Origin of the sequence: Pseudooceanicola sediminis (genome assembly GCF_003575965.1) — a bacterium.
Classification (GTDB): Bacteria; Pseudomonadota; Alphaproteobacteria; order Rhodobacterales; family Rhodobacteraceae; genus Pseudooceanicola; species Pseudooceanicola sediminis.
Genome location: NZ_QWJJ01000005.1, coordinates 115343 through 172203, shown reverse-complemented (window position 1 = coordinate 172203; position 56861 = coordinate 115343). Strand labels below are relative to the sequence as shown.

At 64.9% G+C, this 56861-nt stretch carries 53 protein-coding genes and 1 pseudogene (1 of these 54 cut by a window edge); 23 read left to right on the top strand and 31 right to left on the bottom strand.

All coding sequences use genetic code 11. The features are described from left to right. Positions 1 to 170 precede the first annotated feature (170 nt). Positions 171 to 461: a hypothetical protein gene (locus DL237_RS20830; protein ID WP_233544893.1), complete on the bottom strand. Its 291-nt coding sequence runs from the start codon at positions 459 to 461 to the stop codon at positions 171 to 173. Between the two features lie 393 nt (positions 462 to 854). Next, positions 855 to 950 (bottom strand): annotated as a pseudogene (locus DL237_RS21065) (zinc-ribbon domain-containing protein); the annotation flags it as partial. Between the two features lie 342 nt (positions 951 to 1292). Here DL237_RS21065 and DL237_RS07205 point away from each other — a divergent pair. The 5 genes from DL237_RS07205 to DL237_RS20970 all read left to right on the top strand — a co-directional run bounded on the left by DL237_RS07205 (position 1293) and on the right by DL237_RS20970 (position 5271). Further along, complete coding sequence (locus DL237_RS07205; protein ID WP_119398379.1) at positions 1293 to 1970, top strand: cell division ATP-binding protein FtsE; 678 nt, start codon at positions 1293 to 1295, stop codon at positions 1968 to 1970. Further along, positions 1967 to 2872 carry a cell division protein FtsX gene (locus DL237_RS07200; protein WP_119398378.1) on the top strand — a complete coding sequence of 302 codons (906 nt, stop codon included), beginning with the start codon at positions 1967 to 1969 and terminating at the stop codon, positions 2870 to 2872. The genes DL237_RS07205 and DL237_RS07200 overlap by 4 nt, the downstream gene beginning before the upstream one ends. After that, complete coding sequence (locus tag DL237_RS07195) at positions 2869 to 3627, top strand: lysophospholipid acyltransferase family protein (protein WP_119398377.1); 759 nt, start codon at positions 2869 to 2871, stop codon at positions 3625 to 3627. The genes DL237_RS07200 and DL237_RS07195 overlap by 4 nt, the downstream gene beginning before the upstream one ends. Beyond that, complete coding sequence (locus DL237_RS07190) at positions 3596 to 4201, top strand: pyridoxamine 5'-phosphate oxidase family protein (RefSeq protein ID WP_119398376.1); 606 nt, start codon at positions 3596 to 3598, stop codon at positions 4199 to 4201. The genes DL237_RS07195 and DL237_RS07190 overlap by 32 nt, the downstream gene beginning before the upstream one ends. Before the next feature lie 185 nt (positions 4202 to 4386). Beyond that, positions 4387 to 5271: an intradiol ring-cleavage dioxygenase gene (locus DL237_RS20970; protein ID WP_119398375.1), complete on the top strand. Its 885-nt coding sequence runs from the start codon at positions 4387 to 4389 to the stop codon at positions 5269 to 5271. A 99-nt stretch (positions 5272 to 5370) separates the two neighbouring features. On the opposite strand, the gene DL237_RS07180 is transcribed toward DL237_RS20970, so the two are convergent. The 12 genes from DL237_RS07180 to DL237_RS07125 form a co-directional block, all read right to left on the bottom strand. Beyond that, positions 5371 to 6183 carry a glycosyltransferase family 2 protein gene (locus DL237_RS07180; protein WP_119398374.1) on the bottom strand — a complete coding sequence of 271 codons (813 nt, stop codon included), beginning with the start codon at positions 6181 to 6183 and terminating at the stop codon, positions 5371 to 5373. A 104-nt stretch (positions 6184 to 6287) separates the two neighbouring features. After that, complete coding sequence (gene lpdA, locus DL237_RS07175; protein WP_119398373.1) at positions 6288 to 7682, bottom strand: dihydrolipoyl dehydrogenase; 1395 nt, start codon at positions 7680 to 7682, stop codon at positions 6288 to 6290. A 137-nt stretch (positions 7683 to 7819) separates the two neighbouring features. After that, positions 7820 to 8230: an MAPEG family protein gene (locus DL237_RS07170; protein WP_119398372.1), complete on the bottom strand. Its 411-nt coding sequence runs from the start codon at positions 8228 to 8230 to the stop codon at positions 7820 to 7822. After that, positions 8230 to 8619, bottom strand: coding sequence for an MAPEG family protein (locus DL237_RS07165; protein ID WP_119398371.1), 390 nt, complete (start codon positions 8617 to 8619; stop codon positions 8230 to 8232). Before DL237_RS07165 ends, DL237_RS07170 begins: the two co-directional genes overlap by 1 nt. Beyond that, positions 8616 to 8849, bottom strand: coding sequence for a hypothetical protein (locus DL237_RS07160; protein ID WP_119398370.1), 234 nt, complete (start codon positions 8847 to 8849; stop codon positions 8616 to 8618). Before DL237_RS07160 ends, DL237_RS07165 begins: the two co-directional genes overlap by 4 nt. 461 nt (positions 8850 to 9310) lie before the next feature. Then, positions 9311 to 10843 (bottom strand): 2-oxoglutarate dehydrogenase complex dihydrolipoyllysine-residue succinyltransferase, encoded by a 1533-nt coding sequence (gene odhB / locus DL237_RS07155; protein WP_119398369.1) that lies wholly within the window; start codon positions 10841 to 10843, stop codon positions 9311 to 9313. A gap of 6 nt (positions 10844 to 10849) precedes the next feature. Further along, positions 10850 to 13810: a 2-oxoglutarate dehydrogenase E1 component gene (locus DL237_RS07150; protein ID WP_119398368.1), complete on the bottom strand. Its 2961-nt coding sequence runs from the start codon at positions 13808 to 13810 to the stop codon at positions 10850 to 10852. 253 nt (positions 13811 to 14063) lie between these two features. Further along, a complete protein-coding gene (locus DL237_RS07145) occupies positions 14064 to 14579 on the bottom strand; it encodes a DUF805 domain-containing protein (RefSeq protein WP_119398495.1) in 516 nt (171 codons plus the stop codon). A gap of 297 nt (positions 14580 to 14876) precedes the next feature. Continuing rightward, a complete protein-coding gene (gene sucD / locus DL237_RS07140) occupies positions 14877 to 15758 on the bottom strand; it encodes a succinate--CoA ligase subunit alpha (protein ID WP_119398367.1) in 882 nt (293 codons plus the stop codon). Between the two features lie 5 nt (positions 15759 to 15763). Continuing rightward, a complete protein-coding gene (gene sucC, locus DL237_RS07135) occupies positions 15764 to 16957 on the bottom strand; it encodes an ADP-forming succinate--CoA ligase subunit beta (RefSeq protein ID WP_119398366.1) in 1194 nt (397 codons plus the stop codon). 314 nt (positions 16958 to 17271) lie between these two features. After that, positions 17272 to 18234 carry a malate dehydrogenase gene (gene mdh / locus DL237_RS07130; protein WP_119398365.1) on the bottom strand — a complete coding sequence of 321 codons (963 nt, stop codon included), beginning with the start codon at positions 18232 to 18234 and terminating at the stop codon, positions 17272 to 17274. 316 nt (positions 18235 to 18550) lie between these two features. Beyond that, positions 18551 to 18934, bottom strand: a complete 384-nt coding sequence (locus DL237_RS07125) for a hypothetical protein (protein ID WP_321186009.1) — start codon at positions 18932 to 18934, stop codon at positions 18551 to 18553. A 384-nt stretch (positions 18935 to 19318) separates the two neighbouring features. Between DL237_RS07125 and DL237_RS07120 the strand changes: the two genes are divergently transcribed. The 8 genes from DL237_RS07120 to DL237_RS07085 all read left to right on the top strand — a co-directional run bounded on the left by DL237_RS07120 (position 19319) and on the right by DL237_RS07085 (position 25678). After that, the gene (locus DL237_RS07120; RefSeq protein ID WP_119398364.1) at positions 19319 to 20173 is read left to right on the top strand and encodes an HpcH/HpaI aldolase/citrate lyase family protein; all 855 of its coding nucleotides are present in this window, start codon (positions 19319 to 19321) and stop codon (positions 20171 to 20173) included. Between the two features lie 44 nt (positions 20174 to 20217). Then, entirely contained in the window at positions 20218 to 20769 is a 552-nt protein-coding gene (locus DL237_RS07115) for an NnrU family protein (RefSeq protein ID WP_158585601.1), read from the top strand. Between the two features lie 7 nt (positions 20770 to 20776). Next, positions 20777 to 20980, top strand: coding sequence for a DUF1737 domain-containing protein (locus DL237_RS07110; protein WP_119398362.1), 204 nt, complete (start codon positions 20777 to 20779; stop codon positions 20978 to 20980). Continuing rightward, complete coding sequence (locus DL237_RS07105) at positions 20980 to 22011, top strand: MaoC family dehydratase (protein WP_119398361.1); 1032 nt, start codon at positions 20980 to 20982, stop codon at positions 22009 to 22011. The genes DL237_RS07110 and DL237_RS07105 overlap by 1 nt, the downstream gene beginning before the upstream one ends. A gap of 277 nt (positions 22012 to 22288) precedes the next feature. After that, complete coding sequence (gene sdhC / locus DL237_RS07100) at positions 22289 to 22678, top strand: succinate dehydrogenase, cytochrome b556 subunit (RefSeq protein WP_119398360.1); 390 nt, start codon at positions 22289 to 22291, stop codon at positions 22676 to 22678. A 14-nt stretch (positions 22679 to 22692) separates the two neighbouring features. Then, positions 22693 to 23064, top strand: a complete 372-nt coding sequence (gene sdhD / locus DL237_RS07095; RefSeq protein ID WP_119398359.1) for a succinate dehydrogenase, hydrophobic membrane anchor protein — start codon at positions 22693 to 22695, stop codon at positions 23062 to 23064. Between the two features lie 15 nt (positions 23065 to 23079). Beyond that, positions 23080 to 24885, top strand: coding sequence for a succinate dehydrogenase flavoprotein subunit (sdhA, locus tag DL237_RS07090; RefSeq protein ID WP_119398358.1), 1806 nt, complete (start codon positions 23080 to 23082; stop codon positions 24883 to 24885). A 10-nt stretch (positions 24886 to 24895) separates the two neighbouring features. Then, positions 24896 to 25678 (top strand): succinate dehydrogenase iron-sulfur subunit, encoded by a 783-nt coding sequence (locus DL237_RS07085; RefSeq protein WP_119398357.1) that lies wholly within the window; start codon positions 24896 to 24898, stop codon positions 25676 to 25678. A gap of 305 nt (positions 25679 to 25983) precedes the next feature. On the opposite strand, the gene DL237_RS20710 is transcribed toward DL237_RS07085, so the two are convergent. Further along, on the bottom strand, positions 25984 to 26148 hold the full coding sequence (locus DL237_RS20710; RefSeq protein ID WP_199672016.1) for a hypothetical protein: 165 nt from the start codon (positions 26146 to 26148) through the stop codon (positions 25984 to 25986). Between the two features lie 237 nt (positions 26149 to 26385). Between DL237_RS20710 and DL237_RS20570 the strand changes: the two genes are divergently transcribed. The 4 genes from DL237_RS20570 to DL237_RS07065 all read left to right on the top strand — a co-directional run bounded on the left by DL237_RS20570 (position 26386) and on the right by DL237_RS07065 (position 29443). Then, positions 26386 to 26547, top strand: a complete 162-nt coding sequence (locus tag DL237_RS20570; protein ID WP_158585600.1) for a hypothetical protein — start codon at positions 26386 to 26388, stop codon at positions 26545 to 26547. Between the two features lie 178 nt (positions 26548 to 26725). Continuing rightward, the gene (locus DL237_RS07075; protein ID WP_233544892.1) at positions 26726 to 26929 is read left to right on the top strand and encodes a hypothetical protein; all 204 of its coding nucleotides are present in this window, start codon (positions 26726 to 26728) and stop codon (positions 26927 to 26929) included. A gap of 259 nt (positions 26930 to 27188) precedes the next feature. Beyond that, positions 27189 to 28403 (top strand): type III PLP-dependent enzyme, encoded by a 1215-nt coding sequence (locus tag DL237_RS07070; protein WP_199672015.1) that lies wholly within the window; start codon positions 27189 to 27191, stop codon positions 28401 to 28403. Positions 28404 to 28564: 161 nt separating this feature from the next. Then, positions 28565 to 29443, top strand: a complete 879-nt coding sequence (locus tag DL237_RS07065) for an urea carboxylase-associated family protein (RefSeq protein ID WP_119398354.1) — start codon at positions 28565 to 28567, stop codon at positions 29441 to 29443. A 104-nt stretch (positions 29444 to 29547) separates the two neighbouring features. Here DL237_RS07065 and DL237_RS07060 read toward each other — a convergent pair whose 3' ends face one another. From DL237_RS07060 to DL237_RS07045, 4 genes are all read right to left on the bottom strand, one after another. Next, complete coding sequence (locus DL237_RS07060; protein ID WP_119398353.1) at positions 29548 to 30537, bottom strand: aldo/keto reductase; 990 nt, start codon at positions 30535 to 30537, stop codon at positions 29548 to 29550. Between the two features lie 147 nt (positions 30538 to 30684). Beyond that, complete coding sequence (locus DL237_RS07055; RefSeq protein WP_119398352.1) at positions 30685 to 31785, bottom strand: hypothetical protein; 1101 nt, start codon at positions 31783 to 31785, stop codon at positions 30685 to 30687. 197 nt (positions 31786 to 31982) lie between these two features. Continuing rightward, positions 31983 to 32258, bottom strand: coding sequence for an acylphosphatase (locus DL237_RS07050; protein ID WP_119398351.1), 276 nt, complete (start codon positions 32256 to 32258; stop codon positions 31983 to 31985). 171 nt (positions 32259 to 32429) lie between these two features. Next, positions 32430 to 34448: a protein meaA gene (locus DL237_RS07045; protein WP_119398350.1), complete on the bottom strand. Its 2019-nt coding sequence runs from the start codon at positions 34446 to 34448 to the stop codon at positions 32430 to 32432. A gap of 367 nt (positions 34449 to 34815) precedes the next feature. Between DL237_RS07045 and ccrA the strand changes: the two genes are divergently transcribed. From ccrA to DL237_RS07025, 4 genes are all read left to right on the top strand, one after another. Next, positions 34816 to 36102 (top strand): crotonyl-CoA carboxylase/reductase, encoded by a 1287-nt coding sequence (gene ccrA / locus DL237_RS07040; protein WP_119398349.1) that lies wholly within the window; start codon positions 34816 to 34818, stop codon positions 36100 to 36102. Between the two features lie 116 nt (positions 36103 to 36218). After that, on the top strand, positions 36219 to 36494 hold the full coding sequence (locus DL237_RS07035; RefSeq protein ID WP_147405316.1) for a hypothetical protein: 276 nt from the start codon (positions 36219 to 36221) through the stop codon (positions 36492 to 36494). Between the two features lie 404 nt (positions 36495 to 36898). Beyond that, positions 36899 to 37237, top strand: coding sequence for a hypothetical protein (locus DL237_RS07030; protein ID WP_119398347.1), 339 nt, complete (start codon positions 36899 to 36901; stop codon positions 37235 to 37237). Positions 37238 to 37344: 107 nt separating this feature from the next. Further along, complete coding sequence (locus DL237_RS07025) at positions 37345 to 38883, top strand: ATP-dependent DNA helicase (RefSeq protein ID WP_119398346.1); 1539 nt, start codon at positions 37345 to 37347, stop codon at positions 38881 to 38883. A gap of 145 nt (positions 38884 to 39028) precedes the next feature. On the opposite strand, the gene DL237_RS07020 is transcribed toward DL237_RS07025, so the two are convergent. The 3 genes from DL237_RS07020 to DL237_RS07010 all read right to left on the bottom strand — a co-directional run bounded on the left by DL237_RS07020 (position 39029) and on the right by DL237_RS07010 (position 41835). After that, positions 39029 to 39904: a 3-hydroxybutyryl-CoA dehydrogenase gene (locus DL237_RS07020; protein WP_119398492.1), complete on the bottom strand. Its 876-nt coding sequence runs from the start codon at positions 39902 to 39904 to the stop codon at positions 39029 to 39031. Between the two features lie 246 nt (positions 39905 to 40150). Continuing rightward, positions 40151 to 41077: an electron transfer flavoprotein subunit alpha/FixB family protein gene (locus tag DL237_RS07015; RefSeq protein WP_119398345.1), complete on the bottom strand. Its 927-nt coding sequence runs from the start codon at positions 41075 to 41077 to the stop codon at positions 40151 to 40153. Next, on the bottom strand, positions 41077 to 41835 hold the full coding sequence (locus DL237_RS07010; protein ID WP_119398344.1) for an electron transfer flavoprotein subunit beta/FixA family protein: 759 nt from the start codon (positions 41833 to 41835) through the stop codon (positions 41077 to 41079). The genes DL237_RS07015 and DL237_RS07010 overlap by 1 nt, the downstream gene beginning before the upstream one ends. A 357-nt stretch (positions 41836 to 42192) precedes the next feature. Here DL237_RS07010 and DL237_RS07005 point away from each other — a divergent pair, with 357 nt between their 5' ends. Next, on the top strand, positions 42193 to 44682 hold the full coding sequence (locus DL237_RS07005; protein ID WP_119398343.1) for a GcvT family protein: 2490 nt from the start codon (positions 42193 to 42195) through the stop codon (positions 44680 to 44682). A 173-nt stretch (positions 44683 to 44855) separates the two neighbouring features. Here the strand turns inward: DL237_RS07005 and DL237_RS07000 are convergent, their stop codons facing one another. The 9 genes from DL237_RS07000 to DL237_RS06960 form a co-directional block, all read right to left on the bottom strand. Continuing rightward, positions 44856 to 45941 (bottom strand): NAD(P)/FAD-dependent oxidoreductase, encoded by a 1086-nt coding sequence (locus tag DL237_RS07000; RefSeq protein ID WP_119398342.1) that lies wholly within the window; start codon positions 45939 to 45941, stop codon positions 44856 to 44858. A 150-nt stretch (positions 45942 to 46091) separates the two neighbouring features. Further along, positions 46092 to 47180 carry a BMP family ABC transporter substrate-binding protein gene (locus DL237_RS06995; RefSeq protein ID WP_119398491.1) on the bottom strand — a complete coding sequence of 363 codons (1089 nt, stop codon included), beginning with the start codon at positions 47178 to 47180 and terminating at the stop codon, positions 46092 to 46094. A gap of 40 nt (positions 47181 to 47220) precedes the next feature. Then, positions 47221 to 48141 carry an ABC transporter permease gene (locus DL237_RS06990; protein WP_119398341.1) on the bottom strand — a complete coding sequence of 307 codons (921 nt, stop codon included), beginning with the start codon at positions 48139 to 48141 and terminating at the stop codon, positions 47221 to 47223. Next, entirely contained in the window at positions 48141 to 49223 is a 1083-nt protein-coding gene (locus DL237_RS06985; protein ID WP_119398340.1) for an ABC transporter permease, read from the bottom strand. The genes DL237_RS06990 and DL237_RS06985 overlap by 1 nt, the downstream gene beginning before the upstream one ends. An 81-nt stretch (positions 49224 to 49304) precedes the next feature. Further along, complete coding sequence (locus DL237_RS06980; protein WP_119398339.1) at positions 49305 to 50822, bottom strand: ABC transporter ATP-binding protein; 1518 nt, start codon at positions 50820 to 50822, stop codon at positions 49305 to 49307. A gap of 37 nt (positions 50823 to 50859) precedes the next feature. Beyond that, complete coding sequence (gene xdhC / locus DL237_RS06975; RefSeq protein ID WP_119398338.1) at positions 50860 to 51807, bottom strand: xanthine dehydrogenase accessory protein XdhC; 948 nt, start codon at positions 51805 to 51807, stop codon at positions 50860 to 50862. After that, a complete protein-coding gene (gene xdhB, locus DL237_RS06970) occupies positions 51800 to 54229 on the bottom strand; it encodes a xanthine dehydrogenase molybdopterin binding subunit (protein WP_119398337.1) in 2430 nt (809 codons plus the stop codon). Before xdhB ends, xdhC begins: the two co-directional genes overlap by 8 nt. After that, positions 54226 to 55602, bottom strand: coding sequence for a xanthine dehydrogenase small subunit (xdhA, locus tag DL237_RS06965; protein ID WP_119398336.1), 1377 nt, complete (start codon positions 55600 to 55602; stop codon positions 54226 to 54228). Before xdhA ends, xdhB begins: the two co-directional genes overlap by 4 nt. 160 nt (positions 55603 to 55762) lie before the next feature. Continuing rightward, positions 55763 to 56227 (bottom strand): SRPBCC family protein, encoded by a 465-nt coding sequence (locus tag DL237_RS06960; protein WP_119398335.1) that lies wholly within the window; start codon positions 56225 to 56227, stop codon positions 55763 to 55765. Positions 56228 to 56395: 168 nt separating this feature from the next. Between DL237_RS06960 and dnaE the strand changes: the two genes are divergently transcribed. After that, positions 56396 to 56861: the 5' portion of a DNA polymerase III subunit alpha gene (gene dnaE, locus DL237_RS06955; protein WP_119398334.1), read on the top strand. Its footprint extends 3041 nt past the window's final position; 466 of the gene's 3507 nt are visible here — the first part of the coding sequence; the start codon lies at positions 56396 to 56398; the stop codon falls past the right edge of the window.

Sequence of the window (56861 nt, the reverse complement as noted above, 5' to 3'; positions counted from 1 at the left end):
GTAGGCTGGCGGTCGCCGGGGGCTGGTCTTGTCCGAGACATGCGCGGCGGGCCTGTGGGCCGCGCCGCGATCGTCCGTTGCCCGGTTCACAATCGGTTCAGGCCGCTGCGCGGGCGGCGTGGGGCAGAGGCGGGGCGCCGCCGTCCCTGTGGAGGAGGTGGTGCGCGGGCCTAGGCGCGGAACAGGCCGACGAGAGCCTGTAGGTGCGCGTCGAGCCAGAAACGCCCCTGGTCGAGCGTGGCTGTAAAACTGTCGATCGCGGGTGTCGTCTGTGGCAGCGACAACCGGATACGATCCGCATTCAAATAGACAAAGAGCATGAGCAGCGCGGCGACGACCGGCACGGCCAGTCCGATGCGGAAATTCCGGCGCTGCCGCGCGCGATCCTGCGCGGACACCGTGGGCTGCGCGCCTTGGGAGGGCGAGCGCAGGGTCGAGTTGATCTCTTCGACATCAGGCAACAGGTCGGCCCGCGACGCCGGGCGGTGTGTCACGGCACCCGGAGTCGCACCAAGGCGCGCCGTCCGCGCCTGTGCCTCGGCCAGGCGGCGGGCATTGTCATCGCCGCTTGGCGCTTGGGGCGGAGTTCTGGACGGCGTTTGGAGTGGGGCAGCAGGGCGCGCGGATGCGGTGGTGGCCGCAGTTTGCCCGGCTTCGCGTGCGCGGACACGGGCTTCATGCTCGGCCTCTTCGCGCAGCAGGTCGCGGATTCCAGGATCAAGCTCTCGGCGGCGGGGGGGAGGCGCCGAGGGGTCAATGGCCTGCGAGCCCCCGTCCCCCTGAGGTATCTCGTCCCCCCGGGGCATCTGCAGGGGGCCATCCGACCCGGCGGACGCAGGTTGAAACCACGTTTCGCCACAGGCGGAACATTCGACATCGCGCCCGGCAGCGGGGATCGCCGCGGTCGGAACTTCGTATTGTGCGCTGCATCTTGGGCACGTTAGCCGCATTCTGCCCCCTTGGACTGGCGCCGTTCACACGGTCCGGATTGCTGCCACTGACCGGCCCCGGCCACCGCGGGGCCTGGCCCGCTGCGACGATCCGTTCCGGGCCGCCGTGGCCTGGTGTTGCAGGCCCGTGTCCCGGGCCTTTTGTCTTGGGACCGCATCGTGGGCCGGTATCGTGGGCCTGCAACGTGGGTCTGGATCGAGGGCCAGGGTCGTGGACCTGTATTTTGCGCTGTAGCATATGTCCTTAACCCTTAGCGGAAAAGTGCTATTTCCGCAGGGTCCGCCGATTGAAAGACCGGGCGTCCTGATGCAAAAGGAAACACCAATCCCCGGGGGTCATCTGTGATCGAACTCGACAATCTGGCCTACAGCTACGGCGGCGGGGAACTGCTGAGCGAGATTTCGCTGCGCCTTGCGCCCGGCTCGTTCCATTTTCTGACCGGGCCATCGGGTGCGGGCAAGACGACGTTTCTGAAATTATGCTACGGTGCGCTGATCCCGACGGCGGGGCGCGCGATGCTGTTTGGTCAGGATGTGCGCGAACTGGGGCGCGATGACGTGGCGCTGCTGCGGCGCCGGATCGGCGTCGTGCATCAGGATTGCCAGTTTCTGGACCACCTGCCGCTGGCGGAAAACATCGCGCTGCCGCTGATGGTGTCGGGCCGCGACGTGGCGGCCGAGGCGCAGAACCTGGACGATCTGATCGCGTGGTGCGGTTTGTCGCATCGCCGCAACGCCCTGCCGCCGGAATTGTCGGGGGGCGAGCGGCAGCGGGCCGCGCTGGCGCGGGCCGTGATCATGAGCCCGGAGGTGATCCTGGCGGATGAGCCCACGGGCAACGTCGACTGGGAGATGTCGCAACGCCTGCTGCAATTGCTGGTGGAGCTGAACAGGATGGGCAAGACGGTGATGATCGCGACGCACGACCTGTCGCTGATCCGGGCCGCCAAGAGCCAGGTCCAGACACGGGTTCTGCGCATCGCGAACCGGCGGCTGCAATTGGCGGGGGCGGACCTGTGAGAGCGGTTCTTGTCATCCTGGCGGATTTGCTGCGCGGCGATACGCAGGCCGATCGGGTCGTGCCACCGACCGGCTTTACCGCGCGGCTGACCCTGTTCGCGGCGGCCGCGATGACGTTCCTTGCGGTGTTCGCGCTGGCGCTGTCGCTGGCGACCGGCCGCCTGGCCCATAACTGGAGCACGGAACTGGCCCGCAGCGCGACATTGCGTATCTCGACATCGCAGGATCAGGTGGCGGCGCAGACGGCGGCGGCCCTGCAGGTTCTGCAAACCACCGAAGGGGTGGCAAGTGCGCGCGCCCTGAGCGAGGCAGAGCAGCAGGCCCTGCTGGAACCGTGGTTCGGCCCGGATGTGCCGATTGCGGATTTGCCGGTGCCGCAGCTGATCGAGATCATAGAGACCCGCAAGGGCTATGACGCGGAGGGCCTGCGCCTGCGCCTGGCGGCCGAGGTTCCGGGCGCGGTGCTGGACGATCACACCCGATGGCGGCGGCCGCTGGTGCGCGCGGCATCGCGAATCCGCGCCATGGGTCTGCTGTCGCTGGGTCTTATCGGGGGTATCATGGCCGCCATGATCACCCTGGCCGCCCATTCGGCGCTGGCCGCCAACGCGCAGGTCATCGCGGTTTTGCGACTGGTGGGCGCGCGGGACGATTTCATCGCCCGCGCCTTTGTGCGCCGCTTTACCCTGCGGGCGATATCGGGCGCGATCCTGGGCCTCGCGCTTGGTCTCGGGGGGATTTTGCTGCTGCCGTCGGCGCAGCCTGAGGGCGGATTCCTGACTGGCCTGGGATTTCAGGGGTGGGGCTGGATCTGGCCCTTTCTGTTGCCGCTGCTGGCCGGTGCCGTGGCATTCTGGGCAACGCGCCGGGCGGCACGGCGCATTCTGCGGGGGCTGGCATGATGATCGCGCTGCACTATGTCCGATCAGTGATCTTTATCGTGCAGATGTATCTGGCGATGCTGGTGGCGGGGGCGGTGTTCCTGCCCTGGGCCGTGGTCAGCCGGCAGGGGGCCTATTCCGCGGTGCGCTTTTACAGCCGCTACGTGCGCTGGTCCTTGCGCCTGATCTGCGGCCTGCAAAGCGAGGTGCGGGGCACGGTCCCCACGGGCGAGGTGGTGATCGCCTCAAAACATCAGAGCTTTCTGGACATCATCATGATCGTCAGCGTGGTGGACCGGCCCAAGTTCATCATGAAGAACAGCCTGCGCTACATGCCGATCCTGGGGTGGTACGCGCTGCGTATCGGCTGTGTGTCCGTGCGCCGGGGCCACCGGGCCGAGGCGATCCACGCGATGATGGATGCGGTGCACGACGGCAATGCGCCGGCGGGTCAGTTGATCATCTTTCCCCAGGGGACCCGCGTGGCGCCGGGGGCGGTGTTGCCCTACAAGGTCGGGGCGCTGGTGATCTACGAGGAAACGGGACAGAGTTGCGTGCCGGTCGCCGCCAATGTGGGGCTGTTCTGGCCAAGGCAGGGAATGCTGCGGCGCCCCGGGCTTGCGATTATCGAATTCCTTGCGCCGATCCCCCCGGGTCTGGATCGGGCGCGCTTTCGCGCCACGCTGGAACAGGTGATCGAGTCGCGGTCAAACGCGTTGATGCTGGAAGGGGGCTTTGCGGCCAATGAACTATCTGCAATCGACAGAGGCGCTTGAGGCGCTGTACGGCAAACCCGGTGCGGCCGCCCTGCGCAAGGTCGCGCACCGTCTGACACCGGAATATCGCGCCTGGATCATGGCATCGCGGTTCTGTGTCGTCTCGACCGTGGGGCCCGAGGGCGCAGATGGCAGCCCCCGTGGCGATGATGGCCCTGTGGTGCGGGTGCTGGATGACGACACGCTGGCCATGCCCGACTGGCGCGGCAACAACCGGTTGGACACGCTGCGCAACATCGTGCGTGATCCGCGCATTGCGCTGATGTTCATGGTGCCCGGATCCGCCAATGCCGTGCGGGTGAACGGAGCAGCGCGCATAACCGACGATGCCGATCTGCGGGCCAGTTTCGAACGCGAAGGCCGCCAGCCGGCCACGGTGATCATCATCAAGATCCACGAAATCTATAGCCAGTGTGCCCGGGCCATCATCCGCGCGCGCCTGTGGTCGGGCGAGGACGAGAGCGGCGATTTGCCCACCGTCGGCCAGATCCTTGCCGCGATGACGGATGGCGAGGTCGGCGGACAGGAGTACGACAGCAGCTGGGCCGCACGCGCCGCGCGCACGATGTGGTAACGCCCCAAGACAGCTGACGCGCCGGGGGCTCCGTCCGGCTGGGGGCAACCGGGATGCGGCAACCGGGATGCGGCGAGAGGCGGCAGAAAGCCGCTGCCAGCCCGGCGGATCACACGCAAAGGTGCGACGGAAGTTATCGTGCGCTGCGTATCATAGGGCAGACAGACCGAAGAAGGACGTTTGCCATGTCATCCGCGACACCCCCCGATCAAGATCGCCGCAAGCTCTTGCGGTTCCTCTCCCTATCGCCGGTGGCGCTGATGGGGGTAGGCAGCTTTGCTTCGGCGACGCGCGCCCAGGCGCAGGCGGCCGGGTTGATCAGTGCCAATGTCTGCATGGTGCAGACCGAGGTTACGGAGGGTCCGTTCTATATTGACCCCAAGCTGGTGCGCCGCGATATCACCGAAGGCCGCCCCGGTGTGCCGATGCGCCTGAACCTTCAGGTGGTGACCAGTGATTGCGTGCCCGTGCCCGGTGCCCGGGTCGACGTCTGGCATTGCGACGCCGCCGGGATCTATTCCGGCGTGACCAACATGGGCGCCGAGGATACCACGGACCAGACCTTTTTGCGCGGCACGCAGAACACGGGTGACGACGGCATCGCCGTTTTCGACACGATCTATCCAGGATGGTACCGGGGGCGCACGACGCATATCCACTACAAGGTGTTTCTGGACGAGCAGACCATTCTGACCAGTCAGATCTTTTTCCCCGATGCGCTGTCTGCCTATCTGTTCCGCTCCGTGCCGCCCTACAATGAACGGGGGGCAACGCGTGACACGATGAATGGCAGCGATTCCATTGCGCGCGCAGCGGGCGCCGGGGCCTATGCGGCGATTCGCGAACAGCCCGAATACTATGATGCGTCGCTGGTGGTGGGGATCAACCCCGACGCGCGCTCGACCTCCGGGATGGATGGTTCTGGCGGACCGGGCGGGCAGCAGCCGGGTGGGACGCGGCCTGCGGGCCCGCCCCCAGGTGGCGCGCCGGATGGCATGGAGGGGCCGGGCGGCCCCGCCCCATCGGGCGCCGAGGGGGGCGATCCGACCCTGCCGGGCGTTGCGGAGTAGGGCAGCGCTGCGGACCTGTTTTGGGGTGCGGGCCTGCTTGGTTGCGGGCCTGCTTAGTTGCGGGCCTGGCCGGTTGCAGGCCTGGCCCGACGGCGCGGATCAGGCGCGGTCCTGCTGCCAGGCCGCGACGAAATCGTAATACGAAAGACCGGGCGTGGCGCTGTTGGTAAAGGCGTGGTTCAGGCGATCCTTGTCCCGAAAGACCTGCGCGCAGCGGGCGCGCATCGCGTCCGGGATGTCGCCTTCCCCGGCCTCTATCTGGGCGATGTGGCGTTGGTAGGCCAGCCCGACGCGGCGGGCGAAGGTGCCATCGGCGGTGGCGCTGTCCGGGTTGAGATTGAGACAGTAGCGTGCCTGCCCCAGTGGGGCGGTGCCGCCAAGACGCGCCAGCAGCTCGACGGCGTGGCGCACATCCTGCGACGGCTGGTTGGTAAAGGGGCGGGCCTGATGGCGTTCCAGCACCGGATGATAGCTGGCTCCGGTCGCGCCGAAATCCTCAAGCGACAGGGTGAAGCCGTCGCGGCGCGGCAGTTGCATCAGTTCCTTGCCGTCGCTGTAGACCGAGGTCAGGCCGAATGCCGCGCCGTGGCGCCGCGCCAGTGGCACCAGCGCGGCAAGATACCCCGGTGACCAGGTGTCATCGGCATCCAGGTAGGCAATGAAATTGCCGCGGGCCTGGGCCAGTGCCCGGTTGCGGGCCGGCCCGGCACCGCTGCGCACCGGCCCGACCGGCGTGAACGCCAACATGGGATCCGTGAACCGTGTCGCGTAGTCCTGGCCATCGTCCGAGGCAATGATCACCTCGACCTGGTCGGGGGGCAGGCCGCATGTGCGGATCGAAGCGAGCGCGGCCGGCAACGTGTCCGCGGCCCGGTAGGCGGGAATGATCACGGTGACATAGGGCAGCGACATCGCAGTCCTCTCTCCGGTCGACAAAGGGCCCCGAGGCGTACGCCACGGGGCCCTGAGAAAGACTATGCAGATACTGCGGCAGGTTTAAACCCGCAGGCGGCCGATCACATGTGAATTGGGCCGTCGCCGCAGGCCAGCGCCGCTTCGCGAACCGCTTCGGAGAAGGTCGGGTGTGCGTGGCAGGTCAGGGCAAGGTCTTCGGCAGAGCCGCCGTATTCCATCGTCACGCAGACCTCGTGGATCAGGTCGCCCGCGCCGGGGCCGATGATGTGCGCCCCCAGGATACGGTCGGTTTCCTTGTCGGCCAGCAGTTTGACAAAGCCGTCGCCGGCAAAGACGGCCTTGGCGCGCGCGTTGCCCATGAAGGAGAACTTGCCGACCTTGTAGGCGCGGCCTTCGTCCTTGAGCTGCTCTTCGGTCTTGCCGACCGATGCGACCTCGGGGTGGGTGTAGATGACGCCGGGGATGACGCCATAGTTGACGTGCCCGGCCTTGCCCGCGATGACCTCGGCCACGGCCATGCCTTCGTCCTCGGCCTTGTGGGCCAGCATCGGGCCGATGATCGCGTCACCGATGGCATAGACGCCCTTGATGTTGGTGGCCCAGTGATCGTCGGTCTTGACCTGTCCGCGCTCGGTCATCTCGACCCCGAGATCCTTGAGGCCAAGGCCGTCGGTGAAGGCACGACGCCCCGTGGCGACCAGAACGACATCGGCGTCGAGCTGGTGTTCGCTGTCGTCCTTGCGCAGCTTGTAGGTCAGCTTGGCCTTGGACTTGGTCGCTTCGGCGCCTTGCACGGCGGCGCCCATGATGAACTCCATGCCCTGTTTCTTGAGCATTTTCTGGAAGGTCTTCTGGACTTCGCCATCCATGCCGGGGGTGATCTGGTCGAGGAATTCGATCACCGTGACCTCGGTGCCGAGGCGGGCGTAGACGGAGCCCATTTCGAGGCCGATGACACCGGCGCCGACGACGATCATCTTTTTCGGCACCTTGGGCAGCGACAGCGCACCGGTGGAATCGACCACCACGCCAGCGTCGTTGTCGACGTCGAGACCGGGCAGGGACGAGGGGACGGAGCCGGAGGCGACGATGATGTTCTTGGCGTCGTGGGTGTCGTCACCGACTTTCACCTTGCCGGCCTCGGGGATCGACCCCCAGCCCTTGATCCAGTCGATCTTGTTCTTCTTGAACAGGAATTCGATGCCCTTGGTGTTGGAGTCGACGACGGACTGCTTGTAATCCTGCATCGTCGGCCAGTCGACCGAGGGGGATTTGCCCTTGAGGCCCATCGTGGCGAAGTTGTGTTCGGCTTCGTGCAGCTGGTGGGTGGCATGCAGCAGCGCCTTGGAGGGGATGCACCCCACGTTGAGGCAGGTGCCGCCGAGGGTTTCACGCCCCTCCACGCAGGCGGTTTTCAGGCCGAGCTGGGCGCAGCGGATGGCGGCGACATAGCCGCCGGGGCCTGCACCGATCACGATGACATCGTATTGGGCCATTTGGGTCTCCTTCGGGTCGGTTTCCGGCGTCGGTATCACGTCGGTATTGGAACGGTTTCTGGGCGGTCCGGGAGGGGGCGCTGCCCCCGTCAGCCTGTGGCTGACTCCCCCCGGGATATTTGGAACAGGGAAACGGATCAGAGCAGGGCGGTGATCAGCATGAGCGTGGTCGCGGTGAGGCCTGCGAGCCAGATCAGGCTGCGCCAGGGCACCCAGCCAAAGGCATAGGCGGGGATGTAGAGGATGCGGGCCGCGAGGTAGAGCGCGGCGCAGGCGCGGGTGAGCGGGGTGGAGGCGTCGAGCAGGGAGACGGTGAGGACCGCGATGGTGAACAGGATCAGCCCTTCGAAGTGGTTGTTCATGGCGCGGTAGAGGCGGCCCGTGACCGGGCTGACCTGATCCATCAGCGGTTTTTCCATGCGCCCGGGATCGCGGGGCGAGGTGGTCTTGCCGCGCCCGAGTTCGAGATTGGCCGGCACGGCCATCAGGATGATCTGCAGCACCTGGAGCAGGCCCGCGAGGGCGAGGATCTGGAGTTCGTTCGGCATCAGACGAACGCCGCGATGATCATGGCGAGGGTGGCGGCGAGGCCGAGCGTGTAGATCAGCGAGCGCCAGGGAGCCCAGCCGTAGAGATAGGCCGGGATGTAGAGGGCACGGGCCGCGACATAGACAAAGCCGCAGATCGCGGTGAAGGTACTGGCCTGGCCCGAGAGCGTGACGATGACCACGGCGGCGATGAAGGGGCCGAAGTTTTCGGTGTGATTGGACAGCGCGCGGCGCAGGCGCTGCGTGGCGGTGGAGAGGGGCGGCAGGTCATCGCGGGGCGAGGCATTGGCCTCGGGTCCGACATCGCGGTTGAAATAGGCTTGCGACAGGCCGATGAGGACCACATGGAGCAGGACGACGAGCGCGAGGGCGATGAGTTCGGGAGTCATAGCGTCTCCAGGAAGTGATGCTCTGACGGGGCGTGTCCGAGGGATGCGGCCTTGTCGAGCCAGGCCTTTGCCCGCGTCGCGTCGTTCACCGAGAACAGGGCCCAGTGGCCACCGGTGTCGTCGCGCCAGAGCTGGAGCTGGGTCAGACCGGCGGCGGCGCGGTCTTCGGCGCCCGCGTCATGGGCGGCCTGGTCGAAACTGTCGTGGCGCAGAAGCAGTTGCCTGGTCATGGGTGAGCCTTCCTGTCTGATAGCGTCATGTTAGGCGACGTCCTTGGAGCGGTCGACAGGGAAGGTAACGTCGCGGGCGGATGTTTCCACCGTTGAGGGGCTGGCGTTGAGAGGCTGGCGTTGAGGGGGGCAGGGTCATGCGACAGCCCCGGGCTCTCGGCAGGGTGGGACCGCAGGTTGCCAGGCGCGGCCGGGCGTGCGGCATCTGCGGCAGGCCTGTCGGGGCGTGAGGGGGCGCTGTGGAACATGGGCCGGGATCTCTCGGGCGGCGCGGGCCGCCGGGCTTTGCGGGCTGGTGCCTTGCAGGCTGGGGCTGGGCAGGCTGGGGCTGTGCGGGCGGGTGCGGTCGGGCGGGTGCGTGCGGGTCATTTGGCATCGGGCGGGACATGGGGGAGGTGCGATGTGCCGATGTCCGACCCGGGCAAGGGGGGCCGGCCCGCTGGGGGCCGGCCGGTCTGTCTTTACAGGTCCATCAGCAGGCGACGGGGATCTTCCAGCGCTTCCTTGACGCGGACGAGGAAGGTCACGGCGCCCTTGCCGTCGACGATGCGGTGATCGTAGGACAGCGCGAGGTACATCATCGGGCGGATTTCGACCTTGCCGTTGATCGCCATCGGGCGGTCCTGGATCTTGTGCATGCCGAGGATGCCGGACTGCGGCGGGTTCAGGATGGGCGAGGACATGAGCGAGCCGTAGACACCACCGTTGGAGATGGTGAAGGTGCCGCCCTGCATTTCCGCCATCGACAGCTTGCCGTCCCGGGCGCGCTTGCCCTTTTCGGCAATCGCCTTTTCGATGTCGGCAAAGGACATCTGGTCGACGTCACGGATCACCGGCACGACGAGGCCCTGGGGCGTACCCGCCGCGACGCCCATGTGGACGAAGTTCTTGTAGACCACGTCGGTGCCGTCGATTTCGGCGTTGACGTCCGGCACTTCCTTCAGCGCATGCACGCAGGCCTTGGTGAAGAAGGACATGAAGCCGAGACGCACGCCGTGCTTCTTTTCGAACATGTCCTTGTACTGGCTGCGCAGGGCCATGACCTCGGTCATGTCGACCTCGTTGTAGGTCGTCAGCATGGCGGCGGTGTTCTGCGCCTCTTTCAGGCGGCGCGCGATGGTCTGACGCAGGCGCGTCATCTTCACGCGTTCCTCGCGGGCGGCATCGTCGGCGGCGACGGGTGCGCGCGGCGCGGCAGAAGCCGGGGCCGGAGCGGATTTTGCGGCAGACAGGGCCTTGGCGACATCGTCCTTCATGATGCGGCCGTCCTTGCCCGAGCCGCTGACCTGGTCACGGGAAAGACCCGCTTCGGCCATCGCCTTTTTCGCCGAGGGCGCGTCCTCGACGTCCTTGCCCGAGCTGGCGGCGGGTGCCGGGGCTTTGTCGTCGGCTTTCGGGGCGTCCGATTTGGGTGCGGCCGCGGCGCCGTCGCCCGAGGACATCTCGGCCAGCTGGCCACCGGCTTCGACGGTGGTGCCTTCGGCGGCCATGATCTTGGTCAGCACACCCGAGGCGGGGGCGGGGACTTCGACCGAGACCTTGTCGGTTTCCAGTTCGCAGAGCATTTCGTCAGCGGTGACGCTGTCGCCCTCTTTCTTGAACCAGGTGGCCACGGTCGCTTCGGAGACGGATTCGCCAAGCGTCGGGACCATGACGGCCACGGTTTCGCCCTTGTCAGCGGCGGCGGGGGCGCTGTCGGAGGACTCCTCGGCCTGGGCGGAGGCCTTGGGCTTGGTCTCTTCCGGGCCGGCGTTGCCTTCTTCGGCGATGTTGCCGAGCAGGGCGTCGACGCCGACCGTATCGCCTTCCTTGGCGACGATTTCGGACAGCACGCCCGCGACGGAGGCGGGCACTTCGACGGTCACCTTGTCGGTTTCCAGCTCGCACAGCATTTCATCAACGGCCACGCTATCGCCGGGCTTCTTGAACCAGGTCGCGACGGTGGCTTCGGTCACGCTTTCGCCCAGGGTGGGGACTCGGATTTCGGTGCTCATTGGTCCTTAGTTTCCTTCGATGGTCAGCGCTTCGTCAACGAGCGCGGCTTGCTGTGCTTTGTGCTGGGCTGCGAGACCCGTGGCGGGGGCGGCGGCGGCCTGACGTCCGACGTAGCGCGGACGCTGGGATTTGGAACCGATGCGGCCCAGAACCCATTCGATGTTGGGTTCGATGAACGTCCAGGCGCCCTGGTTCTTGGGTTCTTCCTGGCACCAGACGACTTCGGCAGTCTTGAAGCGCTCCAACTCCTTTACCATGGTGATGGCGGGGAAGGGATAGAACTGTTCGACGCGCATCAGGTAGACGTCGGTGATGCCGCGGGCGTCGCGTTCCTCAAGCAGGTCGTAGTAGACCTTGCCGGAGCACATGACGACGCGCTTGATCTTGTCGTCCGCAACCAGCTGCGTCTCGGAATTGCCCTGCTGGGCGTCATCCCACAGGATCCGGTGGAAGCTGGACCCGGTGGTGAAATCAGACGCCTTGCTGACGGCCATCTTGTGACGCAGCAGCGATTTCGGTGTCATCAGCACCAGCGGCTTGCGGAAGGACCGGTGCATCTGGCGGCGCAGGATGTGGAAATAGTTCGCCGGGGTGGAGCAGTTGGCGACGATCCAGTTGTCCTGGCCACACATCGTCAGGAAGCGTTCCAGGCGCGCCGAGGAGTGCTCGGGGCCCTGGCCTTCGTAGCCGTGCGGCAGCAGCATCACGAGGCCGGACATGCGCAGCCATTTCGCCTCGCCCGAGGAGATAAACTGGTCGAACATGATCTGCGCACCATTGGCGAAATCGCCGAACTGCGCTTCCCACATCACCAGGGCATTGGGTTCGGCCAGGGTATAGCCGTATTCGAACCCGAGCACCGCGTATTCGGAGAGCATCGAGTCGATGACCTCGTAACGCGACTGGCCCGCCTTGATGTTATTCAGCGGATAGTACCGCTCTTCGGTTTCCTGGTTGATCAGGCCCGAGTGGCGCTGGCTGAAGGTGCCGCGGGTCGAATCCTGGCCCGACAGGCGCACCGGATAGCCCTCGGTCACGAGGGAGCCGAAGGCCAGCGCCTCGCCGGTTGCCCAGTCGAAGCCTTCGCCGGTGTCGAACATCTTGGCCTTGGATTCCAGCAGGCGTTCGACGGTGCGGTGCAGCGGGAACCCTTCGGGTGCGCGGGTCAGAGCGTCGCCCACCTCTTTCATGGTTTCTTCGCTGATCGCTGTCTCGCCGCGCTGGTATTCTTCCTTTTCGCGGTCAAAGCCGGACCAGCGCCCGTCCAGCCAATCGGCCTTGTTGGGTTTGAAATCCTTGGCGGCTTCGAATTCGCCGTTCAGGTGGGACTGGAACGCGGCCTTCATGTCCTCGATCTCGCCCTCGGGGATCAGGCCGTCCTTGATCAGCCGGTCGGTATAGAGCGACAGGGTCGTGCGGTGACCCTTGATGTTCTTGTACATGATCGGGTTGGTGAACATCGGCTCGTCGCCTTCGTTATGGCCGAAACGGCGATAACAGAAGATGTCGATGACGACGTCCTTGTGGAACTTCTGGCGGTACTCGGTCGCGACCTTGGCGGCGTGCACCACGGCCTCGGGGTCGTCGCCGTTGACGTGAAAGATCGGGGCCTCGACCATCAGGGCGATGTCGGTCGGATAGGGCGAGGAGCGCGAGAAATGCGGCGCGGTGGTAAAGCCGATCTGGTTGTTCACGACGATATGGATCGTGCCGCCGGTGCGGTGACCGACCAGGCCCGACAGGCCGAAGCATTCCGCGACGACGCCCTGGCCGGCAAAGGCCGCATCGCCGTGCAGCAGGATCGGGATCACGCTGGTGCGGTCCGGGTCGTTCAGCTGCGCCTGCTTGGCGCGGGCCTTGCCCAGAACGACCGGGTTCACCGCCTCGAGGTGAGAGGGGTTGGCGGTCAGCGACAGGTGGACGGTGTTGCCATCGAATTCACGATCGGATGACGCGCCGAGGTGATATTTGACATCGCCCGATCCATCGACATCCTCGGGTTTGTACGACCCGCCCTGGAATTCGTTAAAGATCGCGCGATAGGGTTTGCCCATGACATTGGCCAGCACCGACAGGCGCCCACGGTGCGGCATGCCGATGACGACTTCCTTGACGCCCAGGTTGCCGCCCCGCTTGATGATCTGCTCCATCGCGGGGATCAACGCCTCGCCACCGTCCAGGCCGAAACGCTTGGTGCCCATGAACTTGACGTGGCAGAACTTTTCAAAGCCCTCGGCCTCGACCAGCTTGTTCAGGATGGCACGGCGGCCTTCGCGGGTGAAGGTGATTTCCTTGCCGAAGCCTTCGATCCGCTCTTTCAGCCAGGCGGATTGTTCGGGGTCGGAAATGTGCATGTATTGCAGCGCGAAAGTGCCGCAATAGGTACGCTTCACGATGTCGAGGATCTGGCGCATCGAGGCGATACGCAGGCCCAGGACGTTGTCGATGAAGATCGGCCGGTCCATGTCGGCGTCGGTAAAGCCGTAGGTCTTGGGGTCCAGTTCCGGATGCTGGTTCTGGTCCTGCATGCGCAGCGGGTCCAGATCTGCGATCAGGTGCCCGCGGATGCGGTAGGCGCGGATGATCATCAGCGCCCGGATCGAATCCAGCACGGCGCGCTTGACCGCTTCGTCCGACACGGAAATGCCCTTTTCCGCAGCCTTTTCCTTGATCTTCTTGCCGGCATCCTTGGCCTCGGCGGGGACCGGCCACATGCCGTCCAGCGCCGCGGTCAGGTCGTCGTTCGGGGTCGGCGGCCAGTCGGTGCGCGCCCAGGACGGGCCTGCCGCCTCGGCGCGGGCATCGCCTTCGGTCACTTCCAGCTGGCGGAAGAAATCGGCCCAGCCTTCATCGACCGACGACGGGTCGGCGGCCCAGCGGGCCTGAAGCTGTTCAAGGTATTCGGCATTGTGGCCCTGCATGAAGCTGGACGCATGGAAAAGGTCATTCGGGCTTTGTTCGGTCATGATTTCACCTCGGGGGTGTGGTGGGCTGGACGACGACAGGGGATGGCTGTGGCGGAGAAGTTCGCGCAGGACAACAGCGCGCCGAAGCGCGAGCTTGCCTGCGGGCCGTCATGAGCCGGTGGCGGGTGGCAGCGGAACGACGTCGCCCGCTGACGGATATTGTTGAGGGTCACGGCCCGACGCGGGCCGATGGCAGTGAAGGATTGCGCGGCGCGCCGGGCGGGCGCGTGGGCCGTGGAACTGTGCGCGCCGGTCATGGTGTCACCTGCGCGTCGACGCTGACAGGGGCCGCGCCCCATTCGTTCGCGCCCGGCTGACTGGGCCGGCTGAGCCACCACAACACCAGCAACGGCGAAATGATCAGGATCACCATCGCAATGCTCATCGCGATCATGAAGATCCCGTCGAGCTGCCAGGGCAGAACACCGAACAGCGCGGTAAAGGTGCCGATGCCGACGATGACGATCAACGGGTAAAGCAGGTAGAGACCCGATCGCCCGGTGTCGTGCATCCTGCGCCAGCCGGCGGCCAGCGAGGGCAGCAGTGTCAACAGGCTGAACAGGCCGTTCAGGGGCCCTTCGCTGCGCAGGGAGACGCTGTTTTCGGTGGTCTGGATGCTGCCGCCGAAGACGATCCCGTCCAGGATGTCGCAGGCAATTCCACCGAGGATCAGGAAAAGGACGAAGTACCAGTATTCCGACCGCGTGGCGCGACCCGAGAACACGGCATATTTGCGAAAGCAGGTGGAAATGGCTTGGGAAAAGCTCATGCCGACCCCCCGGCGCGGATTGCGCCGCAGCATGCACCAACGCCGCAAATGCGCGGCACCCCGGCGGCGATCGCCAAGGGCGCGGTGACGGCAGAGGAAAGGGGCACAGCAGGCATCGCCAGCGCTTTCAGGACAGTCGCCCGGTCCGCGACGGACCGGGCGAGACTGGGAATTCGGGTCGTTTCAATCGTGTGCGAAACCGGCAGCGGCGCCGGGCAGGGGGCGCCACGCTGCGGACCGGAACCCCGGAACCGCGCGTCGCGCCCTCGCCCTATGGCCACTGCCGGGCCCATTTTATCAGCCGATCGCTTTCAGGACGGCTTCGCCGAGGCCCGCAGGGCTGTCGGCAACAACGATACCAGCGGATTTCATCGCTTCGATCTTGTCTTCCGCGCCGCCTTTGCCACCGGCGACGATGGCGCCGGCATGGCCCATGCGACGGCCCGCAGGGGCGGTCCGGCCCGCGATGAAGCCAGCCGTGGGTTTCCAGCGGCCTTTCTTCTTTTCGTCGGCCAGGAATTGCGCGGCTTCTTCTTCGGCCGAGCCACCGATTTCACCGATCATGATGATCGACTGCGTTTCGGGGTCCGCCAGGAACATTTCGAGGATGTCGATATGTTCGCTGCCTTTGATGGGGTCGCCACCAATACCGACCGCGGACGACTGGCCGAGGCCCGCATCCGACGTCTGCTTGACCGCCTCGTACGTCAGCGTGCCCGAGCGCGACACGACACCGACCGAGCCACGTTTGTGGATGTGGCCGGGCATGATGCCGATCTTGCAGGCGTCCGGCGTGATGACGCCGGGGCAGTTCGGACCGATCAGGCGCGATTTGGAATTCTTCAGCGCAGCCTTGACCTTCATCATGTCGAGCACGGGAATGCCCTCGGTGATGCAGATGATCAGCTCCATCTCGGCGTCGATCGCTTCGAGGATCGAGTCGGCGGCGAAGGGGGGCGGCACGTAGATGACAGACGCATTGGCGTCGGTGACGTCCTTTGCTTCGTGCACGCTGTCGAACACCGGCAGGTTCAGGTGGGACTGGCCCCCTTTGCCGGGCGTGACGCCGCCAACCATCTTGGTGCCGTAGGCGATGGCCTGTTCGGAGTGGAAGGTGCCCTGCGAGCCGGTGAAGCCCTGACAGATCACCTTGGTGTTTTCGTCGACGAGAACTGCCATGGTTCTTAGCCCTTCACTGCTTTCACGATTTTCTCGGCACCGTCCGACAGGTTGTCGGCGGCAATGACGTTCAGACCGGAGGTCGCGATGATCTCCTTGCCCTTTTCGACATTGGTGCCTTCGAGGCGGACGACAAGGGGAACCTGCAGGCCGACTTCCTTGACCGCGGCGATGACGCCTTCGGCAATGACGTCGCAGCGCATGATGCCGCCGAAGATGTTGACCAGGATGCCTTTGACGTTGGGGTCAGAGGTGATGATCTTGAACGCTTCGGTCACTTTCTCCTTGGTGGCGCCGCCACCAACGTCGAGGAAGTTTGCCGGCTCGGCGCCGTAGAGCTTGATGATGTCCATCGTCGCCATGGCCAGGCCTGCGCCGTTCACCATGCAGCCGATTTCACCGTCGAGCGCGATGTAGTTCAGGTCGTATTTCGACGCTGCCAGCTCTTTCGGGTCTTCCTCGGTTTCGTCGCGCAGCGCGGCGATGTCGCCGTGGCGATACATGGCGTTGCCGTCAAAGCTGACCTTGGCGTCCAGCACCTTGAGGTTGCCGCCGGGCATGACGATCAGCGGGTTGATCTCCAGCATCTCCATGTCCTTCTCGACGAAGGCCTTGTAGAGCTGACCCATCAGCTTGACGCACTGCTTGACCAGCTGGCCTTCGAACCCGAGGGCGAAGGCGACGCGGCGACCGTGGAACGGCTGGTAGCCGGTGGTCGGGTCGACGGAGAACGACAGGATCTTGTCGGGGGTGGAGGCCGCAACCTCCTCGATGTCCATGCCGCCCTCGGTCGAGCAGACGAAGGAAATCGCGCTGGTCTGACGATCGACCAGAAGCGCCAGATAGAGCTCACGCTCGATATCCGAACCGTCTTCGATGTAGATGCGGTTGACCTGCTTGCCGGCGGGGCCGGTCTGGTGGGTCACGAGGGTGCGGCCAAGCATCTTCTTGGCTTCCTCAGCGGCTTCCTCGACCGACTTGGCCAGGCGCACGCCGCCCTTTTCACCGGCGTCGGATTCCTTGAAGGACCCCTTGCCGCGACCACCTGCGTGGATTTGTGCCTTCACGACCCAGAGCGGGCCGTCCAGTTCGCCGGCGGCGGTTTTGGCTTCGTCGGCCTTGGTGACCGGACGACCATCCGAAACCGGGGCGCCGTATTCGCGAAGAATAGCCTTCGCCTGATATTCATGGATATTCATGAACTCCGTCCCTCGTTTGCTACGATTGGCATCGGTACTGGCACAGTCTTACGGTGCAATGAACTCATTTTTTCGTTGAACGGACAATTTTCGCCGATTTGGGGTGTTTTGTGATCACACGCAAAAAAGCTGTGATCACAAAACATGGTGGCGGGACGAAAATGTGTGGAAACAGGGCAGCGGGACGACTCGGGCGGGCCTGGGACGCACATGCACAGTCATCCTGCCGCTAGACGCCGCGTGGCACGGAACAGGTCTGCCCACGCAAAAAGGCGCCCGAAGGCGCCTTTTTGTCATTACTTCTGAGGCAGGCCTCAGGTCAGGGACGAGTCGATGCCCTTGCACGCCTCGACCAGGCCTTTGACAGCCTCGACCGATTTGTCGAACATCGCCTGTTCGTCCTTGGTCATCTTGATCTCGACAACCTTTTCGACGCCGCCGGCACCGATCACGGTCGGCACACCGACGTACATGCCCTTCAGGCCGAGCGCGTTTTCGACGTAGGCCGCGCAGGGCAGGACGCGTTTCTGGTCTTTCAGAAAGGCTTCGGCCATTTCGATGGCCGACGTCGCAGGCGCGTAGAAGGCCGAGCCGGTTTTCAGCAGGCCGACGATTTCGGCGCCGCCATCACGGGTGCGCTGGATGATCGCATCCAGTTTTTCCTGCGTCGTCCAGCCCATTTCCACCAGGTCCGGCAGCGGAATGCCCGCAACGGTCGAATAGCGCGACAGTGGCACCATGGTGTCGCCGTGGCCGCCCAGAACGAAGGCAGTGACGTCTTTCATCGAGACGCTGAATTCTTCGGCCAGGAAGTGACGGAAGCGGGCGGAGTCGAGTACACCCGCCATGCCGCAGACCTTGGAGTGCGGCAGGCCGGAAAACTCACGCAGCGCCCAGACCATCGCGTCAAGCGGGTTGGTGATGCAGATCACGAACGCGTCGGGGGCGTTGTCGCGAATGCCTTCGCCAACCGACTTCATGACTTTGAGGTTGATGCCGAGCAGGTCATCGCGGCTCATGCCGGGCTTGCGCGGCACACCGGCGGTCACGATGCAGACATCTGCGCCCGCGATGTCCGCATAGGACTGCGTGCCCTTGAGCTTGGCATCGAATTTGGCAGACGGGCCGGATTCGGCGATGTCGAGCGCCTTGCCCTCGGGGGTGCCTTCGGAAATGTCGAAAAGAACAACGTCACCAAGTTCTTTCAGGGCTGCGAGATGGGCGAGCGTGCCGCCGATCTGGCCCGCGCCGATGAGGGCAATCTTGGGTCTGGCCATTTGGATATGTCTCCGGTCCGGTTGAAAACGTCGCGCATGGCGTAGGTCTTTTAGCCCAACAGTGCAAGAGCGTGTCACGCCGCACGGGGGGGCGGGGGGCCGAAGGGGCGCGTGATTTGTGCCCCAGTTCAATGAGATGGACGTTTTGCAGGCGGGCATGTTGCCCCAAATGGCGCGGCTGCCGCGACGTCGCTCCGCTTGTGTTAGCGGCAACATCGTGGCGGGGCGATTCTGAACGCTCTGGTTGCATGGCGGCGGCGGCCAGAAGGCGCCGGCGACGGTGCAGCGGCAGGGCGATGGCAGGGGTCACCCGTGCTCAGGCATCCTGATCATCGACCGGCAAAGCCTCGGCCAGGGTTTCAAAGGCCTGCCCGCTGGCGATCAGGCAGGTGATGCCCTGGGGGGAGGTGACCGTGATGGTCCAGCTGCCGCTGACGTCGGAGGCAAATATCTCGACCATCGAATTGTTGGTGCCCAGGCCGATCGACTGACGGGTTTCGCCATAGCCGGAGGCAAGGCGCTTGATCACGACGTCGCGTGGCGCGCAGGCCTGTGCACCATTGCCATGTGCGGGGGTTGCAACGCCCGACGACGGGACGCCCAGCAACACGGCACAGGTCAGCAGTGTCAGGGCAGGGGGGGTGCGGACCCGCCCGGGCCATGCGCGCCACTGCGCCAAGGTTGGATCGTTCTTGTTCATGGCAGTCCCTTTCTTATCCCTCTGACCGGCCTGTCGGGTCGGAAGGCGGTTGTTGCATCTGGGGCAGGGGCAGGCGCCGGTCTGATTTACGGGCGACAGCCTGCCTGACCGGGTCTGGAACCCTGCGGTTCCACACCCCCGGAACCGCAGGAACCTGAGCTGCGAAAGGGGGTCTGACCGACCCCGTCACCCTGCGCATGTACCGGCTGCAATCGGGTTAACTGCGCAGTAGATCGTTAGGATTGTGCGGATTTTCCTGTCGCGCGACGACGCGTGGTTTCTGCAATGCGGCGAAAAAGGTGGCGGATCTGCCGGAATGGGGTTGAACTAATCGGGCAAATGATGCCATCACGACGCAACAATATTACCGTGAGGATTTATTTCATGGACGCAGAGTTTCGCCCCTACCGTTCGCTTCTGTATATCCCGGGCTCCAAGGAGCGGGCGCTGGACAAGGCACGTGGCCTGCCGGTCGATGCGATCCTGTTCGATCTGGAGGATGCGGTGACGCCCGACGCGAAAGCCACCGCGCGCGAGACGCTGAAGGAGGCACTTGCTGCGGGGGGGTATGGCGCACGGGCCAGGATCATCCGTGTCAACGGGCTGGATACGCCCTGGGGGGCCGACGATGTCGCGGCGTTGAAGGGCGCCGGGGCAGATGCCTTTCTTTTGCCCAAGGTGAACCGCGCGGCCGACATCGACGCCCTGGCCGACCTGCTGGGGGATGACACGCCGATCTGGGCGATGATGGAAACGCCGCAGGCCATCTTCCATGCCGCTGAAATCGCGGCCCACCCCCGGGTGCAGGGCTTTGTCGCGGGTACGAACGACCTGGCGAAAGAGCTTGGCTGTCGTGACCGGGCGGATCGCCTGCCGCTACAGATGGCGTTGCAGACCATCCTGATGGCAGCGCGGGCACATGGCGTCATTGCCGCCGACGGCGTCTATAATCAGTACAAGGACGAAGACGGGCTGCGGGCAGAATGTGAACAGGGCCGCGACCTGGGGTTTGACGGCAAGACCCTGATCCATCCGGCGCAGGTCGCCATCGCCAATGCCTGCTTTGCCCCGACAGACGCGGAAATCGACCTGGCGCGGCGTCAGATTGCCGCCCATGCCGAGGTCGAGACGACGGGGCAGGGCGTTGCCGTGGTCGATGGCAAGATCGTCGAGAACCTGCATGTCGAGACCGCCAAAAAGACGCTGGCCAAGGCCGAGGCCATTGCACAAATGGCCTGATGCGCCCAACGTGGCCGCAGTTGACCCTGTCTTAGGAACCCATCGTGGCACTGATATTGATTGGCCTTATATTGTGGACCTGGCCCCACCTGAGTAAGGAATACACCCCCGGCCTGCGCGCCGGTTTGCCGGAAAACGCGGCGCGACCGCTTGTGGCCGTGGTGGCGCTGATTGCCGTGGTCCTGATGGTGATCGGGTACCGCACGGCGGATGGGGCGCAGGTCTATTTTCCGCCCGCCTGGGGGCAGCACCTGAACAATTTGCTGATGGTGATCGCGGTGCTGATGCTGGGCACGGCGCATTCCAAGTCGCGCCTGCGCGGGCGGCTGCGCCATCCGATGTTCCTGGCCGTCATCCTGTGGGGCATCGCGCACCTGCTGGTGCGCGGCGATAGCGCGTCGCTGCTGCTTTGGGGCGGTATGATCGTCTGGGCGGTGGCGGGGTGGCTGGTGACGAATGCGCGTCACCCCGACTATATCCCTTATGCTGGTGGAACGCTGGCGGGTGACATCCGCCTGGCCCTGATCACCGTCGTCGTCTTTGCCGTGATCGTATTGATCCATGGCTGGCTCGGCCCGAACCCATTGCCCATGTGAGACCCCTATGAAGCTTTACCGATTCCTCTCCGAAGACGACACCTCGGCGTTTTGCCACAAGGTGACCAAGGCCCTGAACGACGGCTGGCTGCTGCATGGCGATCCGACCTACGCCTATGACGCGGCGAACGGCACGATGCGCTGCGGTCAGGCCGTGGTGAAGGAGGTCGAGGGCACCTATACACCCGACACCAAACTGGGCGCCTATTGATGGCCAAGACCAATCCCGGCCGCTTCTTCGAGGATTACACCCTGGGTCAGCAGATCCAGCATGCGGTGCCGCGCACCGTCACGTCGGGGGAACGGGCGCTGTATCATGCGCTCTACCCGGCGCGTCACGCGCTGTATTCCTCGGATGCCTTCGCGCGCGGGTGCGGTCTGGCCGGATCGCCGTTGGATGATCTGGCGGCGTTCCATATCGTGTTCGGCAAGACCGTTCCCGATATCTCCCTGAATGCGGTGGCGAACCTGGGATATGCAGAGGGCCGCTGGCTGCAGCCGGTCTATCCCGGCGACACCCTGCGCGCCCGGTCGACCGTGATCGGCCTGAAGGAGAACTCCAGCGGCAAGACCGGTGTGGTCTACGTCCGGTCCGAAGGGCTGAATCAGCGCGATGAGGTCGTGATGAGCTATTGCCGCTGGGTGATGGTGAAAAAGCGTGACCCACAGGCCCCGGCCCCCGCGCCGGTGGTTCCCGCGCTGGCCGATGCCATTGCGCCCGCCGATCTGGTGATCCCGGTGGGGCTGGATTTCAGCAGCTATGATTTCACGCTGGCAGGCGAGGCGCACCGCTGGGGCGACTACGAGATTGGCGAGCAGATCGATCACGTTGACGGCGTGACGATCGAGCAGGCCGAGCACATGATGGCCACACGCCTTTGGCAGAACACCTCCAAGGTGCATTTCGATGCAACGGTGCGCCCGGATGGGCAGCGGCTGATCTATGGCGGGCACGTCATCTCTCTTGCGCGGGGGCTGTCGTTCAACGGGCTGGCCAATGCGCAGATGGTTGTCGGCCTGAACGGCGGGGCACATGCCAACCCGTGCTTTGCGGGCACCACGGTGCATGCGTGGTCCGAGGTGCTGGACAAGGCGGAAACGGCGGCGCCGGGGATCGGCGCGATCCGGCTGCGGCTGGTCGCCCGCAGCGGCGGTGAGGCGTTCACCCGAAAGGCCGAGGATGGCCGCTATCTGCCTCACGTCTTGCTCGACCTTGACTACTGGGCGTTGATTCCGTTGTAGGAATTACCCGTCCGCGCCCTTGGGTGCGGGGCAGGAGATGCCGGTGGGGGCGGCCCGCGCAGCGCAGAATCAACCGCAAAAACCCACCAAATCAGTCAGATATAGCAGGGCAAAATTATCGCTCATTTTGTGATCACAGCATTATTTCTTGTGATCACAAAGGCAAAAAGAAATGGTTGCTTGTGTCAAATTCTGCCTACTGCGGCATGGTGCGCGGATGACAAAGCGCTATTGTCTGGTAAAACACGGGCCCAAGGGAATCCGGAAAGGACATGTGATGGCCGACGTCAACCGGGGCAACCGCCCGCTCTCTCCATTCGTACTTGGGAAGGATTATCGCTTCCAGCTGAATTCCGTCACGTCGATCCTGACGCGGATCACCGGCAACGCGCTGGTGGTGGAGGCATTTCTGATCGCATGGTGGCTGATGGCCGCCGCCACGGGCCCCGAGTATTTCGCGACCGCCGACTTCGTGATCACATCGTGGATCGGCGACATCATCCTGCTCTTCTCAACGCTGGGCCTCTGGTATCACGCCCTTGCGGGTGTGCGGCACCTGCTCTGGGACAACGGCTACTGCCTCGACATGGAGACGTCGGACAAGCTGGGCTGGGGCATGCTGATCGGCTCGGTCATTCTGACCATCATCACAATCATCTTCGTCTGAGAGAGGTAGCCAGCATGCGTTATCTGACCGACCGCAAGCGCGCCGTGGGCATGGGTGCATCCAAGACCGGGACCGAACACCATTGGTCCATGCAGGTCAGCTCGATTGCCCTGATCATCCTGGTGCCGCTGTTCGTCTTCACCTTCGGTCCCGCCCTTGGCGGCACCTACGAAGAGATCATCGCCTATTACTCGCATCCCTGGCCTGCCATCGTGGCGGCCCTGACGCTCAGCGTTGGCATGATGCATTTCAAGAACGGCGCCCAGATGGCGATCGAGGATTACGTGCATGGGCTGACCGGCCGCATCACCATCATCCTGGTTTCCTGCCTGGCCTACGCCATTGCCGCTGTTGGCGTCTTCTCGCTGATCCGGCTCGCCCTTTAAGACCCGAGGTTCCCTATGGCTGCTTACGAATACGAAACACACGAATATGACGTGGTCGTGGTTGGGGCCGGTGGCGCAGGTCTGCGCGCGACCCTCGGCATGGCCGAACAGGGGCTGCGGACGGCCTGCGTGACCAAGGTTTTCCCGACCCGCTCGCACACTGTTGCGGCGCAGGGCGGCATCGCCGCCTCTCTGTCGAACATGGGCCCGGACAATTGGCAGTGGCACATGTACGACACCGTCAAGGGGTCCGACTGGCTGGGCGACACGGATGCGATGGAATACCTCGCCCGCGAAGCCCCCAAGGCCGTTTACGAGCTTGAGCATTACGGCGTGCCGTTCAGCCGCACGGAAGAGGGCAAGATCTACCAGCGCCCCTTCGGCGGTCACACCACCGAATTCGGCGAAGGCCCTGCCGTGCAACGCACCTGTGCGGCGGCTGACCGCACCGGGCACGCGATCCTGCACACGCTCTATGGCCAGTCGCTGAAGAACAACGCCGAGTTCTACATCGAATATTTCGCCATCGACCTGATCATGTCCGAAGACGGGCAATGCCAGGGCGTTGTCTGCTGGAAGCTTGACGACGGCACGATGCACATCTTCAACGCCAAGATGGTCGTTCTGGCCACCGGCGGCTATGGACGCGCCTTCTTCAGCGCGACCTCGGCCCATACCTGCACCGGCGACGGCGGTGGTATGGTGGCCCGCGCGGGCCTGGCGCTGCAGGACATGGAGTTCGTCCAGTTCCACCCCACCGGGATCTACGGCTCCGGCTGCCTGATCACCGAGGGCGCGCGCGGCGAAGGTGGCTACCTGACCAACTCCGAAGGCGAACGGTTCATGGAGCGGTATGCGCCCCAGTACAAGGACCTCGCGCCGCGTGACTACGTTTCGCGCTCCATGACCATGGAAATCCGCGAAGGCCGTGGTGTCGGTGAACATGGCGACCACATTCACCTGAACCTGGCGCACCTGCCCGCCGAGGCGCTGGCGGAACGTCTGCCGGGTATCTCGGAATCGGCCAAGATCTTTGCCGGCGTCGATGTGACCAAGGAGCCGATCCCGGTTCTGCCGACGGTGCACTACAACATGGGCGGCATTCCGACGAACTACTTCGGCGAAGTGCTGAACCCGACAGCGGACAACCCGACGCAGGTCGTGCCCGGCCTGATGGCCGTGGGCGAAGCAGGCTGCGCATCCGTTCACGGGGCCAACCGCCTCGGCTCCAACTCGCTGATCGACCTCGTGGTCTTTGGCCGCGCCGCCGCGATCCGCGCCGGCAAGGTTGTCGACCGGGCCGCACCGGTGGCCGTGCCGAACCAGGCATCGATCGACAAGGCCTTCGACCGGTTCGACTATTTCCGCAATGCCAAGGGCGGGACGCCGACAGCCGAGCTGCGCCTGGAAATGCAGAAGACCATGCAGTCCGACGCCGCCGTGTTCCGCGCCTCCGAGTCGCTGAAAGAGGGGGTCGAGAAGATGACCGAGATCGCGGCCAAGATCCCCGATCTGCACGTCACCGACCGCAGCCTGGTCTGGAACAGCGACCTGATGGAAACGCTGGAGCTGACCAACCTGATGCCGAACGCCATGGCGACCATCGTCGGGGCCGAGGCGCGCCACGAATCCCGCGGCGCCCACGCGCACGAGGATTATTCGGAACGTGACGACGAAAACTGGCGCGTCCACACGATCAGCCGCGTTGACGGCAACAAGGTCGACCTGACCTATCGCCCCGTCATCCTCGATCCGCTGACCACCGAAGACCAGGGTGGCATCTCGCTGAAGAAAATCGCGCCCAAGGCGCGGACGTTCTAAGGAGGACGACATGGTACAACTGACGCTCCCCAAGAACTCACGGATGAAGACCGGCAAGACCTGGCCGAAACCCGAGGGTGCCACCAACGTTCGCAAGTTCCAGATCTATCGCTGGAGCCCGGATGACGACGAAAACCCGACCATCGACACGTACTTCCTGGACATGGACAAGTGCGGCCCGATGGTTCTGGACGCGCTGATCAAGATCAAGAACGAGATCGATCCGACGCTGACCTTCCGCCGGTCGTGCCGCGAAGGCATCTGCGGCTCCTGTGCGATGAACATCGATGGCGGCAACACGCTGGCCTGCATCTTTGGTCTGGACGAGGTCAAGTCGAAGGTCGTCAAGATCTATCCGCTGCCCCACATGCCCGTGGTGCGCGACCTGATCCCGGACCTGACGCACTTTTACGCCCAGCACGCCAGCATCATGCCATGGCTTGAAACCAAGACGAACCGCCCGGCCAATGAATGGCGCCAGTCGATCGAGGATCGCAAGAAACTCGACGGTCTGTATGAGTGCGTGATGTGCGCCTCCTGCTCGACGTCGTGCCCCAGCTACTGGTGGAACGGCGATCGTTACCTCGGCCCGGCCGCCTTGCTGCATGCCTATCGCTGGATCATCGACAGCCGCGACGAGGCAACACCCGAGCGTCTGGACCAGCTGGAAGACCCGTTCAAGCTGTATCGCTGCCACACGATCATGAACTGCGCCAAGACCTGCCCCAAGGGTCTGAACCCGGCCAAGGCGATTTCGTCGATCAAGCAGATGATGGTCGAACGCACCGTCTGAACCATTTCCCGTCACGACAAAAAGGCCCCGGAGCATTCCGGGGCCTTTTGCGATTCTGAGGGCGTGACCCTCTGCGTCCGTGTGACCTGGGAGTTTGAACTGGGAGGGCGGGGGAGGGTAGGTGGGGAGAGGCCGTTACAGAACGTGCCGAGCCTGGCTATTCGGCACGTGCAGTTTTGGCGGGCGCGGCTTTTTCTCCGCCGCACACTCTGCCTGTCCTCGGCGCAAGCGGCAACGATCCCGCCCGGTCAGAAGGCCGGGCAGGCTGCGGTTGGGCACAATCGCGGTCAGGACAGCAAAGGGCCTCAGCCCTTTTTCTTGGCCTCTGCAGCGGCCTTCATGCGGGCCACCAGCTCTTCTTTCGACGAAGCGCCGCCGACACCGGCATCCTTGCCGCTGTTCGATTTGTCGCCCTTGTAGCGCGGGGCATTCTTGTGGAGCTTGGGAGCACCTTGTTTTCCGTAGTCCATTGCGGCGTCCTTTACGGTTGGCGCGTGTCGGCCAGCCAATGCACCAAGTTGCGCGTCCGCACAAGCACTGCTGCGTGCCGGACCTGCGCTATTGTGTCCGAAACGCGCGCCGCAGTTTCCTGCCGCGTGACCTTTGCACGCGCAGCATAGCGCATGTGCAGGATTATACGTTCCCTTGGGGGCCGCGCGTCCCATATGGAGGGGGCAGGGAGGCGAGACAGACGAAAGGCCCCCGAGATGACGCGCAAGACCCAGACAAACGACCACCGGACCCACCAATTTTCCCCCGCCGAGGCGCTGACGCTCCTCGAAGAGACGCTCTCCTACTTCACGCCGGCGACCCCCGTTGCCACGAAGTCCGAGGCCAAGGCGGCGGAGTATGTCCCCTACGCCGCCTGATCGCCCCAGTGGCGCCAGGCAGGCCGACGCGAACCGCGCAGTCTCCCTCGGGCTGCGCGGTTTGTCGTTTCGGCCCCTGCTGCCGGTGCCCCACGTCTGATCGTGCCAGGGGTGGACCGGCCAGCGCCGGCCCGGCCGAGACCCGATCGTCAGTCGAAGACAAGAGGAGAGCAGCCCGATGATTTTTGCCCCGGTCTTTCTGATCCTGGCCATCGTCCTGATCATGATCTATTCGAATCCCTCGACGCGGGGCTGCCGCTGGCGGATGGACCGGTCGCGCAACCGCGACGGTCAGACCTATTACCATTGCGCGGCCTGCGGCGCCGAGGAATGGGTAGAGGGCACGACACCGCCAAAGATCTGCGTTGCCAAGCGCAAGTGATTGAATTGCAAGGCCGGGGCGCGCGTCCGTTTGGCCCGACGCCGCCGCTGCAAACCGGTTCGCAGCCTGCATCGGCCAAAATTCTCCAGAGCTGAAAAATACTCCTTGATCGAATCCGCGATCCGCACAATATCGCGTTTCAAGACGCCAACGCACGCGCCTCTGGCGAAAGGGCTGGCAGCCCTAAGGTTACGTAGCGACGGTAACGTCTCCCTTGGAAGTGAGCGGTCATATATGGCCGGGTCTATTGGAGATGACCATGAACGTGAACGTAACCGATTTTTCGGCGCGCGACCCCATGCGCCCTGTCTTGCACCCCGCCGCTCGCCCTGTATCTCGGGCCGCCTCGCGCGTGGAAACCTTCATCGGGCAAAACCGCTTTGACCGACCCACGCTGGTCCTGGATATCAACCAGGTCGAGGGTCAGTATCATGCGCTGAAGGCCGGTCTCGGGCGGGCCCATATCCATTATGCGGTCAAGGCGAACCCGCAGCGCGAAATCATCGAACGGCTTGTCGGTCTCGGCTCGGGGTTCGACGCGGCCTCGCGCGCCGAGATCGAGCTGTGTCTGTCGCTCGGGGCGCACCCCGGCCTGATTTCCTTTGGCAACACGGTCAAGAAACCGCGTGACATCGAATTCGCCTGGACTGCGGGGATCACGCTTTTCGCCGCCGATGCCGAAGAAGAGCTGCAAAAGATCGCCACCCACGCGCCCGGCGCAGATGTCTACATCCGCCTGATCGTCGACGCGTCACAGGCCGACTGGCCGCTGTCGCGCAAATTCGGGGTATCGCGGGATCATGCGATTCGCCTGATGGATCAAGCAGTTGCCCTTGGGTTGCGCCCGGTAGGCCTGTCTTTCCATGTCGGTTCCCAGACCCGGCGCGCAGACATGTGGACCACCACGCTGGACCAGGTTGCCGCAGTCTGGGCCGAGGCACGCGCCGCCGGACATGACCTGACCCTGCTGAATATCGGCGGCGGTTTTCCCGCCTTCTACGGCGAAGCGATCGACGGCCCGACGCCCTATGCCGCCCGTGTGATGGCGCTGATCCACGACCGGTTCGGTGATGTGCCCCGGATCATGGCGGAACCGGGCCGCGGTCTTGTGGCCGAGGCAGGCGCCATCGCGGCCGAGGTCCTGCTGGTGTCGCGCAAGTCCGACAATGACCTGCACCGTTGGGTATACCTCGACATCGGCAAGTTTTCGGGGCTGGCAGAGACCATGGACGAGGCGATCCGCTATCAGTTCCTGACCGACCGCGACCACGAGGCGACGGGCCCCTGCGTGCTGGCCGGTCCGTCCTGCGACAGCGCCGATGTCCTGTATGAAAAGCGCCCCGTCGAATTGCCGCTGGGGCTGCGCTGCGGTGATCGTGTCGTGATCCGCAACTCCGGGGCCTATACCTCGACCTATGCGTCGATCGGCTTCAACGGTTTTCCGCCGCTGGATATCGTGGTGTTGCAGGACTGATCGCCGTTTCGGCGCGCCGCGCACCCTGACCACCCTGAACCGGGCAGAGAGATCTGCCCGGTTTCGCGTTTTCCGGCCTTGGGACGTCTGTCCGCACGCCCCTTGCACCCGCGCCCGCCGCACTGTTGTCTGGGCCAAACGTCCCGAGAAAGGCCAGATCTATGACCCCGCCCGACACCTCCGCACCGCACCGCACCGCCACGCTCCCGGACGACGCCGACGCGCGCCGCGCCGTCGCGCCCGTCATCTGTTACCCGGTCGAAACGCTGCCCCGGCCGGACCTCGCGCTTTATCGCGCGGCCCTTGCGACGACGCAGGTCACCGCCCGCGTGATTGCCCCGGCACGTGACGCCGCCACGTTTCGCGTGCCCGCCGGTTCGTTCTTTCGCATCAGCTGCCAGGATGGCCCGCAGGTCGGCGATCTCAACCTGTGGAACGCGGCGGACCTGACCGAGCGGTTCTATTCCGGCAAGACCCGTGCGCTGCACGGCACCCATGTCAGCACCGGCGACCGGCTCTGGTCATGCTTTCCGCACCTGCGCCCGATGGCGACCATCGTGCAGGACACGCTGGACTGGTACGGCATCGACGCCTATGGCGGTTCCGTGCACGACGTGATCGGCACCCGGTGCGATCCCTATACCGGCGCTCTGCTGGCGGGAACGCACTATCACCGGTGCTGCCATTCCAACCTGACCCGTGCCCTCGCGGCCGAGCTGGGCATTCCGGCGCGTCAGGCCGAACCCATGGTGCATGACGTGCTGAATGTCTTCATGTGCACCGGATTTACCCGCGACACCGGCCAGTATTTCATGAAGGCCAGCCCGGTGCGCCCGGGCGACGCCCTGACGCTGTTTGCAGAGGTCGATCTGCTTGGCGCGCTCAGCGCCTGCCCCGGTGGGGATTGCTCGTCCGAACATTCCTCCGATACGGCTCTCTGCCATCCGCTTCTGATCGAGGTGCTGACGCCCGGGTCAGACAGCCTGCCGGGATGGCAGCCACCGCTGCGCAGCGCCTATGACGGCAGCCACGGCCTGTGATCGAGGGGTGGCGTCAAATCGGGGGCGGGGGGCAGCGCACCTTGCTCCCCCGCCTTGCCCCGACCTGACCTGCCTTGCCCCGACCCGCACGCCGGTCGCGCCCCTCAGCAGTAGCGTTCGACCGATGCCGCCTGACTGTCGGAATACCTGTCGCCATGCGCAAAGCCGACGGGCAGCAGCGCGGCGATCTCGGCCATGTCCTGCGCGCTCAGCGTGATGTCAGCGGCGCCAAGCCATTCGTTCAGATGGCCAGGGGTGCGCGTGCCCGGGATCGGGATCACGTGTTCGCCACGGGCCAGCACCCAGGCCAGGGCCGCGGCGGCAACTGTCCAGCCCTTGCCATGGGCCCAGTCGCGGAATCCGTCGATGGCCGCCAGGTTGTAGCTGTAGTTGGGTTCGATAAAGCGCGGATTCACACGGCGGAATTCACCTTCGCGCATGTTGTCGGGGTGGATCGACACTTCGCCAAACATGCCCCGCGCCAGCGGAGAGAACGCCACGAAGGCGATGCCCAGCCGTTCGCACAGGTCGATCAACCCCAGCTCAGGCTGGCGCGACCATAGCGAATATTCATTCTGTACCGCGCGCACCGGGCTGACCGCGTGGGCGCGGGCGACGGTGCCGGGGGCAACTTCGGACAGGCCGTAGCCACCGATCAGCCCGGCATCGATCAGGCGCTGCATGGTTTCGGCCAGGGCTTCGGGTGGGGTGTCGGGGTTGTGGCGGTGGGCATAGAACAGGTCGACCCGGTCGACGTTCAGCCGCTTCAGCGATTGTTCCAGCTCGCTGCGCAGATGGTCATAGGAATTGTCGATGGTGCGCGGCGGGCCGGGCACGATGCTGGCCTTGGTGGCCAGCGTGATCTGCGGTGCCTTTTCGGCAATGTACTTGCCCAGCACCGTTTCGCTGATGCCCATGCCATAGATGTTGGCGGTGTCCCAGAACGTGATCCCCCCGGCGATCGCAGCATCCAGCGTGGCAAAGCTGGTCGCCTCGTCCGTCGGCCCGAACATGCCTGCCAGCGACATCGCGCCAAACCCAAGTTGCGGCACCAGCGGTCCGCCGCGGCCCAGTTCCACTTGTTTGAACGTCATTTGATTGCGGCCTCCACAGCTGTTTCGCCGCCAACCTAAGCGGTTCACCGGCAGGGGCAAGGCGATGAGGGCGACAAGGCGCGCATTGCACCGCCCTTTGTATCGCCCTGTGTACCGCCGCCGCGGAAAATGCGGTCGGTCGTGGCGCTAGGGCACGTAGAGAGAGCCATAGCCGAGGCGGCGCCTGGGGGTGGGAACGCTTACCGTGCCTTCGGTCCGTGTGCCCTTGGGGCGGTAATACTCATGCATCCGGCGCGGATGATAGGCGCGCCGACCACAATCCAGCCGGTCCAGCCGTGTCGCAGCGGGGCGGATGCTGCATTTGCGGCTGGGCTGCAAGGTTCCGACGGGGCGGGTGCCCTGTGCATGGATCACGGGGCGTGATCGGCGCAATTGCAGCTTCAGCCGGGGGGCGATCACTTCGCCCGGAGTGAAACGCCCGGTCAGGGCCGCGCTCAGCGATGTGCCCTGGGGCAGGCCACGGGTCACCCGGCTGGTCAGCGACAATGTCCCGATCCCGCGTGCCTGGCGCGTGGCGGTGGCGGGATACTGGAACAGGCTGGCCCGCGCGCCCATCTGCAATCCGCTGCCGACGGTCTGCGACCATGCGACATAACTGTCGACGCCGCGCCGTGGCACCCAGGCGCTGCTGCTGTAACGGGCGCGGGTGTAATCGTCCAAGGTCAGGTACAGGTTGCTGCCAAAGGTCAGGTTGGTCGCGGTTTCCACACCCTGCAAGGCGATTTCGTATTCCAGCCCGACCGTGGCCTGGGCCATCACCTCGTCGATGGCGGCGCGTTTGCCGAAATCGAGGTAGCCATTGATCCCCAGCACGCGGTTGGCCGACAGGCTGGTGCGCCAGACCCGGCCATAGGACAGCTGGGCAGAGTGCGCGCTGTCGTTGCCGCTGAACGCCAGGGCAACGTGGTCAAAGCTGACTTCGCCAAGCCCGTCGTTCCCCAGGATCACCCGACGAGGGGTGAAGATGTCGAAAGACAGCGACCCCCAGTTGCGATTGAACGACAGGGCATAGCCACCATCGGCCGCATAGGAAATGGCCTTGGGGCGCAGCAATGTTGTGGCCGCCGGTCCGGAGCGGGCAGGCGACGGGGCGAGGAGGGCCGTCGACACCAGGGACAAGACCAGCGTAATCGCCAAGGACCGCACCAGCGTCATCAACCCGGCCTGCCCCGGCGGGATCTGACGTGCCGGATGCCGTGCCGGACCGTGTGCCAGCTTGCGCGCCATGCGCATGGCCCGGCGTGTAACCAGACGAGGTAGCAAGCGTGGAAACAGGCGCGCGGCGCGACGGCCGGCGAAGGGGATGGGGATCGTTCGCATGGCCCTCTAACTGGTCAGCCTGCGGAGGATATCCAATCACGTTCCGGGGTTTGGCAGGGGGCACGCGGCGGTTTGCCGATTTCCGCGCCGGGCTGCGCAGAAATTCAGCGCAGGATATGAAACCCTGCCTCGGTCGGCGGCGCGGCGCTGGCGCAGTCGACATTGCGGACCGAGGCCGCGCCGGGGCCGCTCCAACACGCGGTGATCATGGCGTCGACGTCGGGTTCGGGGCCATGAAACAGCGCCATCACCGATCCATCGTCGCAATTCCTGACCCAGCCTTGCAGGCCCTTCTTTTCGGCCTGCCCGCGCACCCAGGCCCGATAGGCCACGCCCTGCACGCGGCCCGTGATGCGGGCGGTTCTGGTGATCACTGTCATGGCGGTCTCCTAGTGGTGGTGGTGGCTGGCTGGCGGTGATTGGCCGCCAGAGGCGTGCCCCCTGCCATGACAACGCATGTCGCGCCGGCCATGTTCACCGCGATCGCATGATCACCCGGAAATCACGTCTGCCACGGTTACTGCGCAGCCACGGTTACTAGGCCGCCACGGTTACTGGGCCGCCACGGGCGCTGGTCGGGCCAGCGCGACCACGTCCATCATGATCCGGTTCAGCTCGAAATCCTTGGGGGTATAGACCCGCGCGACCCCCATTTCCAGCAAACGGCGCGCATCGTCGTCGGGAATGATGCCCCCGACGACGACCGGGATATGCCCCAACCCCTGTTCCCTCAGCAGGGCCAGCGTGTCTTCGACCAGCGGCATATGGCTGCCCGACAGGATCGACAGACCGATCACATGGGCCTCCTCCGCGCGGGCGCGCTGCACGATTTCGTCCGGCGTCAGGCGGATGCCTTCATAGGTGATATCCATGCCGCAATCGCGGGCGCGAAAGGCGATCTGCTCGGCTCCATTCGAATGGCCGTCCAGCCCCGGCTTGCCGATCACGAACTTCAGCCGCCGCCCCAGCGTGTCGCTGGCAGCATTCACCGCGGCGCGGATTTCGTCCAGCCCCTCGGTCTGGTTGCTGACCCCGGCGGCGACGCCGGTGGGGCCGCGATATTCGCCGTGGATGGCGCGCATGGTGGCGGCCCATTCGCCAGTGGTGACGCCTGCCTTTGCGGCCGCGATCGAGGCCGGCATGATGTTGTCCCCGGCGCGGGCCGCTTCGCGCAGCGCATCGAGCGCCCCGCGAACCGCGTCGGCGTCGCGCGCCGCCCGCCACGCGCCAAGGCGGGCGACCTGCTGCGCCTCGACGGCGGGGTCGACGGTCAGGATGCCCCCGTCCGCGCCCATCAGCGGCGATGGCTCGGCCTCGCGCCAGCGGTTGACGCCCACCACCGTCGTCTCGTTCCGTTCGATCCGGTTGACCCGCGCCGCGTTGCTCTCGACCAGCCGCGCCTTCATGTAGTCGATGGCGCCGATCGCGCCGCCCATGGCGCCAAGGTTCGCCAGTTCCGCCCGCGCGGCCTCTTTCAGAGCAGCGACCTTGGCATCGACCGCCGGGTTGCCATCGAACAGGTCGTCGAATTCCAGCAGGTCCGTCTCATAGGCCATGATCTGCTGCATCCTCAGGGACCACTGCTGATCCCAGGGCCGGGGCAGGCCGAGCGCCTCGTTCCACGCGGGCAGCTGCACGGCGCGCGCGCGGGCCTTCTTGCTCAGCGTCACGGCCAGCATCTCGATCAGGATACGGTAGACATTGTTTTCGGGCTGCTGCTCGGTCAGGCCAAGGCTGTTCACCTGCACGCCGTAGCGAAAGCGGCGGAACTTCTCCTCCTCCACGCCATAGCGGTCGCGGCAGATCTCGTCCCACAGATCGACAAAGGCGCGCATCTTGCACATTTCGGTGACAAAGCGGATGCCCGCGTTGACGAAAAAGCTGATCCGCCCGACCAGCGCGGGAAAATCGGCCGCAGGCACACGCGGGCGCAACGCGTCCAGCACCGCGATGCCGGTGGCCAGCGCATAGGCCAGCTCCTGCTCCGGCGTCGCGCCAGCCTCTTGCAGATGGTAGGAACAGACGTTCATCGGGTTCCACTTGGGCACATGCGCATAGCAATATTCGGCCACGTCCGCGATCATCTTCAGGCTGGGTTTCGGCGGACAGATATAGGTGCCCCGGCTCAGGTATTCCTTGATCAGGTCGTTCTGCACCGTCCCCTGCAACGCGTGCGGGTCCGCCCCCTGTTCCTCGGCCACGGCGATATACAGCGCCAGCAGCCAGGGCGCCGTGGCGTTGATCGTCATCGAGGTGTTCATCTCGGCCAGCGGGATCTGGTCGAACAGGGCGCGCATATCCCCGAGATGGCCGATGGGCACGCCAACCTTGCCGACCTCACCCCGCGCCAGCACATGATCGCTGTCATAGCCCGTTTGCGTCGGCAGATCGAAGGCGACCGACAGACCGGTCTGTCCGCGCGACAGGTTGGCCCGGTACAGCGCATTCGACGCCTCAGCCGTGGAATGCCCCGAATACGTGCGAAACAGCCACGGGCGATCCCGCGCCGCAGTTTCGGGCGCGGGCGCGGTCTCGGTGCCGGTCGGCGGGGCGGGCTGGGTCTCGGTCATCGCGGGCCTCGTTGGTTCTGGCGGTAATTTAATTACGCAACCATGTAGGTATATGAAAGAATGTGGCCCTGTCAATTCGCCGCGACGCGGCGTAGTCGGCCTTTCCTGCCGCGCCTGGATCGCCTTGGCAGCGACGCTCAGCCGCGCGGCTCCATCAGGGGCGCAGGCGCTCAACGCAGCGCACCGCGTTCATCAGTCCATGAAAACAAAGACGAGGCGGCCTCAGGCCCCCTGATCTAAAAATCCCATGCGAAACAAAGTTACAAAAATTATAACTCAGGCATTGCAATATTACGTGACGAAAGCTATCCAAGGGCGGCATCCCGCGATTCTGCGTCGCGGCAATTCTTGACCGGAGGAGGTCGGCATGGCTCTGGACATCGAAACGGGCATCGCGCCCTATGACGCACCGCAAAAGGACCTCTACGAGGTGGGCGAGCTGCCCCCCCTAGGCCACGTGCCGCGTCAGATGTACGCTTGGGCGATCCGCCGGGAACGCCATGGCGACCCGGACACCAGCTTTCAGCAGGAAATCGTCGACGTCCCCACGCTGGAAAGCCACGAGGTGCTGGTGCTCGTGATGGCGGCGGGGGTCAATTACAACGGCGTCTGGGCGGGTCTCGGCGTGCCGATCTCGCCCTTCGACGGGCATGGCGCGGACTATCATATCGCAGGCTCGGATGCCTCCGGCATCGTCTGGGCCGTCGGCTCCTCCGTGCGTTCATGGAAGGTCGGGGACGAGGTCGTGATCCACTGCAATCAGGATGACGGCGACGACGAGGAATGCAACGGCGGCGATCCGATGTTCTCGCCTTCGCAGCGGATCTGGGGCTATGAAACCCCCGACGGCAGCTTTGCCCAGTTCACCCGCGTCCAGGCGCAGCAGCTGATGCCGCGCCCCAAACACCTGACGTGGGAGGAATCGGCCTGTTATACCCTTACCCTCGCCACCGCCTACCGGATGCTGTTCGGCCATCACCCGCATGAACTCAAGCCGGGTCAGAACGTGCTGGTCTGGGGCGCCTCTGGCGGCCTCGGGTCCTTCGCGATCCAGCTGATCAATGCGGCTGGCGGCAATGCCATCGGGGTCATCTCGGAAGAGGACAAGCGCGATTTTGTCATGGGCCTTGGTGCCAAGGGGGTCATCAACCGCAAGCAATTCAAATGCTGGGGCCAGCTGCCCACCGTCAACACGCCCGAATACAAGGAATGGTTCTCCGAGGCGCGCAAGTTCGGCAAGGCGATCTGGGACATCACCGGCAAGGGCAACAACGTCGATATCGTGTTCGAACACCCGGGCGAGGCGACGTTTCCCGTCTCGGCGCTGGTCTGCAAGAAGGGCGGCATGGTCGTGATCTGCGCCGGGACCAGCGGCTTCAATTGCACCTTCGACGTGCGCTACATGTGGATGCACCAGAAGCGTCTTCAGGGCAGCCACTTCGCCCATCTCAAGCAGGCCGCCGCCGCCAACAAGTTGATGATCGAACGGCGGATCGACCCCTGCATGTCCGAGGTCTTTCCCTGGGCCGAAATTCCCGCCGCCCATATGAAGATGCTGCGAAATCAGCATAAACCGGGCAACATGGCGGTTCTGGTGCAGGCCCCGCGCACCGGTTTGCGTACAGTTGAAGACGTTCTGGAAGCCGGTCGGTAACACCTTCTTAAGGGCCGTAATGACAATGTGATGGACGAGTCGATGGGGTCGCCTGTCTTCCGTCCGGCAGGTGGGGCCGGGGCATTCGAAACGTCTTTTTGTGGGGAGCGATGTACATGCGTGGTCAGAACCGAGTTGAAGCAGATCTTTCGTCGCTGGCCATACCGCGGCTGGCATCGGACCAATGGATGGTCGATGTCCTCGCCGATCTGCAAGAGGCGGCGCGGGATCGTGGCATGATGGCAGTGGTCGATCAGCTTGCAATCGCCACCCGCGTCACCAAACAGGAAATTGCGCGCAAGCGGGTCGAGGCCGGCATCCGCCGCCCGAACGAGGTCGACCATACGGCCTTCTACTATACCGTTCCGCCCGCAGGCTACCGCCGCAACTAGGCGCGGGGCGCCGACTTCTTTCGGCACGCGCGGGCATGGCCCCGCAATGCCGCCTGCATCGCGGCGCTTGGCGGACGATCAAATTCCCTCCCCGGGAACGCGGCGCACATCATCGGGATTGGTCTCGCCGCGCCATCACGACGCCCTGCGCCAGTTCCCACTCCGCGCCGCAGCCTGCATCGGCCCGCCAGGACATCACTCCCGATCTCCGCCCCGGCACCGGACGATTCCGCGGCACCGTCAGCACCACCAAGGGCCGTCTGCATCCACGCGCCGCTTGTGCGCCACACTGCCCGGTGGCGCTGGCGCGGCCCCTTCCAGCATTGTTTCCTTTTGGCAAATTAATTGACGCGACGGTCAAAAAACATTTGATATTACAATGCAATTCCTGCAACTTTTATTGAATGCGCGGCAAATGGCATTCGGCTGATCTTAATGCGATCCTCCGGCATTTCCTTGCCTGTATGCGACTGGTGTTCCTGTTGACGTGGTATCTGAAGGTGGTGGGCGGCATGAAATCCAATCTCTGGATGATTGATGTTTTGAAGGACTTGCAGATGGCCGCACAGGACCGGGGGCTGGTCGCCTTCGCCGAACAACTCCAGCGCGCCCGCCGCGTCGCCCATGTCGAAATGTCGGGCCAACCCGATAGCACCGCCGCCTCAGGGCACCCTCCCGTCGCACGTCCGACCACGGTGCAGGACAACACCGACGATGAACCCGCCCCGTGCAAGAAACTCTGATCTCGCCACGCGCTCCGACCCGATAACGCCCACGATCGGCCCCGGATTCGCGGGCGGCGTGGCTGATCCGTCTGGTGCTTTTTGCCCCCAGAGAGTAGCGTCGCGCCATGACCCTTCCGGCGCTCACATTTTCCCATGATCAGGCCGATGCCTTCGATCGTATCGCCGAGGCTCTGGCCGAGGCGGGCATCAACCTGGTCGAAGCCACGACCGCCCCGGCGCGCGACGGCAAGAGCCGCGTTCTGGCGGTGATCGGCAAGGCCGGCTCGGGCAAGACCCTGCTTCTCAGCGCCCTGGCCGAGGCGTGCGAGGCCGCGGGCCTCGCCGTCGTCTCGGGCGATTACGAACCCAAGCGCGCCCGCGAACGCCGCAGCCTGGCCATTCTTGCCCCCACCAACAAGGCCGCGTCGGTGCTGCGCCTGCGGGGCGTGCGGGCCACGACCATCCACCGCATCCTCTACACGCCGGTCTACGACCCGGAATATGAAAAGGTCGCGGAATGGCTCGAAGGGCAGGGCGAACGCCCGGTGGTCGAGGGGCTGACGGACGAGGCGATGGACCGCGCCAAACTGTTTTACGAGGGCAACAAGTCGATTCCGGGGGCCTTGGCCGTCGCCGGTCTGCGTGGCTCGGATTTCATCACCGGCTGGAAACGCCGCGATGATCCGCTGGACGTCGGCTTTGTCGACGAAGCCTCGATGCTCGACGAAAAGCAGTTCAGCGACCTGTGCGAAATCTTCCCGAACCTGATCATCTTCGGTGACCCGGCCCAGCTCGCTCCGGTCGGACAGTCCGGCCAGATGGTGTTCGAAACGCTGCCCGCGCCGGCCCGGCTGGAACTGTCGCGCATCCACCGGCAAGAGGCCGACAACCCGATCCTCGACCTGGCCCATTTGCTGGCCGATCCGCAGGTCGACTTCTATCGCTTCGAACGCATGATCGAAGAGGCCGCGCAACGCGATGAGCGCGTCGTCTGGGCGCAGCGCGTCGAGGCGGAGCTGATGGCGCGCTCTCCGGTCCTGGTCTGGCGCAACGCCACCCGCATCCGCCTGATCAATGCCTTCCGCAACGTGCACGACGCCCCCGAAGATGCCCTTCTGCCCGGCGAACCGCTGATTTGCGACGGCATCGAACTGCCGCTCAAGCACCGCAAGAAACGCCAGGACCTCGAGGCCCGCGGCCTGATCAAGGGGGCGCAGGTCATCTACCTCGGCCCCGGGGCCAAGCCGGGCTTTTCACGACTGCATGTCGTCGGTGCCGAAAACCCCCAGGTCTCGGCCGCCTCGATCGTCAAGATCGAAAAACCGGACCAGGAAGAACCCTTCATCCCCTACGCCGCGCGCATGGGGGCCACGTTCCTGCACGGCGCGGCGGTCACGATCCACAAGGCGCAGGGCAGCCAATGGCCCGCCGTTCAGGTCTTCGCCCCCGACATCTACGCCGCCTCCCGCGCAGGCCGCGTCGAGGCAGGCCAACCGCTCTGGAAACGCCTGGCCTATGTCGCCATCACGCGTGCCGAAAATCGCCTGCTCTGGGTCGTGCGCAACCGTCTCTCCCGCCCCGAGGGGCCCTTGGGTATCGCGGACCTGCGGGCAAAGGAGGTCGCCCCCCTGGAACTGACGCAACCCGAGGCCGAGGGCCTCTAGCGGCCACTCCCCCGGCATCGGCCCCTTGCGAAACCACCCCCTCTGACCCGGCCCCCGGCACGATCAGGGCGCGGGCGCGCTCTTTGTCATCTGGCGTGAAATACCCCCGCCGGAGGCATGCAAGAGGGCCACAGGCGCGCCCGGATCAGCGGGTCGGAACCGGCGTCTCGCCACGATAGTCGTAAAAGCCGCGGCCGGTCTTGCGGCCCAGCCAACCGGCTTCGACGTATTTCGTCAGCAGCGGGCAGGGGCGGTACTTGGTATCGGCAAGCCCGTCGTGCAGCACGTTCATGATCGCCAGGCAGGTGTCCAGACCGATGAAATCCGCCAGCTCCAGCGGGCCCATCGGATGGTTGGCGCCCAGCTTCAGGCTCTCGTCGATCGATTTCACGTTCCCGACACCCTCGTACAGCGTATAGACCGCCTCGTTGATCATCGGCATCAGGATGCGATTGACGATGAACGCCGGGAAATCCTCGGCCGATGCGGCGGTCTTGCCGATCTTTTCCACCACGCTCAGACAGGATTGATAGGTCTCGGCATCCGTGGCAATGCCCCGGATCAGTTCGACCAGCTGCATGACAGGCACGGGGTTCATGAAGTGAAAGCCCATGAACTTCTCGGGCCGGTCGGTGCGGCTGGCCAGCCGGGTGATCGAGATCGAGGAGGTGTTCGAGGTCAGGATCGTCGTCGGTTTCAGGTGCGGCAGCAGATCCTGAAAGATCGCCTCCTTCACCGTTTCGCGCTCGGTCGCAGCTTCGATGATCAGATCGCAATTGCCAAGGTCGGGCAGGGTCCGGGTGATCGAAATGCGCGCCATGGCGGCCGCCTTGTCGTCGGCGCTGATCTTTTCGCGCTGCACCTGCCGGTCGAGGTTCTTGTTGACCAGCGCGACGGCGCGATCCAGCGCCTCCTGGCTGATATCGTTCAGCAGCACGTCGTATCCCGCGACTGCCAGCACATGTGCGATGCCGTTGCCCATCTGACCTGCGCCGATGACGCCAATCTGCCTGATATCCACCTGAAACTCCTGTCGCTTGATGCGCGCAATGTGGACCGACGGCGGCAGCGCCGCAAGGCCCTGCGCCCGGTTCATCGCCATTTGCCACCTGACAGGTCGCAGGTGGCAGGGCGCAGCGCGCAGCGGGCCTGCCCTCCCCATGCAAAAGGCCCGCCATTCCCGGCGGGCCTTTCCAATATTCGGGCCTTTCCAATATTCGGCCGTTTTCGATACGACCGGGCGGGGCGCGCCCCGCCACCTGATCCCTTACAGCTTTTCGATCAGCTCGGGGACGGCGGTGAACAGGTCCGCGACCAGTCCGAAATCGGCAACCTGAAAGATCGGCGCCTCTTCGTCCTTGTTGATCGCGACGATCACCTTGGAATCCTTCATCCCCGCAAGGTGCTGGATCGCGCCGGAAATCCCGACCGCGACATACAACTCGGGGGCGACGACCTTGCCGGTCTGGCCAACCTGCCAGTCGTTCGGGGCAAAACCCGAATCGACCGCGGCGCGCGATGCACCAACTGCCGCGCCCAGCTTGTCCGCCAGTTTCTCGATCAGCGCAAAATCCTCTTCGGAGCCGACACCGCGCCCCCCAGAGACGACGATTCCCGCGCTGGTCAGCTCTGGGCGGTCGCTTTCGGCAACCTTGTCCTCGACCCATTCCGACAGGCCGGGATTTTCGGCCGCGCCGATGCTTTCGACCGTGGCAGACCCACCATCACCCGCGGCGTCGAACGTCGAGGTACGGAAAGTGATGACCTTGGTCGCATCCTTCGATTTCACCGTCTGGATGGCGTTGCCCGCATAGATCGGGCGCTCGAACGTGTCGGCGTCGACCACCCCGGACACATCCGTCAGGATCATCACGTCCAGCAGCGCGGCGACGCGCGGCAGGATGTTCTTGGCGTCCGTCGTCGCCGGGGCGACGATGTGGGAATAATCGCCGGCCAGCGACACGATCAGCGCCGCGACAGGTTCCGCCAGGCGGTGGCCGTACAGGGCATCCTCGGCGGTCAGCACCTTTGCGACACCGGCGATCTTGGCGGCCTCGGCGGCAGCGTCAGCGGCCTTTTCACCCGCGACCAGGACGGTCACGTCGCCCAGTTTTCCGGCGGCCGATACGGCCTTGGCGGTGGCGTCCAGCGCCAGCACGCCATCATTGACTTCGGCAAGCAGAAGAACGGCCATTACACGATCCCCTTCTCTTTGAGTTTGGCAACCAGTTCATCGACAGACCCGACGATGATGCCCGCGCTGCGGGTTTCCGGCTCGGATGTCTTGACGACCTCGAGGCGCGGCGTGACGTCGACGCCCAGCTCTTCTGCGGTCTTCTCGTCCAGCGGTTTCTTCTTTGCCTTCATGATGTTGGGCAGGCTGGCATAGCGCGGTTCGTTCAGACGCAGATCGGCGGTGACAATCGCCGGCAGCTTGACCTTGACGGTCTGCAACCCGCCGTCGACCTCGCGCGTGACGGTGGCGAAATCGCCCTCCACGTCCAGATCGTTGGCGAATGTCGCCTGTGACCAGCCCAGCAGCGCGCTCAGCATCTGGCCCGTCGCGTTCATGTCGTTGTCGATCGCCTGTTTGCCGGCGATGACCAGACCGGGCTGTTCGTCCTCGATCACCTTGGCCAGGATCTTGGCCACGGCCAGCGGCTCGATGTCCTGATGCACATCGTCCGACGCAATGACCAGGATGGCGCGGTCGGCGCCCATGGCCAGGGCGGTCCGCAGGGTTTCCTGCGCCTGTTTCACGCCGATGGAAACGGCGATGACTTCCTCCGCCTTGCCGGCCTCTTTCAGACGGATCGCCTCTTCCACGGCAATCTCGTCGAACGGGTTCATCGACATCTTCACATTGGCAAGATCGACCCCGCTGCCATCCGCCTTGACGCGAACTTTCACGTTGTAGTCGATCACGCGTTTGACAGGCACCAGTACCTTCATCTGCGGTCACTCCCCTTGTTTTTCACTCTGCGACCTGCGCCGGATTCGGCGCGGATCAATCCGTCTCAGGCGCTTTGATATAATCTTGCGCCCAGCCATGACAGGACAAAACAGACTTTCCGTCGCCTTGCAACGTCACGTTTATTTCCGTTATGCGGTAGTTATTCTGCAATGCGGCAGGACAATGCGCAACCCCCGTCTCTTGATGCGCGCCGCGCATGGGGTCGTCCCGGCATCCAATCCGGCGGCATTCTGGCCCCACGTCGCATTCAGCGCGCATTGCGTCGGCTGGGCGGTGCGGAAATTTGTCACGATGGTAAAGCTGGCGCCAGATCACCCAATCAGGAACCCTGCGTCATGAAATCCCACGTCAAAGCTCTCGTCGTCGGCGGCGGCGCCGTCGGCACCTCCATCGCCTATCACCTCGCGGCTGCCGGGTGGGACGACGTGATGCTGCTCGAACGCGATGAGCTGACTTCCGGCTCGACCTGGCACGCCGCCGGTCTGCTGCCGCTGTTCAACATGAGCTATGCGACCACCCACATCCACAAGTACTCGGTCGAGTTCTACAAGAGCCTCGAGGCCGAGACGGGCCTGAACGCCGGTTTCTCCATCGTCGGCAACCTGCGCATGGCGCAGACGCAGGACCGCATGGACGAATACATGCTCTATGCCTCGACGGCCGAAACCGCCGGCGTGCCGTATGAGTGGATGACGCCCGCGCAGATGAAATCGCGCTGGCCCCTGCTGAACACCGACGATCTGAAGGGCGCGATCTTCCACCCGACCGACGGCTACATCAACCCCGCCGACGTGACGATGGCCATGGCCAAGGGCGCGCGCCAGCGCGGTGTGCTGATCGAACGCAAATGGCAGGTCGACAGCTATACCTGGACCGGGTCTGAATGGCAGGTCGGCGTGACCAAGATGGTGGAAAAGGGCGGCAACCTCGTGCCCTCGGACGAAACTGCCGTGATCACCGCCGAACATGTCGTCACAGCCACCGGCAACCACGCACAGCGCACCGCGCGCCTGCTGGGCCTCAAGACCCCCGCGATTCCGGTCGAGCATCAGTTCATCGTGACCGAACCCGACCCCGCGCTGGTCGAATACCGCAAGACCAACCCCGAACACCCCGTTCTGCGCGACGCCGACGCCAAGTGGTACGTGCGCGAGGAACGCGGCGGCTGGATTCTCGGCCCCTATGAACGCAACGCCCCCGCGCGCTTCCGCTACGGTGTGCCCGACAGCTTCCGCGCCGACCTCTTTCCCCTCGATCTGGAGCGGATCGAGGAAGAATACATGTCGATGATCCACCGCCTGCCGACCTCGGAAACCGTTGGCCTCAAGGACGATTTCAACGGCCCGATCTGCTATACCCCCGATGGCAACCCGCTGATCGGCCCGGCCCCCGGCCTGCGCAACATGTGGCTGGCCGAAGGCTTCTCCTTCGGGATCACCGCCGCGGGCGGCACCGGCTACTACCTCGCCCAGCTGATGACGCAAGGAGAGGCCGAGATCGACATGGCCTCCCTCGACCCCAAGCGCTACGGCAATTGGATGACCTCCGAATACGCCGTGCAAAAGAACGAAGAGGCGTACGAGCACGTCTTCGTCCTGCACCACCCGGATGAGGAGCGTGAGCGTGCGCGCGCCCTGCGCACCTCGCCCGCCTATGACCGCCAAAAGGAAAAAGGCGCGCAATTCGGCGCCGTCAACGGTTGGGATCGCCCGAACTACTATGCGCCCGCCGGGTTCGACGACCACGCATCGCGCAGCTTCCGCCGTGGCGGCTGGTGGCAATACGCGGTCGAGGAAGCCAAGGCGATCCGCGAAGGGGTCGGCCTCGTCGATGCCACCGCCTTTACCAAGCACGTCGTCAAGGGCCCCGGCGCGACTGCCTTCCTCGACTGGTTCACCTGCAACAAGCTGCCGAAGGTCGGCCGCATCAACCTGACCTACGCGCTGACCACCGCCGGCACCACCCGCACCGAATACACCATCGTGCGCCTGTCCGAGGACAGCTATTACCTGGTCTCCGCCGGGGCGTGGACGGCCTATGACGCCGATTTCCTGCGCAAGGCCGCCGAAGACAAAGCGCCCGAGTTCGGCTATATCGAGATCCAGGACGTCACCACCCAATGGGGCGTCTTCGCCATCGCGGGCCCGAAATCGCGTGAGCTGCTGAAATCGGTGATCTGCGACGCCGATCCCGAAACCGCGCTCTCGAACAAGCGTTTCCCCTGGCTTTCGGCGCGCGAGATCGAGCTGGGCATGGTCCCCGTCCGCGCCATCCGCGTCGCCTACACGGGCGAACTGGGGTGGGAACTGCACCACCCGATCGAGATGCAGAACCACCTCTGGGACATGCTGGTGAAGGCGGGTGAACCGCTGGGGCTGAAACTCGTCGGGGCGCGGGCGCAAAACTGGCTGCGTCAGGAAAAATCCTATCGCGCCTTCGGCACCGAGCTTGGCCGTGACGCCACCCCGCTTGAGGCCGATCTGCCCCGGTTCGTCGATCTGACAAAAGAGTTTCACGGCAAGGCCGCGATGGAGGCCACGGGCATCCGCGCGAAATGCGTCACCCTTTTGATCGACGGCCCCGACGACGCCGATCCCTGGGGCCGCGAAGCGCTGTACGATGGCGCGACCAAAGTTGGCCGCCTGACCTCGGGGGGCTACTCGGTTGCCTTCGGCAAAAGCATCGGCATGGGCTACGTCACGCCCGACCTGGCGGTGCCGGGCACAAAACTCAAGGTCAAGATGTTCGACCAGCTCTGGGATGCCGAGATCACCGAGGACAGCCCCTACGACCCGACCAACGCAAAGATCCGCGTTTCCGAATAGGGGCTGGGGGCGGGGGCAACCCCGATTTGACACTCTCAAAAAATCACCGCGCGCTGCGTTAACGCGCGCGCGGTGTCCGCACGAATACCGACGTGATACCGCTCCGATACCGCTCAGATACCGATGGGGGATTTTGCGGTTAACTCAATGGTTTGGGCAGAACCCCGGCACCGTTAACCAAATCGGGCAGGGGACAGGGCCGCAACCACGTTTTCGGACAGCTCCGGCGCTTTGCCCGCCACCAGGTCAGCGACCAGCCGCGACACAGCCAGCGCCGTCTGAAAGCCATAGCCCCCCTGTGCCGCCACCCAGACGAACTCCGGCACCGCCGCATCGCGGCCCACCACCAGCGCACGGTCCGGGGCAAAGCTGCGCAGACCCGCCCAGCTGTGTTCGACGCGCGTGACCTCGATGTTCACCATCTCCTCGAACCGGGCCAGCCCTTCGGCCAGCACCATGTCGTCGGCCCAGGCGTCCATCGGCTCCAGCGCATGTTCCTCCGAAGGCGAAACCAGCAGCTTGCCCGCCTGCGGCTTGGCGTACCACCGTTCACCGACCGCATCGACAAAGGCCCAGCCCGCGCCGTCCATGCCCGCGGGCAGCGGCAGCACGGCCATGCTGCGCCGATAGGGCTGGATGCCAAGCGGCGCGATCCCGGCCATCACGGCAATCGTGTCGGCCCAGGCCCCGGCGGCATTGACCAGCGTTGCCGCCCGGTACACCTGCGCGCCGACGTTGACCTGCCACAGGCCATCGTGGCGGATCGCCGTGACCTCGGCGCCGGTTTCGATGATGGCGCCAGCGCCGCGCGCGCGCCGCAGCGCATTCTGGATCATCAGGTCGGTATCCAGGTCACTGGCATCATGGCGCGCGGCCGCATCCGTCACAACCGACTGATCCAGCAGGGGAAACAGGGTAGCGGCCTCGTCCAGCCCGATCCGTTCGACGCCGAATGCGGCGGCCTCGGTGGCAAAGGCGTCGGCCTCCTCCGCACGTCCCAACAGCATCATCGGGCGCGGCGACAGCACCCCTCCGTCGCGATGGCTCAGCGCCTCGGCGCTGGCTTCGTTCAGGGCGCGCACCACGTCGTTGCCATAGTCCAGCAGGAACATCGCCGCCGACCGACCCGAGGCATGATAGGCCAGCTGGCGTTCGCGCTCCAGCACCCGGACAGAGCCGTGCGGCGCCAGGTCGGCGGCGGCGGTGATCCCCGCCACGCCGCCGCCAATGATCAATATGTCTGTATAATCTTCGCTCATGACCGGCATCCTTGCACAGCTGCCGCGCATGAAAAAGCCCCGCCGGAGACATCGCTCCGACGGGGCCTCTCAGTTTGTCATGACAGCCAATCCTGTTGGGGCCCGTATTTTGGGGCCCGTATTGGCGGGACCCGTCCTGGTGGCGTGGTCTTAGTTGGGCACTTCGCCTTCGATGCCTTCCACGTAGAAGTCCATGCCGGCCAGCACGCCATCATCGGCGACCTCGCCCTCGGCCAGCCAGTCAGAGCCGTCCTGCTTTTTCAGCGGGCCGGTGAAGGGGTGATAGCTGCCGTCGGCAATCGCCGCCTTCATGTCCATCGCAGCGGTCTTGACCTCGGCGGGCACGGCGTCGGACACCTCGCCGATGCCGACCATCCCGGAGGCGATCCCGTCCCAGGTGTTGGCGCTTTCCCAGGTGCCATCCAGCACGGCCTGGGCGCGGGCGATATAGTAGGGCGCCCAGTTGTCGATGATCGAGCTGACGCGCGGCATCGGGGCAAAGTCAGCCATGTCAGAGGCTTGGCCAAAGGTATAGACGTTGCCGGCCTCGGCTGCGGCGGCCTGCGGGGCGGTGGAATCGGTGTGCTGGATAACCACATCCGCACCCTGTTCGATCAGCACGCGGGCCGCGTCGGCCTCTTTCGCGGGGTCGAACCAGGTAAAGGCCCAGACGATTTTCAGCTGCACATCGGGGTTGACCTTGCGGGCGTGGATGAAGACCGAGTTGATGCCGCGGATGACCTCGGGGATCGGATAGGACCCGATATAGCCGATCACGTTCGACTTGGTGACCATGCCGGCGATCGTACCCTGGATGGCGCGCCCTTCGTAAAAGCGAGAGCCGTAGACGGCCACGTTGTCAGCCAGCTTGTAGCCGGTGGCGTGCTCGAACTTCACCTTGGGGAATTTCTTGGCGACGTTGATTGTGTAATCCATGTAGCCGAAGGAGGTGGCGATGATCAGATCGCAACCGTTCAGCGCCATTTCCGTCATCACGCGCTCGGCGTCGGGGCCTTCGGGGACGTTCTCGACGTAGACCGTCTCGACCTTGTCGCCCAGGGCTTCTTCCAGCGCCAGACGGCCCTGGTTGTGCTGGTAGGTCCAGCCGCCATCGCCGATCGGGCCCAGGTAGACAAAGCCCACCTTGACCTTTTCCTGCTGCGCCCAAGCGGCGCCGGTGGTGACGGTCATGAGGCCCAGTGCCGTTGCCGCACCGGCCAGGAACGAACGTTTCTTCATCAGCATTTGCAACTCCCTGTTGTCTTTTGCTTGCGACGCTTCACTGCGAAGCGTGGAAAATCCGACCCAGCGACGCCGGGGCGGCGCTGCGGTCAGCGGACATGATGACCAGCACGAGGATGGTGATCAGGTATGGAGACATGGAAAGGTATTCGACGGGAATCGCAATACCTGCCGCCTGCAAATTAAGCTGCAAGACAGTGACTCCGCCGAAAAGATAGGCACCCAGCAGGACGCGCCAAGGCTTCCAGCTGGCGAAAACAACGAGCGCGAGGGCAATCCAGCCGACGCCGGCGGTCATGCCCTCCGTCCACTGCGGCACGCGGATCAGGCTGATATAGGCGCCGCCAAGACCCGCGCAGGCGCCGCCGAACAGGATCGCCATGACCCGGATGCGCACCACCTTGTAGCCGAGGGCATGGGCGGCATCGTGGTTCTCGCCCACGGCGCGCAGGACCAGCCCGGCGCGGGTGAATTTCAGGAACGCCCAGACCACGGCCACCAGGGCGATCCCGATATAGACCATCAGGTCATGGCGGAACACGATCGGCCCCAGAACGGGAATGTCGCTCAGCAGCGGGATGTCCAGCTTGGGTGTCGAGGGCGGCTTGATCCCGACATAGCTCTGCCCGATCAGTGACGACAGCCCCAGCCCGAACAGCGTCAGCGCCAGCCCGCTTGCCACCTGGTTGGCCAGCGCCACCTGCGTCAGCAGGGCAAACAGCAGCGACAGGCCCGCGCCCCCCGCCGCCGCGGCGATAAAGCCGACGGTGGGCGATCCGCTGTGAACGGCGGCGGCAAAACCGACGATGGCGCCGGTGATCATCATCCCCTCAACCCCGAGGTTCAGCACCCCGGCGCGTTCCACGATCAGCTCTCCCAGTGCCGCGATCATGACGGCCGTGGCCGCCACCATCAGCGAGGCCAGCAGCAGGATCGGATTGATTGCGCTCAGATCCATCACGCCACCTCCCTCTTGGTCAATTTGATGCGGTAGTTGGTCAGGACATCCACGGCGAGAAGGAAGAACAACAGCATCCCCTGCACCATCTGGATCGCCGCGGCAGGCAGCTGCAACCGGCTCTGCGCCGCGTCGCCGCCGATATAGGTCAGCGCCATCAGCAGCCCGGCAAAGATGATGCCGACGGGATGCAGGCGGCCCAGAAAGGCGACGATGATCGCGGTAAAGCCATATCCGACGTTGAAGTTGATGCTGATCTGACCCGAAGGCCCGGCGACCTCGAACATCCCGGCCAGCCCGGCCAGTGCCCCGGCGCTGCCCATGCAGATCAGCACCAGTCGCGCCGGTTTGACGCCGGAAAAGCGCGCCGCGCGTGGCGCCTCTCCCGTCAGGCGGATCTGAAAGCCCAGTATATGCCGGTTCAGCAGGACATAGCTGAAGATCGCCGCGATGAAGGCCGCCGCGACCCCCCAGTGCATCCCCGTTCCCGCAATCAGCTCATTGTTGAACGCCGACGGATATTGTTGCAGGTTGCGCGATCCCGGAAAGCCATAGCCCTGCGGGTTCTTCATCACCCCCAACGCCATCGAGGCCAGCAATTGCTCGGCCACGTAGACCAGCATCAGCGACACCAGGATCTCGTTGGTGCCGAATTTCACCTTCAGCAGGGCAGGGATCATCGCCCAGGCCCATCCCCCCAATGCCCCCGCAATCACCATCAGCGGAAAGATATACCAGGCCTCCAGCGGATAGAACGCCAGCGCCACGCCCGCGCCGCAGATGGCGCCGATGATATACTGGCCCTCGGCGCCGATGTTCCAGATCCCGGCGCGAAAGCCCAGGCTCAACCCGAGCGCGATCAGGATCAGCGGCCCGCCCTTGACCAGCAGCTGCGGGCGGTAATAGCTGGCGAACTCGCCAAACAGCGGCTCCCAGAAGATCGTGCGGATTGCCACGATCGGATCCTTGCCAAGGGCGGCAAACAGCAGGCCCCCCGCGATCATCGTCACGATCACCGCCAGCACCGGCGTGATATAGGACAGCGCCTTGGAAGGCTGCGGCCGTTTCTCCAGCGTCAGCATCGCCCGCGCCCCCCGATCTTCGTCTTGCTCATGATAGTCCCGCCACGGGCCTCCGCCCCCTCGGCACCCACAGGGATGAGATCACACATGCGCCACCTCCAGCCCATGCGCGCCGCCCATCATCAGGCCGATCTCTTCCATGCTCAGCCCCTTGGCCGGTCGGATCTCCGACAGTCGCCCCTCGTTCAGCGCCGCGAAATTGTCCGCGACCTCCATCAGTTCGTCCAGGTCCTGGCTGATCACGACAATCGCCGCCCCGCCGACGGCAAGGTCCAGCAGGGCCTGCCGGATCACCGCCGCAGCCGAGGCATCGACCCCCCAGGTGGGCTGGTTCACCACCAGCACATCCGGGCGCTGCATGACTTCGCGCCCGATGACGAACTTTTGCAGATTGCCCCCGGACAGCGCCCGTGCCGCCGTCTCCGGCCCCGGTGTGCGCACGTCGAACCGCTTGATGATCGCCTCGGCAAAGCTCTTGGCCTTGCCCCATTTCAGAAACCCGTTCTGCATCAAGCCTTCGCGTTCCGCGCCGGTCAGCAAGGCATTTTCCGTCAGGCTCATGTTCGGTGCCGCCGCATGGCCCAGCCGCTCCTCCGGTCCCGTCAGCAGGCCCATCTTGCGCCGCACGCCGGGGCCCTTGGCACCGATCTCGGTGCCATCCAGCACCACCATGCCCGGTTTCGCCAGGATTTCGCCCGCCAGCGCCGCCAGCAGCTCGTCCTGGCCGTTGCCCGCGACACCCGCCAGCCCCAGAACCTCGCCCGCGCGCACCTCGAGCGAAATGTCTTTCAGCGACGTGCCGAACTGCCCCGGCGATTTCACCGACAGCCCGCGCAGTGCCAGCCGCACCGCACCGGGCACCGTGACTGCGCGTTCCGGGCGGTGCAGCTCGCTGCCCACCATCAACTCCGCCATCTGTGCCGCCGTCGTCTCGCGCGGGGTGCAGGTCGCCACCTTCTTGCCCAGCCGCAGGATCGTCGCCTCGTCGCACAGCGCCCGGATCTCCTCCAGCTTGTGCGAGATATACAGGATCGAGGTGCCCTCGGCCTTCAGCTTGCGCAGGGTGGCGAACAGGATCTCCACCTCCTGCGGTGTCAGAACGCTGGTCGGTTCGTCCATGATCAGCAGCTTGGGGTCCTGCAACAGGCAACGGATGATCTCGACCCGCTGGCGTTCCCCCGCCGACAGATCGCCGACGATCTTCCAGGGGTCCAGCGGCAATCCATACTGCTCGGATACCGAGGTGATCTTTGCCGCCAGCTCGCTCGTCTTCGGCGGGTTCGCCATGCCGAGCGCGACATTCTCGGCCACGTTCAGCGCGTCGAACAGCGAAAAATGCTGAAACACCATCGCCACACCGGCGGCCCGCGCCGCCTGCGGCTCGGCGGGGGTATATTCACGCCCCTGCAAGACCATGTCGCCACTGTCGGGCTTGACCAACCCGTAGATCATCTTGACCAGGGTCGATTTCCCGGCGCCGTTTTCCCCCAGCAAGGCATGCACCTCGCCCGGCTCGATTTCAAACGAGACGTCGCTGTTGGCGACCACACCCGGATAGGCCTTTGTCAGGCCCCTGATTGAAAGAAGTTTCCCCGTCACCCTACCGTTCCCTATCCGCTTCGCGGTTCGTGTCGGCCTATATGGCCGTGTTGACCTCTCCGGGCCTTGTTGCGTCTTGTTGCGCCGTTTGTCTCAGTATCGCAGCGGCCACCCCCACGGCAATCTCTTGCGGATGTTTGCCCAGCTCCGGCGCGCCAATCGGGCAGTCGATGCTCGCAATACGGGCAGGATCATGGCCCATCTCGCTTAGCCGCCTGCGAAACCGTGCCCATTTGCTGGCCGATCCGATCAGCCCGCAACGCGCAAAACCCCGCCCCAGCAGGGTATCGCACAGCGCCAGGTCCAGCGCATGGGAATAGGTCAGGATCAGATGCTCGGCCCGGCGCGGCGCATGGGCGGCCAGCCGCGCCGGCTCGGCGGCGGGCAGCATCGTCACGCCCTCGGGGATGACCCCGGGAAAGCGCGCCGCCTCGGTATCGACCCAGGTCACCGCAACACCGGGCAGGGGGGCCAGCACCGACACGATCGCCCGGCCCACATGCCCCGCGCCCCAGACCCAGACCTCGCGTTCAGGGCGCGCCACGGGTTCCACCATCCAGCCCGCCACGCGTTGCGCAGGTGGCATGTCGCCCCCCGCGCGCATCCTGGCCAGCAGACGTTTCACCGCAAAGGGCATCTCTCCCGCCCCCCGCGCAATCATCACCTCGTCCAGCCCGGCCACCCGTGCAGCGTCGTAGACCTCGTACAGCAGCGTCACGGCCCCGCCACAGCACTGCCCCAGGTCGGGCCCGAGGGCGCGTTTCTCCAGCCGGTCCGCATCGCCCGCCTCCAGCATGGCCCGCGCCCGCAACATGGCCTTATGCTCCAGCGTGCCACCGCCGATGGTGCCCTCGAACAGGCACGCTCCCACCAGCATCGCCGCGCCCGCCTCGCGCGGCACCGATCCGCGTGTCTCGGCCACCACCACGCGCACGACGCGGCCTGCCTGCGCCACCGCGCGTCGCAGGCCGACCAGGTCAAACATCGCGCACCCGCTGAATGGCCGCCAGCACGCGCTCAGGCGTCGCGGGCGCATCCAGCGCCGGATAGGCAGAACCACAAGACGCCACAGCGTCGGACAAGGCCATCAGCGCCGAAATCCCGTGCATGAACGGCGGCTCCCCCACGGCTTTTGAACGATAGATCGTCGCGGCCGGGTTCGGCTCGTCCCAAAGCTCCACGTTGAACACCCGTGGCCGGTCGCCACAGGCCGGAATCTTGTAGGTGCTGGGCGCATGGGTGCGCAGCCGGCCCTTGCCATCCCAGACCAGTTCCTCGGTGGTCAGCCAGCCGGCGCCCTGAACATAGCCGCCCTCGACCTGCCCGATATCGATGGCCGGGTTCAGGCTGTGGCCGGCATCGTGCAGGATATCGGCGCGCAGAATGCGGTATTCGCCGGTCAGCGTATCCACAACCACCTCGGTCAGCGCTGCGCCATGGGCAAAATAGAAGAACGGTCGCCCCGCCCCCTTGATCCGGTCCCAGGCCAGGTCCGGCGTCCTGTAATGCCCCGTGGCCGACAGGCTCACCTGGTTTTCATAGGCCAACTGCGCGGCCTTGGCGAAGGTCATCTCGTTGCCGCCCGCCGTGACCATGCCGCCGTCAAACCGCACGGTCTCGACCGCCACCTGGTGCAACTCCGCCACGACTTCCGCAATCCGCTCGCGTATGGTGTCACAGGCCGCCTGCACCGCCATCCCGTTCAGATCGGTCCCGCTCGAGGCGGCGGTGGCCGAAGTATTGGGCACCTTCGCCGTATCCGTCGCGGTGATCTTCACGTCCGCCAGGTCGATCCCGAACCGGCTCGCCGCCACCTGCGCAACCTTCAGGAACAACCCCTGTCCCATCTCGGTCCCGCCATGGTTCAGATGCACGGATCCATCCTGGTAGACATGCACCAGGGCCCCGGCCTGGTTCAGATGGGTCAGCGTGAACGAAATCCCGAACTTCACCGGCGAAAACCCAAGGCCCTTCTTCAACACCGGGTGACTGGCGTTCCACGCATCCACAGCCGCGCGCCGCGCCGCGTAATCCGAACGCTCCAGCAACCGCTTCGTCAGCCGCCCCAACAGGAAATCGACAACCTCCTGCCCATAGGGCGTCGTCTGTCCCCCGGCAGCCTTCACCGCGGGTCCCTCGACCGGAAACGCCTGCGCCGCCCCGCGCGACGTCACGTCTTCCCCGGTTTCCCTGTTGGAAATATCCCGGGGGAGCGGCTCTGCCGCGGGGGCAGCGCCCCCCTCGACCCGCCCCACCGGCGCGTCGGCATAGTAATTCACCTGCCGCACCTTCACCGGGTCCATCCCCAGCTCATGCGCAATATGATCCACGACCCGCTCGATGCCCACGACACCCTGCGGCCCGCCGAACCCGCGATAGGCGGTGGCCGAACACATGTTGGTTTTCAGGCGATGGCTCTCGATGCGGGCATGGTCCAGCAGATAGGCGTTGTCGGCATGCAGCATCGCCCGGTCGGCCACCGCCAACGACAGATCCTGACTCCAGCCGCACCGGGTATATTGTACGAAATCAACACCATGGATGCGGCCCGTCTCGTCAAATCCGACCGCGTAATCAATGCGGAAATCATGCCGCTTGCCGGTGACGATCATGTCGTCATCCCGGTCATAGCGCATCTTTGCCGGACGCCCGGTCTTCATCGCCACCACCGCGCAGGCCACGGCCAGCGGGTTGCCCTGGCTCTCCTTGCCACCAAAGCCGCCGCCCATGCGCCGGGTTTCGACGCGCACGGCGTTCATCGGCCTGCCGATGGCCTCGGCCACCTTGTGCTGAATCTCGGTCGGGTGCTGGGTCGAGGAGGCGACGATCATGTCGCCCCCCTCCTGCGGCAACACCATGGCCGCCTGACCCTCCAGATAGAAATGCTCCTGTCCGCCCATCTCGATCCGACCCGTCAGCTTGCGCGGGGCCGCATCAATCGCGGTGGCGGCATCGCCCTTGGCATAGATGCGCGGCCCTTCCTCGAACCGGCTGTCAGCGGCCAGCGCCGCCTCGATGGTCAGGATCGGCTCCTCTTCATCGATCTCGATCACCGCCTGCCGTGCGGCAAAGCGCGCCGCGTGATGGCTGGTCGCCGCCACCAGAAAGATCTGCTGCCCGACGAAATTCACCCGCTCCACTGCCAGCAGCGGCTCGTCGTGCGCCCCGGGCGAGGTGTCGTTCTCGAACGGCAGATCCTCGGCGGTCAGCACCATCACCACGCCGGGCGCGGCGCGCACGGGGCCAAGGTCGATCGACCGGATCACGCCACGGGCCACGGGCGACAGGCCAAAGGCCAGATGCAGGCAGTTCGCCGGCGTCGGAATATCGTCGATATAGCGGGCCTCGCCGGTAACATGCAGGCGGGCCGCGTCGTGGGGCAGGGGTTTGCGCACCTGTTCGTTCATGCCGAAACCTCCGCGATATCCGTGACTTCGCCCAGATCGGCCATCAGGTACCGCGCCAACATTCCGCGCGCGCCCTCCAATCTGTACGCGGCCGACGCGCGCATGTCCGACAACGGCTGGAAATCCTGTGCCCAGGCGTCATGCGCCCGCGCCAGAATGCTCTCGTCCCAGGCCTGCCCGGTAATCGCCGCCTCGACGGCCGCCGCCCGTTTCGGTGTCGCCGCCATGCCGCCAAAGGCGATCCGGGCCGAGGCCACGCGGCCCCCCTCGACGACAATGTTGAAACAGCCGCACACGGCCGAAATATCCTGATCCAGGCGCTTGCTCAGCTTGTAGGCGGCGATCCGGTCGCCCTGGCGGGGAAAGCTTACCGCCTCGACGAATTCGCCGGGTGCGCGGTCCTGCTTGCCATAGTCGACAAAGAAATCCTCCAGCGGCATCGAACGCCGCGTCTCGCCGCATCGCAGATGCAGCACGGCCCCCAAGGCGATCAGCGCCGGCGGGCTGTCCCCGATGGGCGATCCATTGGCGATATTGCCGCCCACGGTCGCGGCATTGCGCACCTGCACCGACCCGAACCGGCGCAGCATGGCGGCCAGACCGGGATGCAGCGGTGCGATTGCCGCCAGGAAATCGGTCAGCGACGTCATCGCGCCCACGCGGATCTCCTCGGTGCCGACCTCGACGCCCTTCAGGTCTGCGCAGCGGTTCAGGAACGCCACTTCGCCCAGATCGCGCATCCCCTTGGTGACATGCAGCCCCAGATCGGTCGCACCCGCGATCAGCGTGGCCTCGGGGTGCGCGACATACCACGCGGCCAGCGCATCGGCGCTGCGCGGCTGGAACGGGCCCTTCGCCTCGGTGCCATCGCCGTCTTCGGGCATCTGGAACGTCTTCGGCAGATGGTCCGGGGCAGGGTGGGCAAAGGCCTCTTCGGCGGCGCGGATGATCGGTGCGTAACCGGTGCAGCGGCACAGGTTGCCCGCCAGCGTCAGGTCATGCGCGTCCGATCCGGCCAGGTGCGCCGTAGCCAGCGACATGGTGATGCCGGGGGTGCAGAATCCGCATTGCGATCCGTGCTTGTCGACCATCGCCTGCTGGACCGGGTGCAGCGCACCGTCCAGTTTCAGCCCTTCGACGGTGGTCACTGCGCGGCCCTGCAATTGCGGCAGGAACAGGATGCAGGCGTTCAGGGCGCGCGGCCCGTCCTCGCCGGTGACCATCACCGTGCAGGCGCCACAGTCCCCTTCGTTGCAACCTTCCTTCGTGCCGGTCAGTCCGCGCGTCGTGCGCAGCCAGTCCAGCAGAGTCGTCGTCGCGTGCACATCGTCGATGTCCACGCGTTCTCCGTTCAGGTGAAAGGAGAGTGCCATATGTCATTCATCCGCCGCGTTACCCTGGCGCCCTGAATGCTTTTCCGATGCGGCGTAAGAAAAGCGGCGTATTGAATATTCTTTTGACCTAAAAAACCCGCTGGCCAGCAGCTTGGCAAGCCCTCGTATACAGGATTGTCTCCGCAACGGTCAAAATGGCCTATCCGCTGATCTTTTTTGCCAGGTCAGCCAGTTGATCGGCCGCCGCGCCCCAGCCCTCGTGAAATCCCATCTCCTCGTGGCGGGCGCGTTCCTCCAGGGTCGCATGCAGCACCATCGCGCTGTAGCGGGTGCCCTCTGCAACGGGATCGAACGTGACGATCGCCGTCATGAAGCCGGTGCCGGTCGGGCGATACCCGGCCCCCAGGGCATCGGTAAACGACAGCAGCCGCCCCGGATCGGCCGCCAGAACGCAGCCCTCCGACGCGATTTCCGTGCCATCCGGCAGCTGCATCTTTGTATAGAACCGCCCGCCGCTGCGCGGTTCGATCACCGCCTCGACGGTCTCGACGGGCTTCGGGGTGAACCACTGCATCAGCAGTTCGGCCTCGCTCCAGCACCGCCACACGGCGTCGGGGCTGGCGGGAATGATACGGCTCAGGTGCAGGTCCAGATCGGATGTCATCGGTTTGGGCTTTCTGTTGCGCGCACGCACGCATGGCGGGGGCGTGTTGCCATCCACTCGACTATGGCGGGCGCCCTTTTGCGCATCAAGTCAAAAGCCGCGCACGGGGTGCGTCTTTCCCCTCGGGCGTTCTTGCTGGCACCGCGGCCCGGGCATAGGATCGCGGGCATGAGCACCTCTCCCCGATTCATTCACCTGCGCGTCCATACCGAATATTCGCTTCTCGAAGGCGCCATCCGCCTCAAGAAGCTGTCGGGCATGTGCGAAAAGGCCGGAATGCCCGCCGTCGCCGTCACCGACACCAATAACATGTTCGCCGCGCTGGAATTTTCCGTCACCGCCGCCGGGCAGGGGGTGCAGCCGATCATCGGCTGCCAGGTCGATATCGCCTGGCATCAGGCCCAGCCCGGCGAACGTGCCCATGCGCCGTCCCCGCTGGTCCTGCTGGCCCAGAACGAAACCGGGTACGAGCATCTGATGAAGCTCAACTCCTGCCTCTACCTGGACAACCACGGCCAGATTCCGCAGGTCACGCTGGAGGAGCTTGAGGCCCATTCCGACGGCCTGATCTGCCTCACCGGCGGCCCCGATGGCCCCGTGGGCCAGATGCTGCAGGCTGGCCACCGTCCCGATG

Excerpts from the sequence above, each read along its gene's own strand:
- DL237_RS07195 (WP_119398377.1), top strand. The coding sequence starts at position 2,869 with ATGATGATCGCGCTGCACTATGTCCGATCAGTGATCTTTATCGTGCAG.
- DL237_RS07190 (WP_119398376.1), top strand. The coding sequence starts at position 3,596 with ATGAACTATCTGCAATCGACAGAGGCGCTTGAGGCGCTGTACGGCAAA.
- DL237_RS20970 (WP_119398375.1), top strand. The coding sequence starts at position 4,387 with ATGTCATCCGCGACACCCCCCGATCAAGATCGCCGCAAGCTCTTGCGG.
- DL237_RS07180 (WP_119398374.1), bottom strand. The coding sequence starts at position 6,183 with ATGTCGCTGCCCTATGTCACCGTGATCATTCCCGCCTACCGGGCCGCG.
- lpdA (WP_119398373.1), bottom strand. The coding sequence starts at position 7,682 with ATGGCCCAATACGATGTCATCGTGATCGGTGCAGGCCCCGGCGGCTAT.
- DL237_RS07170 (WP_119398372.1), bottom strand. The coding sequence starts at position 8,230 with ATGCCGAACGAACTCCAGATCCTCGCCCTCGCGGGCCTGCTCCAGGTG.
- DL237_RS07165 (WP_119398371.1), bottom strand. The coding sequence starts at position 8,619 with ATGACTCCCGAACTCATCGCCCTCGCGCTCGTCGTCCTGCTCCATGTG.
- DL237_RS07160 (WP_119398370.1), bottom strand. The coding sequence starts at position 8,849 with ATGACCAGGCAACTGCTTCTGCGCCACGACAGTTTCGACCAGGCCGCC.
- odhB (WP_119398369.1), bottom strand. The coding sequence starts at position 10,843 with ATGAGCACCGAAATCCGAGTCCCCACCCTGGGCGAAAGCGTGACCGAA.
- DL237_RS07150 (WP_119398368.1), bottom strand. The coding sequence starts at position 13,810 with ATGACCGAACAAAGCCCGAATGACCTTTTCCATGCGTCCAGCTTCATG.
- DL237_RS07145 (WP_119398495.1), bottom strand. The coding sequence starts at position 14,579 with ATGAGCTTTTCCCAAGCCATTTCCACCTGCTTTCGCAAATATGCCGTG.
- sucD (WP_119398367.1), bottom strand. The coding sequence starts at position 15,758 with ATGGCAGTTCTCGTCGACGAAAACACCAAGGTGATCTGTCAGGGCTTC.
- sucC (WP_119398366.1), bottom strand. The coding sequence starts at position 16,957 with ATGAATATCCATGAATATCAGGCGAAGGCTATTCTTCGCGAATACGGC.
- mdh (WP_119398365.1), bottom strand. The coding sequence starts at position 18,234 with ATGGCCAGACCCAAGATTGCCCTCATCGGCGCGGGCCAGATCGGCGGC.
- DL237_RS07125 (WP_321186009.1), bottom strand. The coding sequence starts at position 18,934 with ATGAACAAGAACGATCCAACCTTGGCGCAGTGGCGCGCATGGCCCGGG.
- DL237_RS07120 (WP_119398364.1), top strand. The coding sequence starts at position 19,319 with ATGGACGCAGAGTTTCGCCCCTACCGTTCGCTTCTGTATATCCCGGGC.
- DL237_RS07110 (WP_119398362.1), top strand. The coding sequence starts at position 20,777 with ATGAAGCTTTACCGATTCCTCTCCGAAGACGACACCTCGGCGTTTTGC.
- DL237_RS07105 (WP_119398361.1), top strand. The coding sequence starts at position 20,980 with ATGGCCAAGACCAATCCCGGCCGCTTCTTCGAGGATTACACCCTGGGT.
- sdhC (WP_119398360.1), top strand. The coding sequence starts at position 22,289 with ATGGCCGACGTCAACCGGGGCAACCGCCCGCTCTCTCCATTCGTACTT.
- sdhD (WP_119398359.1), top strand. The coding sequence starts at position 22,693 with ATGCGTTATCTGACCGACCGCAAGCGCGCCGTGGGCATGGGTGCATCC.
- sdhA (WP_119398358.1), top strand. The coding sequence starts at position 23,080 with ATGGCTGCTTACGAATACGAAACACACGAATATGACGTGGTCGTGGTT.
- DL237_RS07085 (WP_119398357.1), top strand. The coding sequence starts at position 24,896 with ATGGTACAACTGACGCTCCCCAAGAACTCACGGATGAAGACCGGCAAG.
- DL237_RS20710 (WP_199672016.1), bottom strand. The coding sequence starts at position 26,148 with ATGGACTACGGAAAACAAGGTGCTCCCAAGCTCCACAAGAATGCCCCG.
- DL237_RS20570 (WP_158585600.1), top strand. The coding sequence starts at position 26,386 with ATGACGCGCAAGACCCAGACAAACGACCACCGGACCCACCAATTTTCC.
- DL237_RS07075 (WP_233544892.1), top strand. The coding sequence starts at position 26,726 with ATGATTTTTGCCCCGGTCTTTCTGATCCTGGCCATCGTCCTGATCATG.
- DL237_RS07070 (WP_199672015.1), top strand. The coding sequence starts at position 27,189 with ATGAACGTGAACGTAACCGATTTTTCGGCGCGCGACCCCATGCGCCCT.
- DL237_RS07065 (WP_119398354.1), top strand. The coding sequence starts at position 28,565 with ATGACCCCGCCCGACACCTCCGCACCGCACCGCACCGCCACGCTCCCG.
- DL237_RS07060 (WP_119398353.1), bottom strand. The coding sequence starts at position 30,537 with ATGACGTTCAAACAAGTGGAACTGGGCCGCGGCGGACCGCTGGTGCCG.
- DL237_RS07055 (WP_119398352.1), bottom strand. The coding sequence starts at position 31,785 with ATGGCGCGCAAGCTGGCACACGGTCCGGCACGGCATCCGGCACGTCAG.
- DL237_RS07050 (WP_119398351.1), bottom strand. The coding sequence starts at position 32,258 with ATGACAGTGATCACCAGAACCGCCCGCATCACGGGCCGCGTGCAGGGC.
- DL237_RS07045 (WP_119398350.1), bottom strand. The coding sequence starts at position 34,448 with ATGACCGAGACCCAGCCCGCCCCGCCGACCGGCACCGAGACCGCGCCC.
- ccrA (WP_119398349.1), top strand. The coding sequence starts at position 34,816 with ATGGCTCTGGACATCGAAACGGGCATCGCGCCCTATGACGCACCGCAA.
- DL237_RS07035 (WP_147405316.1), top strand. The coding sequence starts at position 36,219 with ATGCGTGGTCAGAACCGAGTTGAAGCAGATCTTTCGTCGCTGGCCATA.
- DL237_RS07030 (WP_119398347.1), top strand. The coding sequence starts at position 36,899 with ATGCGCGGCAAATGGCATTCGGCTGATCTTAATGCGATCCTCCGGCAT.
- DL237_RS07025 (WP_119398346.1), top strand. The coding sequence starts at position 37,345 with ATGACCCTTCCGGCGCTCACATTTTCCCATGATCAGGCCGATGCCTTC.
- DL237_RS07015 (WP_119398345.1), bottom strand. The coding sequence starts at position 41,077 with ATGGCCGTTCTTCTGCTTGCCGAAGTCAATGATGGCGTGCTGGCGCTG.
- DL237_RS07010 (WP_119398344.1), bottom strand. The coding sequence starts at position 41,835 with ATGAAGGTACTGGTGCCTGTCAAACGCGTGATCGACTACAACGTGAAA.
- DL237_RS07005 (WP_119398343.1), top strand. The coding sequence starts at position 42,193 with ATGAAATCCCACGTCAAAGCTCTCGTCGTCGGCGGCGGCGCCGTCGGC.
- DL237_RS07000 (WP_119398342.1), bottom strand. The coding sequence starts at position 45,941 with ATGAGCGAAGATTATACAGACATATTGATCATTGGCGGCGGCGTGGCG.
- DL237_RS06995 (WP_119398491.1), bottom strand. The coding sequence starts at position 47,180 with ATGAAGAAACGTTCGTTCCTGGCCGGTGCGGCAACGGCACTGGGCCTC.
- DL237_RS06990 (WP_119398341.1), bottom strand. The coding sequence starts at position 48,141 with ATGGATCTGAGCGCAATCAATCCGATCCTGCTGCTGGCCTCGCTGATG.
- DL237_RS06985 (WP_119398340.1), bottom strand. The coding sequence starts at position 49,223 with ATGCTGACGCTGGAGAAACGGCCGCAGCCTTCCAAGGCGCTGTCCTAT.
- xdhC (WP_119398338.1), bottom strand. The coding sequence starts at position 51,807 with ATGTTTGACCTGGTCGGCCTGCGACGCGCGGTGGCGCAGGCAGGCCGC.
- xdhB (WP_119398337.1), bottom strand. The coding sequence starts at position 54,229 with ATGAACGAACAGGTGCGCAAACCCCTGCCCCACGACGCGGCCCGCCTG.
- xdhA (WP_119398336.1), bottom strand. The coding sequence starts at position 55,602 with ATGGCACTCTCCTTTCACCTGAACGGAGAACGCGTGGACATCGACGAT.
- DL237_RS06960 (WP_119398335.1), bottom strand. The coding sequence starts at position 56,227 with ATGACATCCGATCTGGACCTGCACCTGAGCCGTATCATTCCCGCCAGC.